45 protein-coding genes (1 of these 45 running past the window's edge) are annotated in these 45,526 nt (G+C 71.1%); 33 read left to right on the forward strand and 12 right to left on the reverse strand.

Annotated elements, in window-relative coordinates; genetic code table 11:
- The 11 genes from dnaA to H0E84_RS01275 all read left to right on the forward strand — a co-directional run.
- Positions 1-985 carry the 3' portion of a chromosomal replication initiator protein DnaA gene (gene dnaA / locus H0E84_RS01225; protein WP_180676798.1) on the forward strand. It extends 335 nt beyond the left edge of the window, so only the last 985 of its 1,320 coding nucleotides appear in the window; its start codon lies off the left edge, out of view; the stop codon is at positions 983-985.
- 254 nt (positions 986-1,239) lie between these two features.
- Entirely contained in the window at positions 1,240-2,340 is a 1,101-nt protein-coding gene (gene dnaN, locus H0E84_RS01230; protein ID WP_180676799.1) for a DNA polymerase III subunit beta, read from the forward strand.
- 79 nt (positions 2,341-2,419) lie between these two features.
- Positions 2,420-3,505 carry a DNA replication/repair protein RecF gene (recF, locus tag H0E84_RS01235; protein ID WP_180676800.1) on the forward strand — a complete coding sequence of 362 codons (1,086 nt, stop codon included), beginning with the start codon at positions 2,420-2,422 and terminating at the stop codon, positions 3,503-3,505.
- Positions 3,506-3,632: 127 nt separating this feature from the next.
- Positions 3,633-6,092, forward strand: a complete 2,460-nt coding sequence (gene gyrB / locus H0E84_RS01240; RefSeq protein ID WP_180676801.1) for a DNA topoisomerase (ATP-hydrolyzing) subunit B — start codon at positions 3,633-3,635, stop codon at positions 6,090-6,092.
- 138 nt (positions 6,093-6,230) lie between these two features.
- Positions 6,231-7,037: a M48 family metallopeptidase gene (locus tag H0E84_RS01245; RefSeq protein WP_180676802.1), complete on the forward strand. Its 807-nt coding sequence runs from the start codon at positions 6,231-6,233 to the stop codon at positions 7,035-7,037.
- Positions 7,038-7,145: 108 nt separating this feature from the next.
- Positions 7,146-8,342, forward strand: coding sequence for a tetratricopeptide repeat protein (locus tag H0E84_RS01250; protein ID WP_180676803.1), 1,197 nt, complete (start codon positions 7,146-7,148; stop codon positions 8,340-8,342).
- Between the two features lie 154 nt (positions 8,343-8,496).
- Complete coding sequence (locus H0E84_RS01255) at positions 8,497-9,165, forward strand: energy transducer TonB (protein WP_180676804.1); 669 nt, start codon at positions 8,497-8,499, stop codon at positions 9,163-9,165.
- Between the two features lie 103 nt (positions 9,166-9,268).
- A complete protein-coding gene (locus H0E84_RS01260) occupies positions 9,269-10,033 on the forward strand; it encodes a MotA/TolQ/ExbB proton channel family protein (protein ID WP_180676805.1) in 765 nt (254 codons plus the stop codon).
- A gap of 26 nt (positions 10,034-10,059) precedes the next feature.
- Positions 10,060-10,482 carry an ExbD/TolR family protein gene (locus tag H0E84_RS01265; RefSeq protein WP_180676806.1) on the forward strand — a complete coding sequence of 141 codons (423 nt, stop codon included), beginning with the start codon at positions 10,060-10,062 and terminating at the stop codon, positions 10,480-10,482.
- Between the two features lie 12 nt (positions 10,483-10,494).
- Complete coding sequence (locus H0E84_RS01270) at positions 10,495-10,908, forward strand: ExbD/TolR family protein (protein ID WP_180676807.1); 414 nt, start codon at positions 10,495-10,497, stop codon at positions 10,906-10,908.
- Between the two features lie 204 nt (positions 10,909-11,112).
- Positions 11,113-11,511 (forward strand): ExbD/TolR family protein, encoded by a 399-nt coding sequence (locus tag H0E84_RS01275; protein ID WP_219339533.1) that lies wholly within the window; start codon positions 11,113-11,115, stop codon positions 11,509-11,511.
- A gap of 22 nt (positions 11,512-11,533) precedes the next feature.
- On the opposite strand, the gene H0E84_RS01280 is transcribed toward H0E84_RS01275, so the two are convergent.
- From H0E84_RS01280 to cls, 3 genes are all read right to left on the reverse strand, one after another.
- A complete protein-coding gene (locus tag H0E84_RS01280) occupies positions 11,534-12,274 on the reverse strand; it encodes a pyridoxine 5'-phosphate synthase (RefSeq protein WP_180676809.1) in 741 nt (246 codons plus the stop codon).
- A 30-nt stretch (positions 12,275-12,304) separates the two neighbouring features.
- On the reverse strand, positions 12,305-12,589 hold the full coding sequence (locus H0E84_RS01285) for a hypothetical protein (protein ID WP_180676810.1): 285 nt from the start codon (positions 12,587-12,589) through the stop codon (positions 12,305-12,307).
- Positions 12,590-12,708: 119 nt separating this feature from the next.
- Positions 12,709-14,154 (reverse strand): cardiolipin synthase, encoded by a 1,446-nt coding sequence (gene cls, locus H0E84_RS01290; protein ID WP_180676811.1) that lies wholly within the window; start codon positions 14,152-14,154, stop codon positions 12,709-12,711.
- Between the two features lie 317 nt (positions 14,155-14,471).
- On the opposite strand from cls, the gene H0E84_RS01295 reads away from it, so the two are divergent.
- From H0E84_RS01295 to H0E84_RS01320, 6 genes are all read left to right on the forward strand, one after another.
- On the forward strand, positions 14,472-14,981 hold the full coding sequence (locus tag H0E84_RS01295; protein ID WP_180676812.1) for a hypothetical protein: 510 nt from the start codon (positions 14,472-14,474) through the stop codon (positions 14,979-14,981).
- 2 nt (positions 14,982-14,983) lie between these two features.
- Positions 14,984-15,607, forward strand: a complete 624-nt coding sequence (locus H0E84_RS01300) for a hypothetical protein (protein WP_257644007.1) — start codon at positions 14,984-14,986, stop codon at positions 15,605-15,607.
- Between the two features lie 37 nt (positions 15,608-15,644).
- Positions 15,645-17,174, forward strand: a complete 1,530-nt coding sequence (locus H0E84_RS01305; RefSeq protein WP_180676813.1) for an adhesin — start codon at positions 15,645-15,647, stop codon at positions 17,172-17,174.
- Positions 17,175-17,280: 106 nt separating this feature from the next.
- Positions 17,281-17,976 (forward strand): C39 family peptidase, encoded by a 696-nt coding sequence (locus H0E84_RS01310; RefSeq protein WP_180676814.1) that lies wholly within the window; start codon positions 17,281-17,283, stop codon positions 17,974-17,976.
- Between the two features lie 12 nt (positions 17,977-17,988).
- Positions 17,989-18,759, forward strand: a complete 771-nt coding sequence (locus H0E84_RS01315; RefSeq protein WP_257643995.1) for a hypothetical protein — start codon at positions 17,989-17,991, stop codon at positions 18,757-18,759.
- Between the two features lie 33 nt (positions 18,760-18,792).
- On the forward strand, positions 18,793-20,226 hold the full coding sequence (locus tag H0E84_RS01320; protein WP_257643996.1) for a transporter: 1,434 nt from the start codon (positions 18,793-18,795) through the stop codon (positions 20,224-20,226).
- 30 nt (positions 20,227-20,256) lie between these two features.
- On the opposite strand, the gene H0E84_RS01325 is transcribed toward H0E84_RS01320, so the two are convergent.
- Both H0E84_RS01325 and H0E84_RS01330 read right to left on the reverse strand, forming a co-directional pair.
- A complete protein-coding gene (locus tag H0E84_RS01325; RefSeq protein WP_180676815.1) occupies positions 20,257-21,582 on the reverse strand; it encodes a sigma-54 interaction domain-containing protein in 1,326 nt (441 codons plus the stop codon).
- A 409-nt stretch (positions 21,583-21,991) separates the two neighbouring features.
- Positions 21,992-25,054: a ligand-binding sensor domain-containing diguanylate cyclase gene (locus H0E84_RS01330; protein WP_180676816.1), complete on the reverse strand. Its 3,063-nt coding sequence runs from the start codon at positions 25,052-25,054 to the stop codon at positions 21,992-21,994.
- A gap of 327 nt (positions 25,055-25,381) precedes the next feature.
- On the opposite strand from H0E84_RS01330, the gene H0E84_RS01335 reads away from it, so the two are divergent.
- The 3 genes from H0E84_RS01335 to H0E84_RS01345 all read left to right on the forward strand — a co-directional run bounded on the left by H0E84_RS01335 (position 25,382) and on the right by H0E84_RS01345 (position 27,771).
- Positions 25,382-26,488 carry a PA0069 family radical SAM protein gene (locus H0E84_RS01335; protein WP_180676817.1) on the forward strand — a complete coding sequence of 369 codons (1,107 nt, stop codon included), beginning with the start codon at positions 25,382-25,384 and terminating at the stop codon, positions 26,486-26,488.
- A gap of 78 nt (positions 26,489-26,566) precedes the next feature.
- Positions 26,567-27,334, forward strand: a complete 768-nt coding sequence (locus tag H0E84_RS01340) for a sensor histidine kinase (RefSeq protein WP_180676818.1) — start codon at positions 26,567-26,569, stop codon at positions 27,332-27,334.
- Entirely contained in the window at positions 27,331-27,771 is a 441-nt protein-coding gene (locus tag H0E84_RS01345) for a response regulator (protein WP_180676819.1), read from the forward strand. The genes H0E84_RS01340 and H0E84_RS01345 overlap by 4 nt, the downstream gene beginning before the upstream one ends.
- A 64-nt stretch (positions 27,772-27,835) precedes the next feature.
- On the opposite strand, the gene H0E84_RS01350 is transcribed toward H0E84_RS01345, so the two are convergent.
- Genes H0E84_RS01350 through H0E84_RS01365 form a run of 4 tightly spaced genes read right to left on the reverse strand, consistent with a single transcriptional unit; the run spans position 27,836 to position 31,067 of the window.
- On the reverse strand, positions 27,836-28,561 hold the full coding sequence (locus H0E84_RS01350) for a UPF0149 family protein (RefSeq protein WP_180676820.1): 726 nt from the start codon (positions 28,559-28,561) through the stop codon (positions 27,836-27,838).
- The gene (locus H0E84_RS01355) at positions 28,558-29,298 is read right to left on the reverse strand and encodes a 2OG-Fe(II) oxygenase (protein WP_257643997.1); all 741 of its coding nucleotides are present in this window, start codon (positions 29,296-29,298) and stop codon (positions 28,558-28,560) included. The genes H0E84_RS01350 and H0E84_RS01355 overlap by 4 nt, the downstream gene beginning before the upstream one ends.
- A gap of 36 nt (positions 29,299-29,334) precedes the next feature.
- Positions 29,335-29,967 (reverse strand): response regulator, encoded by a 633-nt coding sequence (locus H0E84_RS01360; protein WP_180676821.1) that lies wholly within the window; start codon positions 29,965-29,967, stop codon positions 29,335-29,337.
- Positions 29,964-31,067 carry a sensor histidine kinase gene (locus H0E84_RS01365; RefSeq protein ID WP_180676822.1) on the reverse strand — a complete coding sequence of 368 codons (1,104 nt, stop codon included), beginning with the start codon at positions 31,065-31,067 and terminating at the stop codon, positions 29,964-29,966. Before H0E84_RS01365 ends, H0E84_RS01360 begins: the two co-directional genes overlap by 4 nt.
- A gap of 230 nt (positions 31,068-31,297) precedes the next feature.
- Between H0E84_RS01365 and H0E84_RS01370 the strand changes: the two genes are divergently transcribed.
- From H0E84_RS01370 to H0E84_RS01380, 3 genes are read left to right on the forward strand one after another with little or no spacing between them, the layout of a single operon-like run.
- Positions 31,298-31,786, forward strand: coding sequence for a hypothetical protein (locus tag H0E84_RS01370; RefSeq protein WP_180676823.1), 489 nt, complete (start codon positions 31,298-31,300; stop codon positions 31,784-31,786).
- Complete coding sequence (locus tag H0E84_RS01375) at positions 31,783-32,457, forward strand: NIPSNAP family protein (RefSeq protein WP_180676824.1); 675 nt, start codon at positions 31,783-31,785, stop codon at positions 32,455-32,457. The genes H0E84_RS01370 and H0E84_RS01375 overlap by 4 nt, the downstream gene beginning before the upstream one ends.
- A gap of 58 nt (positions 32,458-32,515) precedes the next feature.
- Positions 32,516-33,208: a helix-turn-helix transcriptional regulator gene (locus tag H0E84_RS01380; protein WP_180676825.1), complete on the forward strand. Its 693-nt coding sequence runs from the start codon at positions 32,516-32,518 to the stop codon at positions 33,206-33,208.
- A gap of 172 nt (positions 33,209-33,380) precedes the next feature.
- On the opposite strand, the gene H0E84_RS01385 is transcribed toward H0E84_RS01380, so the two are convergent.
- Both H0E84_RS01385 and phhA read right to left on the reverse strand, forming a co-directional pair.
- Entirely contained in the window at positions 33,381-35,507 is a 2,127-nt protein-coding gene (locus H0E84_RS01385; protein ID WP_180676826.1) for a TonB-dependent receptor family protein, read from the reverse strand.
- Between the two features lie 196 nt (positions 35,508-35,703).
- Complete coding sequence (gene phhA, locus H0E84_RS01390; protein WP_180676827.1) at positions 35,704-36,594, reverse strand: phenylalanine 4-monooxygenase; 891 nt, start codon at positions 36,592-36,594, stop codon at positions 35,704-35,706.
- A 129-nt stretch (positions 36,595-36,723) separates the two neighbouring features.
- Between phhA and H0E84_RS01395 the strand changes: the two genes are divergently transcribed.
- The 10 genes from H0E84_RS01395 (at position 36,724) to H0E84_RS01440 (ending at position 44,648) form a co-directional block, all read left to right on the forward strand.
- Entirely contained in the window at positions 36,724-37,194 is a 471-nt protein-coding gene (locus H0E84_RS01395; RefSeq protein ID WP_180676828.1) for an Lrp/AsnC family transcriptional regulator, read from the forward strand.
- 164 nt (positions 37,195-37,358) lie between these two features.
- Positions 37,359-37,802 carry an HIT family protein gene (locus tag H0E84_RS01400; protein ID WP_180676829.1) on the forward strand — a complete coding sequence of 148 codons (444 nt, stop codon included), beginning with the start codon at positions 37,359-37,361 and terminating at the stop codon, positions 37,800-37,802.
- Between the two features lie 62 nt (positions 37,803-37,864).
- The gene (locus H0E84_RS01405; protein WP_180676830.1) at positions 37,865-38,233 is read left to right on the forward strand and encodes a nuclear transport factor 2 family protein; all 369 of its coding nucleotides are present in this window, start codon (positions 37,865-37,867) and stop codon (positions 38,231-38,233) included.
- Positions 38,230-38,646 carry a PaaI family thioesterase gene (locus H0E84_RS01410; RefSeq protein WP_180676831.1) on the forward strand — a complete coding sequence of 139 codons (417 nt, stop codon included), beginning with the start codon at positions 38,230-38,232 and terminating at the stop codon, positions 38,644-38,646. Before H0E84_RS01405 ends, H0E84_RS01410 begins: the two co-directional genes overlap by 4 nt.
- A complete protein-coding gene (locus tag H0E84_RS01415; protein WP_219339534.1) occupies positions 38,643-39,323 on the forward strand; it encodes a glutathione S-transferase family protein in 681 nt (226 codons plus the stop codon). The genes H0E84_RS01410 and H0E84_RS01415 overlap by 4 nt, the downstream gene beginning before the upstream one ends.
- Before the next feature lie 164 nt (positions 39,324-39,487).
- Complete coding sequence (locus H0E84_RS01420; RefSeq protein WP_257643998.1) at positions 39,488-41,035, forward strand: FAD-dependent oxidoreductase; 1,548 nt, start codon at positions 39,488-39,490, stop codon at positions 41,033-41,035.
- Positions 41,032-41,559, forward strand: coding sequence for a hypothetical protein (locus H0E84_RS01425; protein ID WP_345776245.1), 528 nt, complete (start codon positions 41,032-41,034; stop codon positions 41,557-41,559). Before H0E84_RS01420 ends, H0E84_RS01425 begins: the two co-directional genes overlap by 4 nt.
- A 469-nt stretch (positions 41,560-42,028) precedes the next feature.
- Positions 42,029-43,312, forward strand: coding sequence for an SDR family oxidoreductase (locus H0E84_RS01430; RefSeq protein ID WP_180676832.1), 1,284 nt, complete (start codon positions 42,029-42,031; stop codon positions 43,310-43,312).
- Entirely contained in the window at positions 43,300-43,782 is a 483-nt protein-coding gene (locus H0E84_RS01435; protein ID WP_180676833.1) for a DUF2269 family protein, read from the forward strand. Before H0E84_RS01430 ends, H0E84_RS01435 begins: the two co-directional genes overlap by 13 nt.
- Positions 43,783-43,877: 95 nt before the next feature.
- Complete coding sequence (locus tag H0E84_RS01440; RefSeq protein WP_180676834.1) at positions 43,878-44,648, forward strand: hypothetical protein; 771 nt, start codon at positions 43,878-43,880, stop codon at positions 44,646-44,648.
- A gap of 37 nt (positions 44,649-44,685) precedes the next feature.
- Here the strand turns inward: H0E84_RS01440 and H0E84_RS01445 are convergent.
- A partial coding sequence (locus H0E84_RS01445; RefSeq protein ID WP_180676835.1) for a patatin-like phospholipase family protein occupies positions 44,686-45,526 on the reverse strand: 841 nt, incomplete at its 5' end.

Genomic DNA, 45,526 nt, shown 5'->3' on the forward strand with positions numbered 1-45,526 from the left:
CGTCGAGGGGCGCAGCAACCAGCTGGGCCGCGCCGCTGCCTGGCAGGCGGCGCAGAAGCCGGGCGACCGCACCCACAATCCGCTGCTGCTCTACGGCAGCACCGGCCTGGGCAAGACCCATCTGATGTTCGCGGCCGGCAACGAGATGCGCCGGCAGAACCCGGCGGTGCGGGTCCTGTACCTGCGCTCGGAACAGTTCTTCAGCGCGATGATGCGGGCGCTGCAGGACAAGGCGATGGACGGATTCAAGCGCCATTTCCAGCAGGTCGACGCGCTGCTGATCGACGACATCCAGTTCTTCGCCGGCAAGGAGCGCACCCAGGAGGAGTTCTTCCACACCTTCAACGCGCTGTTCGACGGCCGCCAGCAGATCATCATGACCTGCGACCGCTTCCCGCGCGAGGTCGAGGGCCTGGAGCCGCGGCTGAAGTCGCGGCTCGCCTGGGGCCTGTCGGTGGCGATCGACCCGCCGGATTTCGAGACCCGGGCGCAGATCGTGCTGTCCAAGGCTCGCGAGCGCGGTGCCCGGATCCCGGAGGACGTGGCCTTCCTGATCGCCAAGAAGATGCGCTCGAACGTGCGCGACCTGGAGGGGGCGCTCAACACGTTGACAGCGCGCGCCAACTTCACCGGGCGCAGCATCACCCCCGAGTTCGCCCAGGAGACCCTGCGCGACCTGCTGCGCGCGCAGATGCACAGTGTCGGCATCGCCAACATCCAGAAGACCGTGGCAGACTACTACGGCCTGCAGATCAAGGACCTGCTGTCCAAGCGTCGCACCCGTTCGCTGGCCCGTCCCCGGCAAATGGCGATGGCGCTGGCCAAGGAGCTGACCGAACACAGCCTGCCCGAGATCGGCGATGCGTTCGCGGGGCGCGACCACACCACCGTGCTGCACGCCTGCAGGCAGATCAAGACCCTGCAGGAGACCGATGGCAAGCTGCGCGAGGACTGGGAGAAGTTGATCCGCAAGCTCAGCGAGTAGGCGGGCGGGCCGGCAAAGGCTGGGGGCAAGTGCCCGCGTAGCTGTGGACAAGCTGGGGAGCAAAATCGGCTCCGCAATCTGTCCACAGGTTGTCGGCTCCGGCCGGGCCGGTTATCCACCCGGTTGTCGTTTCTAAATTCTCTTGATTATCAATACGTTGCATGAGTTATCTCCCGGTTTTCCGGGCACCATCACCACCAGATTTTGATTTATCCAATTCTTCTAGAACCAGGGCAACGGGAGACAGGACCGGCATGCGCTTCAGTCTGCAACGCGAAGTGTTTCTGAAACCGTTGGCGCAGGTGGTCAACGTCGTCGAGCGCCGGCAGACCCTGCCGGTGCTGGCCAATCTGCTCGCCCAGGTGAGCGACGGACGGCTCTCGTTGACCGGCACCGATCTCGAGGTCGAGATGGTGGCGCGCACGCAGGTGGACGACGCCGAGGACGGCGAGACCACGATTCCGGCGCGCAAGCTGTTCGAGATCGTGCGCGCCCTCCCCGATGGCAGCAAGGTCACCGTGTCGCAGTCCGGCGACAAGGTCACGGTGCAGGCCGGCCGCAGCCGCTTCACCCTGGCCAGCCTGCCCGCCAACGACTTCCCGGCGATCGACGACGTCGAAACCACCGAGCGCGTCCAGGTGCCGGAGGCGGCGCTCAAGGAGCTGATCGAGCGCACCGCGTTCGCGATGGCGCAGCAGGACGTGCGCTACTACCTCAACGGCCTGCTGTTCGACCTCGGCGACCGGCGCTTGCGCTGCGTGGCGACCGACGGTCACCGCCTGGCGCTGTGCGAGGCCGAGCTGGAGGCAACGGTGGCGACCAAGCGGCAGATCATCGTGCCGCGCAAGGGCGTGCAGGAGCTGCAGCGCCTGCTCGAGGGGAGCGATCGCGAACTCGAGCTGGAGATGGACCGCAGCCACCTGCGGGTGAAGCGCGACGACGTCACCTTTACCAGCAAGCTGATCGATGGCCGCTTTCCCGACTACGAGGCGGTGATCCCGATCGGCGCCGACCGCGAGGTCAGGATCGACCGCGAGGTGCTGCGCGCGTCGCTGCAGCGTGCCGCGATCCTGTCCAACGAGAAGTACCGCGGCGTGCGCATCGAGGTCTCGCCAGGCCTGTTGAAGATCAGCGCCCACAATCCCGAGCAGGAGGAGGCGCAGGAAGAAGTCGAGGCGGAGACCAGCGTCGACGACCTGGCGGTGGGCTTCAACGTCAATTACCTGCTCGATGCCCTCTCGGCGTTGCGCGAGGAGCATGTGATTCTGCAGCTGCGCGATGCCAACTCTTCGGCGCTGGTGCGCGAGGCCGGCAATGAGCGCTGTCGTCACGTGGTGATGCCGCTGCGCCTGTGACCATGTCGTTGTTCCACGTGAAACGCGAACGCCCGGCCTGGTCCGGGCGTTTTGCCATCCAGCGCCCGGGGATCGGTCGATGCGGGTGATCCGGCTGAACGTGCGCAATGTGCGGCGCCTGGAGGATGTGGAGCTGGCCCCTGGGCCGGGACTGAATCTGTTGGTGGGCGACAACGGCGCCGGCAAGACCAGCGTGCTGGAGGCGCTGCACCTGATGGCCTATGGGCGCAGCTTTCGCGGACGGGTCCGCGATGGGCTGGTACGTAGCGGCTGCCCCGCCCTGGAAGTCTTCGTGGAATGGTCGGAGCGGGAAAGCGGGCGCACGCGCCGCGCCGGGCTGCGCCACGGCGGCGGCGACTGGAGCGGGCGGCTGGACGGAGAGCCAGTGGCGCAACTCGGCGACCTGTGCGCGGCGCTGGCGGTGGTGAGCTTCGAGCCCGGGAGCCACGCCCTCATCTCGGGAGGCGGGGAACCCCGCCGCCGTTTCGTCGATTGGGGCCTGTTCCACGTGGAACAGGGATTCCTGGCCCTGTGGCGCCGCTACGCGCGGGCCCTGCGCCAGCGCAATGCCCTGTTGAAGTCGCTGGCGCCTCCGGAGCAGCTGGATGCCTGGGATCGCGAGTTGGCCCTGGCCGGAGAGCCGCTGACGGCCGCCCGCCAACGCTACCTCGAGCGCCTGGAGCCCTTGCTGCAGGAAGCTGCGACCGAACTGGCGCCGATGCTGGGCGCCGCGACGCTGCAGCTGCAGCCCGGCTGGCGCCGTGCGGAACTCCCGCTGGAGGACGCGCTGCTGCTGGCGCGCGAACGCGATCGCGCGCTCGGCCACACCAGCGCCGGTCCGCATCGTGCGGACTGGCGGCTCGATTTCAGCGCTGCTCCCAACCGCGAGCCCCTGTCGCGGGGCCAGACCAAGCTGGCGGCCCTGGCCTGTCTGCTGGCGCAGGCCAGGGACTATGCTGCCTGCCGTGGCGAGTGGCCGGTGGTGGTGCTCGACGATCTCGCCTCGGAGCTGGACTCGGCACATCGCCAGCGGGTCCTGGCGGCGCTGCAGCGCGGCGACGCCCAGGTCTTCGTCAGCGGCACCGACTGGCCCGAGACGCCGGCGCACGCCGGTGCTCCGGCCGTCCTGTTCCACGTGGAACAAGGCCGGGTCGCGCGCGTCTGAGCCCGCCCACGCGCGGCTTGCTCATCTGGCCGAATGCTATAATCGGCAGGTTGCGCCCCTATAGCTAATGTGTCCCGCCGACGCGGGCCGCAGCGGCGTCCGGGGCCGCCCAGCCCAGAAGACGCGAATGACCGAACAGACCCCCGAGCAGCCCCAGGCGGGCGGCACCGCATACGATTCGTCCAAGATCACTGTGCTCCGCGGCCTGGAGGCCGTGCGCAAGCGTCCCGGCATGTATATCGGCGACGTGCACGACGGTACCGGCCTGCACCACATGGTGTTCGAGGTCGTCGACAACGCGGTCGACGAGGCGCTGGCCGGACATGCCGACGAGATCGTGGTCATCATCCATGTCGATGGTTCGGTGTCGGTCTCGGACAACGGACGCGGCATCCCGGTCGACATCCACAAGGAGGAGGGGGTGTCGGCGGCCGAGGTGATCCTCACCGTGCTGCATGCGGGCGGCAAGTTCGACGACAACAGCTACAAGGTCTCCGGCGGCCTGCACGGCGTCGGCGTGTCCGTGGTCAACGCCCTCTCCGAGCACCTCTGGCTGGACATCTGGCGCGACGGCCAGCACCACCGCCAGGAGTACGCACTGGGCGAGCCGCTGTATCCGCTCAAGACGCTCGGTCCCTCTGACAAGCGCGGCACTCTGCTGCGGTTCCGTCCCGCCGCGGCGATCTTCACCGACACCGAGTTCCACTACGACATCCTGGCTCGCCGCCTGCGGGAGCTGTCGTTCCTGAATTCCGGCGTGCGCATCGCCCTGAACGACGAACGCGGCGACGAGCGCGGCGAGCCGCGACGCGACACCTTCGAGTACGAGGGCGGCATCCGCTCGTTCGTCGAGCACCTGGCACAGCTGAAGACCCCGCTGCACCCCAACGTGATCTCGGTCTCCGGAGAGCAGAACGGCATCACCGTGGAGGTGGCGCTGCAGTGGACCGACGCCTACCAGGAGACCATGTTCTGCTTCACCAACAACATCCCGCAGAAGGACGGCGGGACCCACCTGCAGGGATTCCGCGCCGCCCTGACGCGCACGCTGAGCAACTACATCGAGCAGAACGGCATCGCCCGCCAGGCCAAGATCACCCTGTCCGGCGATGACATGCGCGAGGGCATGATCGCGGTGCTGTCGGTCAAGGTGCCGGATCCGAGCTTTTCCTCCCAGACCAAGGAGAAGCTCGTCTCATCTGATGTGAGACCCGTAGTTGAGGGCACGTTCGCTGCGCGTTTGGAGGAGTTCCTCCAGGAAAACCCCGCGGAGGCACGCGCCATCGCCGGCAAGATCGTCGATGCGGCCCGCGCCCGTGAAGCGGCGCGCAAGGCCCGCGACCTGACTCGCCGCAAGGGCGCGCTCGACATCGCCGGCCTGCCGGGCAAGCTGGCCGACTGCCAGGAGAAGGACCCGGCGCTGTCGGAGCTGTTCATCGTCGAGGGCGACTCGGCCGGCGGCTCGGCCAAGCAGGGCCGCAACCGCAAGACCCAGGCGATCCTGCCGCTGAAGGGCAAGATCCTCAACGTCGAGCGCGCGCGCTTCGACCGCATGCTGGCCTCCGCGGAGGTCGGCACCCTGATCACAGCGCTCGGCACCGGCATCGGCAAGGACGAGTACAACCCCGACAAGCTGCGCTACCACCGCATCATCCTGATGACCGATGCCGACGTCGACGGCAGCCACATCCGCACCCTGCTGCTGACGTTCTTCTACCGGCAGATGCCGGAACTGATCGAGCGCGGCCACATCTACATCGGCCTGCCTCCGCTGTACAAGATCAAGCAGGGCAAGAGCGAGCTCTACCTCAAGGACGATGCCGCGCTCGATGCCTACCTGGCCAACAATGCCGTCGAAGGCGCGGCGCTGGTGCCCGCCGAGGGCGAGCCGGCGATCGAGGGCGCGCAGCTGGAGAAGCTGTTGCTGGCCTACGCCGCAGCGCGCGAGGCGATCGCCCGCAACGCGCATCGCTACGATCCGGCGGTGCTCGAGAGCCTGGTCGACGCCGCGCCGCTCGATGCCGCGCATCTGGGCGACGACGCCCGGGCAAGGCAGGTGCTCGACGGCCTCGAGACCCGGCTCAACCGCAGCGGCCTGGGGCGCCCGCGCTATGTCCTGCAGCTGCAGCGCGACGCCGAGGGCGCGCCGAACACGCTGCTGGTGATCCGCCGCCACATGGGCCTGGAGCAGCAGCAGGTGCTGCCGCTGGCGGCGTTCGAGGGCGGCGAACTGCGATCCCTGCGCGAGGCCGCCGCACTGCTGCACGAGCTGATCCGCGAAGGCGCGCGCATCGTCCGCGGCAGCCGCAACCAGGCCGTGGCGAGCTTCGCCGAGGCGCAGGCCTGGCTGCTCGACGAGGCCAGGAAGGGACGCCAGATCCAGCGCTTCAAGGGCCTGGGCGAGATGAATCCCGAGCAGCTCTGGGAGACCACGGTCAACCCTGAGACCCGGCGCCTGCTGCAGGTGCGGATCGAGGACGCGGTGGCCGCCGATCAGATCTTCAGCACGCTGATGGGCGATGTGGTCGAGCCGCGGCGGGGGTTCATCGAGGACAATGCGCTCAAGGTGGCCAATCTCGATGTCTGAGCACGGCGGTCATCCCGGCGTCATCGCCTCGCGCACAGGATGGCCTCTTGCTGCGCGCACGCCACGTCGCCCCGGCGGCTTGACGAATTTTTAATCTGGGCCGGTCTACAACGGCCCCTTGCCTACCAGAAGCCCGCCATGAAACCGTCTTTGCTCGCGCTCGGCGCCGTCTTCGTGCTGGCCGCCTGTGCCACCACGATCTCGCCCACTGGACGGACGCAGTACGTCGGCGCGGTGCCGGAAGCGCAGCTCAACCAGCTCGGCAGCCAGGCGTTCGCCGAGATGAAGGCCAAGCAGAAGCTGAGCACGGATGGCCGCCAGAACGCCTACGTGACCTGCGTGGTGAACGCCATCGTCGGCCAGCTGCCGGCGCAGCAGCGGCAGATCGGCTGGGAGTCGGCGGTCTTCGCCGACGACAACCCCAACGCGTTCGCACTTCCCGGCGGCAAGGTCGGGGTCTACACCGGCATCTTCGGCGTCGCCCGCAACCAGGACCAGCTGGCGGCGGTGATCGCCCACGAGATCGGCCACGTCACCGCACGCCACCACGACGAACGCATCACCCGCCAGGCCGGAGCCAGCGGAGCGCTGCAGGTGGTCGGGTCGCTGCTCGGCTCGCGCTACGGCGAGGGCGTGGGCAATGCCGCGGTGCAGGGCGGCGGGATCGCCGCCCAGGCGGGCTTCCTGCTGCCCGGCTCGCGCGCGCAGGAGAGCGAGGCCGACGTGATCGGCCAGCAGCTGATGGCCGGCGCCGGGTTCGATCCGCGCGCCGCGGTGACCCTGTGGCAGAACATGATCGCCGCCGGCGGCAGCCGGCCGCCGCAGTGGCTGTCCACGCATCCCGATCCGCAGAGCCGCATCGGCGAGCTGCAGTCGCGCGCGGCGAGCCTGGTGCCGAGCTACGAGCAGGCGCGCGCCGCCGGCCGTGTGCCCAGATGCGGCTGAGCCGCGGGCAGCCGGCGGATCGTCGCCCCCGGCCGCGACGGCCGGACCCGCGACCCCAATCCAGCGGCCCCCGGCCGGCGTATCCAGCAACAACAGAAAGGTGAAGCAATGAAAGCGATGATCCAAGCGCCCGCCCTGCTCGCGCTCGCCATGGCCGCTGCGCTCGGCGCCAGCGCGCCGGCGACCGCCGCCGTGCAGCCGGGGGCCGATGCCGCCGCCCAGGAGTGCCAGCGCCGCGGGCGCGGCGCGGCCAAGCCCGAGGAGCTGTACCCGCAGGCCACCCGCGAACAGCCGGGAACGCGCTCCTCGCCGCGCATGGGATCGCGGTTGAACAAGCTGGGCGAGGCGTTCGAGGAGGAGCGCTACGCCGAGGTCATCGAGCTGGCCGACGAGATCCTCGCCGAGGAGCGCGCCAACGAGTACGACAAGGCCTATGCGGCGCAGCTCGCCGCCAATGCCGCCTATGCCGAGGGAGACAGCGAGGCGGCCATGGCCTACCTGCGGCAGAGCCTCGAGTTCGACGCGCTCGACAACAACGGGCACTACCAGTCGATGATGATGCTGGCGCAGGTGCAGGCGCAGGAGGACCGGATCGACGAGAGCCTCGCCACGCTCGAGCGCTTCCTGGAGGAAACCGGTACCGACAAGGCCGACGACTTGGCGCTGAAGGGCCAACTGCTCTATCAGCAGGAACGCTACGCCGAGGCGATCCCGGCGCTGAAGGCGGCGATCGACGCGGCGGAGTCGCCGCAGTCGGGATGGGTGCAGGCGCTGATGGCCGCCTATGCCGAAACCGGCCAGACCGCCGAGGCGACCGCCCTCGGCGAGCAGATCGCCGGCAACGCGCCGGACGACAAGCGCTCGCAGCTCAACCTGGCCAGCATCTACATGCAGGCCGACCAGAACGACAGGGCGATCGAGGTCATGGAGAAGCTGCGCGCCGCGGGCCAGCTGACCGAGGACCGCGAATACCGCAATCTGCTCGCGCTCCATCTGAACACCGATGGCGGCGAGCAACGCGCCATCGAGGTGATCAACGAGGGCCTGCAGAAGGGCGTGCTCGAGGAGAACCACCAGACCTACGTGGCGCTGGCCCAGGCGTACTACTTCTCCGACCAGAGCGAACCGGCGATCGAGGCCTACCGCAAGGCGGCCCCGCTGGCTCCGGATGGCGAGAGCTACCTCAACCTTGCCAAGGTGCTGGCCGGCGAAGGCCGCGACGCCGAGGCCAAGCAGGCCGCGCAGCAGGCGCTGGACAAGGGACTGCAGCGGCCGGAGGAGGCCCGGCAGCTCCTGGCCAGATAGGCGGCGCCGGCTCCCGGTCGCGATGACGGGCAGTTGGTAACCGCTGTCAGGATTGGTATAGACTTGGGGATTCCCGTTGCCCTTCGAACGGCAACGGGATTCCGAACAACTAGACCGGGGCGCTCCGGCGTCCGGACAGACTTGAGTTCCCCGCATGACGCAACGCTTGCCGACGATCGACAAGAGCGACGAAGACGAAGGCCTGAACTGGGCGCGCATCACCGGCTTCACGATGGTGATCGCCTTCCATGCGGCCGCCGTGCTGCTGCTGCTGGCCCCGGTCAACCCTCCCGGCGCCGGACCCGAGGAGGAAGAGGTGACCCAGGTGGTCATCATCGAGCCGCCACCCCCGCCGCCGCCGCCGCCGCCGCCGCCGCCCGAACCGCCCAAGCCGCGCGAGATCAAGGAACTGGTGCCGCCGCAGCCGACGCCGACCCCGCCGCCGCCGGAAGATCCGCCGGTCGTGTTCGACGAGCCGTCGCCGATCGACACCCCGGCGCCGCCGCCGGCACCGCCGGCACCGCCGGCGCCGCAGGAGAGCATCGCCGCCAGCGTCGATATCTCCTCCAAGAACATGAATCCGCCCAAGTACCCGCCGTCCGCGCTGCGCGCCGGGATCCAGGGCACCGTGGTGCTGATCGTCGAAGTCGACGCCCAGGGCAACGTCACCGACGTCTCGGTGGAAACCTCCAGCCGCAACCGCGACCTCGACCGCGCCGCGGTGCAGGCCGCGCGCCGGTGGCGTTTCAACCCGGCTTCGGTCGACGGTCGTCCGGCCGCCGGCCGCGTGCGCGTCCCTGTGGACTTCAACCTCGGCGGCTGATCGTGCGCCGGGCCGCGTCACCTGACTTGCTTCGCCCGCAACATCCGTTTCGCGTCACCGATCCATCCATAACTCCAAACTTCACCACTCAAAGGTAAGCGTCATGCTGCAGGAAACCACCAACGCCCCTGTCACCGGAGCCGCCGACAGCGCCGCAGCGCTGCAGCAGATGGGCTTCGCGGACATGATCACGCACCTCGACATCGTCGGCTGGACCGTGTTGATCACGCTCCTGGCCATGTCGGCCATGTCGATCTACTGGATCATCTTCAACTTCATCAAGAACACCCGGCTGCGTTCCAGCTCCGACCGCGTGATCAGCACGTTCTGGGAAACCCCGAACGCGCAGGATGCGATCCGCTACATGGAAGAGCAGCCGCGCAGCGAGCCGTTCTCCAAGGTCGCGCTGGACGCGGCACAGGCCGCGGCGCACCACCAGCGCCACGAAGGTTCGCGTCTGGTCGAGTCGCTGAACCGCTCCGAGTTCGTCGATCGCGCGCTGCGTCAGGCCGTGACCCGCGAATCGCTGCGGCTCGAGGCCGGTCTGACCCTGCTGGCGACGGTGGGTTCGACCGCCCCGTTCGTCGGTCTGCTCGGTACGGTGTGGGGCATCTATCGCGCCCTGATCCGCATCGGCGCCAGCGGCCAGGCCGACATCGGCGCGGTCGCCGGTCCGGTCGGCGAGGCGCTGATCATGACCGCCATCGGTCTGGGCGTCGCGATCCCGGCGGTGCTGGGTTACAACTTCTTCACCCGCACCAACCGCATCACCAACAACAAGCTCGATACCTTCGCGCACGACCTGCACGACTTCTTCGCCACCGGTTCGCGGGTGGGCGACGTCGCTCCGCCTCCGGTCCAGCGCTGATCGGGTCGACTTGAGGGAGGTCCGACATGGCTTTCAGTAGCAACGAGGGTGGCGGCAAGCCGATGGCGGCGATCAACGTCGTGCCGCTCGTCGACGTGATGCTGGTGCTGCTGATCATCTTCATGGTCACGGCACCGCTGATGGCGCACAAGATCAAGGTGGACCTGCCGCAGGCCAACCTGGACCAGCGTCCGGACGAGGCCCCGCCGGCTCCTCCGATCACCATCGCGGTGACCGATACCGGCCAGATCTACCTCAACGATCAGCCGGTGACCCGGGAGCTGCTGGAAAGCGCGCTCTCGGTGGAGGCGCAGAAGACGCCGCAGCCGCCGGTCAACGTGCGCGGAGACGCCACCACCAAGTACCGGGTCGTCAACGAGGTCGTGACCATCGCGCAGGCCCAGGGCATGCGCAAGGTCGGCTTCGTCGCCACCCGCGAACAGAACTAACGGAGATCCACGATGGCATTCAGTTCCGATGCCGGCGAAGGCCCGATGGCCGACATCAACATCATTCCGCTCGCGGACGTGATGCTGGTGCTGCTGATCATCTTCATGGTGACGGCGCCGCAGCTGTCGTATCCGATCGACATCGACCTGCCGCAGCGCTCGATCACTCCACCGGAGAACCCGATGGAGCCGCCCGAGCCGATCCGCCTGCGGATCGATCCGGCCGGCCAGGTGTTCTGGAACGACAGCCCGACGCCGGTTACCGCCCTGCGCAACATGATGGAGGCCGAGGTCCAGCGCGATCCGACCAACCAGCCGACGCTGGAGATCGACGCGAGCGAGGACTCGGACTACGGCGTGCTGGCCAAGGTGCTGGCGCACGCCAAGAACGCGCAGATGCTCAAGATCGGGTTCGTCAAGAAGTAGCCGCGATACCACGGGCGGCGCTCCTGCAGCGCGCCGCCCGGACGCTTACCGCACCCTTCAACGCCGCCCCCGGGCGGCGTTTTTTTGTGCCCGCGCCGGCCGGACCTCAGCGGCCGCACGGCCTAGCTTGCGCGGGACGCGGGGCCGGGCGTAGGCTCCAGGCGTGGTTCCCGACCTGCGAGGTGTCCGATGACGTACTCCGCCGTGTCCACGCAACCCGCCGTCGCCGAGATCAACATCATCCCGCTCGCCGACATCATGCTGGTCCTCCTGGTGATCTTCATGATCGCCTCGCCGGCGCTGAGCCACCGCATCGACCTGGACCTGCCGCAGCCCGGGCCCGATCGCGCCGAGCCCACGCCGAGCCGGCCCCACGAATTGCGCATCGACGGTGCCGGACAGCTGTACTGGAACGGGTCGGTCACCACCGTGCAGGTGCTCGGCGTGCAGATGCGCGAGGCGGTGGCCGGGGCGGAAACCGGCGACGCGCCGCTACTGGCCATCTCCGCCGACCCGGACAGCGATTACCAGGCCCTGGCCTCGGTGCTCGCGGCCGCCCGCAATGCCGGGCTGCACCGGATCGGTTTCGTGCGCCAACCCTGAGCGATCCGGGTCGGGCGAAACGCTACAGCAGCGCCAGGTAGCGGCGCACCGTGGGCGCCAGCCCGTCGTCCAGGGCCTCGACGACCAGCGCGTGGCCGATCGAGACCTCCAGCACGCCGGGCACGGCGGCCAGGAACGTGGCCAGGTTCTCCTGGTTCAAGTCGTGGCCGGCATTGACTCCCAGCCCCGCCTCGTGCGCCCGCGCCGCGGTCGCGGCGCAGCGCGCCAGGACCTGCCGGGCGTCGCCGCGGGCATGGTCTGCGGCGAAGGGGCCGGTATAGAGCTCGATGCGGTCGGCGCGCGCCGCGGCCGCATGCTCCACGTCGGCGCCGGCGTCGGCGAACAGGCTGACCCGGCAGCCCAGCGCGCGCAGCTCGGCGACCGGCCCGTGCAGGATGGAGGCGTCGCGCGCGAAGTCGAAGCCGTGGTCGGAAGTCAGCTGGCCGTCCTCGTCGGGGACGAGCGTGGCCTGGTGCGGACGGGCCTGGCCGCACAACGCCAGGAATCCCGGATAGCCGGGGCGCGGCGGTGCGAACGGGTTGCCCTCGAGGTTGAACTCCACCCCGCGTTCGCGGCACAGCGTCGCCAGCGCCAGCACGTCGTCGGTGCGGGCATGGCGGGCGTCGGGCCGCGGATGCACGGTGATGCCGTGCGCCCCCGCGTCGAGACAGGTGCGCGCCGCCTGCAGCACGTCGGGATCGCGCCCGCCGCGGGCGTTGCGCAGCAGCGCGATCTTGTTGAGGTTGACGCTGAGCCGGGTCATGCCTGCACGGGCGCGGCGCCCGCCGCCGGATCAGCGCTGCGGAGCGTCGCCGGAGACGACCTGGCCGTCGGCCGCCTGGGCGTCCGCCGCGCGGCGCGCCTCGGCCTGCTCGCGCAGACGTCGAAGCTCCTGGGGGTCGATCATCATCGAATCGTCGCGGGTCTGGCTGCCGACGCGCTGGGCCAGCAGGCCCATCACCCAGAGCACCAGCAGCACCAGCGCGGCGAGGATGCAGACCACCACCAGCGCCAGGGATTGGGTGTACATCGCGATGGCGAACGCGGCGATGGCGAGGAGCAGGAACAGCCAGGGCATGGCGGGGTCCTTCGATCCATGAAATCCCCGCCAGTCTAGCGCCTGTGGCGTGTCATGGCAGCCGTCCGGCAGCCGGGAGGTGCCGCCCGTCGCGGCCGCCGTCGGCGCCCGGCGGGCCGCTACAGCAGCGGCGAGAGCAGCCGCGCCAGCGCCTCGGGCAGGCGCTGGCGCAGCAGCGGACGGCCGTCCGCTGCGCGCACCCTCGCGGCGCGGCGCAACTCGCCCTCGATATGGTCCGACAGTTCCGAAGCCAGGGCGGCGTGGTCGAACAGCACGGACACTTCGAAATTGAGCCGGAAACTGCGGTGATCGAAGTTCGCGCTGCCGACCAGCGCCAGCGAGTCGTCCACCACCAGGGCCTTGGTGTGCAGCATCCGCGGTCCGTACTCGTAGACCTTGACTCCGGCCTCCATCAGCGCGTCGAAGTAGGAGCGCGCCGCCAGGGTGACCAGTAGCGAGTCGCTGCGCTTGGGCAGCAGCAGGCGCACGTCGAGCCCGGCGAGCGCCGCCGAGGTCAGCGCCATCATGGCCGCCTCCCCGGGCACGAAGTAGGGCGTCACCAGCCAGACCCGCTCGCGGGCGGCGTGGATGGCGCTGACATAGATCCGGTGGATCGATTCCCTGGGCGAATCGGGACCCGAGGCCAGCACCTGGGCGGCGATCGGACCGCGCGCGGCCTCCGGCGTCTGCGCGGCGATCTTGCCGAGGCAGCGGTTGTCGGCGCCGGCATAGAGCCAGTCTTCCACGAACACCTTCTGCAGGCGCCGGACCGCTTCCCCCTCGATGCGGACGTGCAGGTCGCGGAAGGCGTCGTCGCGCCGCCGCTCGTCGTGGTCTTCGCTGATGTTGATGCCGCCGGTGTAGGCGACGCGGCCGTCGATCACCACGATCTTGCGGTGGGTGCGCAGGTTGAGCCACGGGCGCTGCCAGAAGCGGCCGAAGCGGGTCGGATGGAACCAGGCCACTTCGCCCCCTGCCGCGGAGAGGGCGTCGAAGAAGTGGCGTGCCCGCGCACCGCCGATGGCGTCGATCAGCAGGCGCACCTTGACCCCGGTGCGGGCGCGTTCCACCAGGGCATCGCGCAATGCGGCGCCGCAGCGGTCGGGATGATAGATGTAGTACTCGAGATGGACGTGCTCGCGAGCGCCGGCGATGTCCTCCAGCAACGCTTCGTAGGTGTTCCCGCCGTCGATCAGCAGGCGTACCGCCGTGGCCGACGCCGGCGCCAGCCCCGAGGCCGCGTGCGCCAGCTTGGCGAGCTCGGCGGCGTCGGCGTGGGCCGAGAATCCGTCCTCGTCCTGCGGCATGCGCGCGCGACTATGGGCGCGGCGCAGGCGCTGGCGGCGGATCCGCTGCGGTCCGAACACGTGGTAGATCAGGAACCCGAGGTAGGGCAGCAGCGCCAGCCCCAGCAGCCAGCTCAGCGTGGCCACGGGCTCGCGCTTCTGCAGCACGATCCAGCCGCCGAGCCAGACCACGTAAAGCAGCCAGACGCCGACCAGCAGGCCGGCGAGCGCGGGCGTGGAAACCAGCGCGTCCCAGCCGCGCTGCAGCAGTTCTGGCATCGGGGGCCTGCGGTCGGATCGGCGCGGAAGCGGTCTCTAGGCTATCGCCGCGATTGCGCCAGCGGAACCGCAGCGGCCGAAGACTGTAAAGCGTAACGCGCGGAGGTGTAACGGTCGCGAGACAGTCCGCCACCCGCCGCAAACCGCGGCGCCGCGCCGCGCCCTCGTCGCCGGCGCCCGCCGGCTGCCAAGCCCAGGTAACGCCCCGGCCCGCAACCGAACCGGGGGCTCGTGCGCAACCCATTGAAATAGCTAGTTTTTCGACGTTGGCACGGGGTCTGCGTTGGTTCCCTCGCCAACTCCGCCAGGGGACCACGATGACCATCGCCCGAACCATCGCGCTGCTGCTGCTCGCCAGCGCCGCCCCCGGGTTGGCGCAGGCCGCCGGCGCGCGCACCGGGGTCGAACCGAAGCATGGCGAGATCGTCCTGCTGCGCGACGTCAACGCGCGCCACGCCTACCGGCCGATGCCGCCGAGCATCGCGACGATCGTCGACCCGACCCCCAACCGCCAGATCGACCGGATGCTCGGCACCGGCGAACTGACCGATGCGGAGTTCGCGGCAATGGACTCCGGCAACAGCATGAACCTGGCCGGACGCCACGGCGTCGGCGCGGTCGAACGCATGACCGGCACCGCGGTCGGGGCGACCCTCGGCCGGGCAACGGCCGACGGCGGCGCGCTGTCCGGCGGCGGAATCAACGGCGCGCTGTCGGCGCCGCTGGGCGCGGTCGGCACCGCCACCCGCGGCGTCGGCGACCAGGTCAACCGCGCGCTGTCGCAGTTCCCGTTCGGACAGTCGCCGGCCGGAAACGGGGGCCCGTGAGCATGCGCGTCCTGCTCGCCGCGGCGGCACTGCTGCTCCCCTGCGCCTGGGCGCAAGCCCAGGAGGCCGACGACTACGCGGCCATGCTCGGCTGGCTGGCCGAGACGCGCATCGAAGAGCGCGCGTTCGCCGGCGCCAGCGGCGCGATCGCCGTCAACATGGCCGCCGGCGATCTCAACCAGCAGGCCAACCTGCGCAGCCTGGCCGTCGGCGACGGCGCGCACGCCAGCGCCTCGGCGCGCCAGCGCAGCCTCGCCGACGTGGCCGACGCTCCGCACGGCGCCGCGGCGGTGATCGGCGGCCGGGCCTTCGCCGGCGCCAGCGGAATGGTTTCCATCAATCAGGCCAGCGGCAGCGGCAACGCGGAACTCAACGCGATCGCCGTGACGCTGGCCCAGCAGGGCATACGCGAAACCAGCGACGAGCAACTGTCGTCGCCGGCGTTCGCGTCAGCGGGGCTGGAACACCGACCCAACCAGGGGGAGGCGGAGACGGTGGACCGCAAGGTCGCCGTGGACGCCTCTGCGCTGCAGGGGTTCGAGGGCGTGTTTCAGCTCAATCAGATCGCGGGGTCGGGCAATGCCGCGGACAATCACTTCGTGATGTCCGTGCAGACCGTTCCGTGAACCGGCACTTCACTCCAGAGAGAAAGCAGAGGACATCATGAAAGCGAATACGAAATGGACGGCGCTCGCGATCGCGCTCGCCACGGCAACGGCCGGTGCGGCACAGGCGCAGGACGTCGAGTACAACGAGACCGTGGTGATCGACCACGACATCACCGTCGACGACACCCGCAACTACACCACCAATACCAATACCACCACCAACACCAGCACCAACACCAACACCCACACCACCACCACCAACCTCGATGCCAATGCGTCGCTCGACCTTGACGTCGACGTGGACCTGGCCTACAGCGACAGCTTCGACCGCCGTACTCGCCAGCGCATCGACCAGAGCCTGACCGAGTCGCACAGCATGACCACCAATCAGGAGTACGAGAACATCGAGCGTACCGAGAACGTCAGCTCAGAGCGCAACGAGCACGGCGTCAACGTGCAGCTCGACAAGGAGCTTTCGCTGAGCTCGGACATCGCCTTCACCGGCGACCCGACCCTCTCCGGCGACATCGAGATCGACTCGGCGGCCATCGCCGTTGTCGACAACCGCCAGTCGATCACCGGGAACCTCGGCCTGAACGACATGCTGACCAACGACGCTTCGATCGGCGACGACGTCGGTTCCGACGCTTCGGGCAACCTGGCGTTCAACGTCGCCGCCGGCGACAACAACGCGCAGGACAATGCCGCCGCGCTGTCTGCCGCCGACGCCAGCTTCGCCTTCGGCCTGGCCGACGCCGAGATCTTCGTCAACCAGTACGGCGCCGGCAACGAGACGATGAACATGGGCGTGACCAACGCCGCGGACGTCGGCGGCAACGCCTTCGCCAACGCCTCGGGCAACATCGGCGTCAACGTCGCCTCGGGCAACAACAACGAGCAGAAGAACGCCATGGCCGCCTCGGTCGCCACGGCCGCCTATGCCCAGTCGAGCGTCAGCTCCAACCAGGTCTCGACCGGCAACGCGGTCAGCAACGCCGGCCGCATCGAGCAGATGACCGACAGCGTCGACGTCACCCTGACCGGCTCGGTGCAGGGCCTGTCGCTCGGCGTCGGTGTCGGCGCCTACGAGGGCACCCAGCAGGGCAACTACGCCGGTCGCGGCAACGCCTACCAGCAGAGCAACTTCTACGCCGACATGTGGGAGGGCCAGGACCATCCTGCCGGCGCCAACATCGGCCACGCCGACTTCGATGGCGCCTCGCAGGGGGCGGTGCTCAATCCCTACCGCGGCTCGGATGACCACGGGCCGATCGGAGGCCTGGCGTTCGACACCGACGAGGCCGGCAGCTACCGCGGCAGCGAGGAAGGCGAGCTGGGCTTCGTCGAGCTGTCCTACAGCGATCTGGTCGCCAGCCTGAGCGGCACGGTCAGCAGCACCCAGTGGATCGTGGTGGACGCGACCAATACCGCCAGCCTGTCCGGCAGCGCCTTCAGCGGCGCCTCGGGCAACATCGGCGTGAACGTCGCCGCGGGCACCGGCAACCTGCAGGCCAACAGCCTGGCCATGGCCGTGGCGCAGCCGTCCACCGGCGGCGGCGGCGGTGGCGGTGGCGGCGAGCAGTAGTCGCCGCAAGAGGTGAACTCCCGGCCCTCCCCTGAGCCGGGATTCTCTGGAAGCCCCGCTCCGCATTCCCCCGCGGAGCGGGGCCTTCCTTCCGAGGGAGATCCACATGCTGCACAAGATCATGGCTGGCGCTTGCCTCTGGCTGGCGGCGGTCGCCGGCGCCAGTGCCGCCGAGGTGCGCTTCTCCGGCGTGCTGCCGAACGGCGCACTGTTCGGCAAGACGGTGGAAAGCATGCGCGAGGCGCGCTTCCGCCACCTGGTAAGACAACACACCGACTACAGCTGCGGCGCCGCCGCGCTTGCGACGATCCTGCGCTACGCCTACAACCTGGACGCCGACGAGGCGACCGTGATCGAAGGGATGATGGGCGTGGCCGATCCGGCGGTGGTGCAGGAGCGCGGGTTCTCGCTGCTCGACATCAAGCGCTACGTCGAATCGCTCGGCATGCGCGGGCGCGGCTACCGCGTCGACGAGGACCGGCTGCGCAGCCTGCGCGTACCCGCGCTGATCCTCATGGACGTGCGCGGCTTCCGCCACTTCGTGGTGCTCAAGCAGATCGAAGGCGACATGGCCGAGGTCGCCGACCCGATCCTCGGCAACCGCAGCGTCCCGATGCCCGAGTTCCTCGACTCGTGGCCGTCCCGGGCCGTGTTCGTCGTTATCGCCAGTGACTTCGACCGGAACACGGTGCTGCTGCAGCCGGTGTCCCGGCCCAGCGCGAAAACGCTGTACGCGCGCCATGGACCGATCACCGATGCCGAACTGCTCGATTTCGGGTTCACGCACGCGGACCTGTTCTGAAGGAAAGAAACGATGGATGCCACCCGAACACTTCGATTGCTGCCGCTCCTGCTCGCCGGGCTGGCGATCGCGCCGGCCTGGGGCCAGGCCCCGTCGCGGGCCGACGCGCCACGGGGGCTGACCGAGATCCCCGATGCCGAGCTGGGCGCCATGCGCGGCCGCTATACCGTCGGCAACGACGCGGTGCTCTGGTTCGGCGTGACGATGATCTCGACCTGGCAGACCCAGTCCGGACAGACGCTGCAGGGACAGCTCAACGTCGGTTTCGACTTCAGCCAGGGCAAGCCCAGCGTCAGCTTCCTGCCCAGCGTCAGCATCACAGCGGCCGACGCGCCGCTGTCGACGCCACAGGGGCAACGGAGCGTCGACACCGCCGGCCTGGACAACGTCTCCGGCCTGGTACAGGGCGTGCAGGTGGCGGGCGACGGCAACGCCGCGCGCAACCTCACCACCCTGACCGTGCGCGACGGCGAGGCGCCGACGGCGGCCGGCCTGGAGGCCGGCAGCGCGCACGCCGGCGCCAGCGCCGCCGGAATGAGCGCCAGCGCCGGTTTCGACGGCAATGCCGCGAACGTGATGCTGCAGGTCGACGGCCACGGCATCGCCCGGCAGTGGATCCGCCCCGGCAGCCTCGGCCAGAGCGTCGCCCTGACCAGCGACGGCCAGGCGGTCAGCAACCAGCTGCACATGGAGCTGGTGCGGCAGTCGCTGCCGGCCAGCGCCGCGCTCGACCAGGGCGTGGCCCAGGCGATCTCGCTCACCCGCGGACTGGGCGGTATCTGAACGCCCATGCCGATGACCGTCCAGGAGTTCCGCTTGAAAAGGACCCCCCTCGCCCGGCCACGGCTGCTGGCCACGGCGCTTTCACTGGTGCTGTGCGGCACCGCCGCCGCGCAGGCGCCGACTGCGCCGAGCCCGGCCGAGTACAAGGAAATGGGCGAGCTGATGCAGGAGCTCGCCGAGCTCAAGGCCAGCTACGCCCAGGAAGTGCGGCGCCTGCGCGAGCTGGACATGCGCATGCAGGCGCTGCAGGCGCGGGTCAGCGGTCGGGTCGCGCCGGAAGGCGTGGCCGCGGACACGGCAGTCGCCGCAGGCACGGCAACGGCCCCCTCCCCCGCGCCGACCCCGGCCCCGCACCAGGCACCCGCGACGCCTGCGCAGCTGGATGCCGCGGCGGCGCCGTCCCCGCCGCCGCAGGAGGGCTATGCCAGCTCCGCCGAAGACGCCCAGCGCGCGCAGGAGGGCTATGCCAGCTCCGCCGAAGACGCCCAGCGCGCGCAGGAGGAGGAGACCCGCAGCGTCGCCGACGTCAAGCAGCAGAACCAGGCGCTGTTCAACCAGCGCCTGATCCTGGAGAACAGCGTCAGCTACAACCGCTACGACCGCAAGCAGCTCACCCTCAACGGATTCCTGGCGCTGGACGCGATCTTCCTGGGCAACATCGCCATCGAGAACGTCGAGTCCGACACCCTGAACTACAACTTCGCCGCGCGCTGGGGCCTGAGCCCGCGCCTGACCCTCAACGTCGACGTGCCCTATATCGCCCGCAAGACGGTCTACCAGAAGGGCGGTGCCGGTGGCGCCGCGGCCGCGATCGCCCAGGAGCAGACCACCGGTGCGGGTCTGGGCGACATCTCGGCCAGCGCGAACTACAAGCTGTTCGGCGAGCGCGGCTTCCTGCCCGAGACCGTGCTCAACTTCGGCGTCACCGCGCCGACCGGTCGCGAGCCCTACGGGATCCCGTGGGAGGTGCTCGAACGCGACGAGGACGACTTCATCCGCTTCGCGGTGCCCGAGGAACAGCCCACCGGCAACGGCGTGTGGCAGGCCACGGTCGGGCTGTCGGCGGTCAAGACCACCGATCCGGCGATCCTGTTCGGCAACATCGGTTACGTACACTCCTTCACTGGGGACTTCGACGATCTCGACAACAACCCGGCCACGACGAATCCTGGCGAAGTGAAACTGGGGCGCGCGTTCTACTTCGGCGCGGGCGTCGCCTTCGCCTTCAACGAGCGCACCAGCCTGAGCATCTCGCTCAGCGACCGACTCAACGCCCGGGCCCGGACCCGCTACGAGAATGCCGACTGGATCAAGGTGATCGCCAGCGACGCCAACGCCGCCACCTTCAACCTCGGCGTCACCCACGCGCTCAACGAGAACACCACCGTGGTCGGGCTGCTCGGCATCGGGCTGACGCCGGACGCCCCGGACTTCAACCTGACCTTCAAGGTGCCGTACATGCTGTGAGGCGGCCGCGCCGCGTCGGCGGCGCGGATCTCAGCGCAGTTCCGACAGCGTCAGGCTGTGCTTGCGGCACAGGCGGTACACGGTGACGCGGGAGACCCGCAGCCGCCGCGCGCTGGCGCTGACGTTGTAGCCGGTCTCGCGCAGGACCGAGAGCACCGCCTCGCGCTCGGCCTGCTCGCGTCTCTGGTCGAGCCCGGGACCACCGGCATGGCCGTCGCCCAGGTGCAGGTCCGCCGGACCGATCAGCGCCTGCTCGGCGATCACCGCGGCGCGCCGCACCCGGTTGAGCAGCTCGCGCACGTTGCCCGGCCAGCGGTGTGCGCGCAGCGCCTGGCGGGCCGCGGCGCTGAAGCCCCGCGCAGTCACCGCGTGCTGTTCGCGGAACTCCTCGAGGAAGCGTCGCGCCAGCAGCTCCACGTCCTCGCCGCGGTCGCGCAGCGGCGGCATCGCCAGGCGCAGCACGTCGAGGCGATAGTAGAGATCCTCGCGGAAGCGGCCCTCAGCCACCGCCTTCTCGAGGTCGACGTGGGTCGCTGCCAGCACCCGCACGTCGATGCGCAGCGAATGGCTGTTGCCGATCCGCTCCAGGGTGCCTTCCTGCAGCACGCGCAGCAGGTTGGTCTGCGCGTCCATCGGCAGATCGCCGATCTCGTCGAGGAACACGGTGCCGTTGTCGGCGGATTCGAACAGGCCGATGCGGCGCGCGCTGGCGCCGGTGAAGGCGCCCCGCTCGTGGCCGAACAGCTCGGCCTGCACCAGGCTCGGGGGCAGCGCGCCGCAGTTGACGGCGACGAAGGGTCCGCGGTGCCGCGACGAGCGCTCGTGCAGCGCGCGCGCCGCCAGCTCCTTGCCGGTGCCGGTCTCGCCAGTGATCAGTACCGGCAGGTCTACGCGCGAATAGCGGTGCACGATGGCGTGCACCTCGAGCATCGGCGGGCTCTGGCCGACCAGACCGGTGGCTTCTACCGGCGCCAGCCCGGTCTGGTCGAAGGCTGCCAGCGCCTGACCCAGCTGGTGGGTGTTGAGCGGCGCTACCAGCCGTTCGCCGCAGGCGCTGAGGATCCGCCGCACCGCGGCGGCTTCGTCGGGGGTGCGCTCGGAGGTGAGTGCCAGCAGCGGCAAGTCGGCGTGATCGTTGACCTGCCGTTCCAGCGCCTCCAGGCCCTCGGCGACGCCGCAACGCAGGTCGACCAGGCCGATCACCTGGTCCTCGCCGCGCATTCCCACGCGTACGTCGCGGGCCGGGTCGGCGATACGCAGGCGCCATCCCGCCGCCGAGAGCAGGTCCTGCTCGCGCCGCGACGGACGCCCGAACCAGATCACGCAATGCGGGTTGAAGTTGGGAACGGCTGCCATCGTTACGGCCCTGAAGTCGGCCGCCCGGGGCGGCACGGGAAGAGCCGCCAGCGTGCGACGGCCCGGAGTATCGGCAGGACGGATGACGTGCGGATGTCCGGCGGACGACCCACGGGACCGGCGGAGGTGACCATCGGCCGGCCGCCGCCGCCCTCAGCGCGGATGGCGCCGGACATCGGCACGGACGCGACGGGTCCGGGTTTGGAGCGCGGCAAACTGCACCGGATCGCTTCCGGCGCGGCCGGGGCGTGCCCGGCGGAGCTTCGGTTCGGCCAGCATCGTGCGTTCCCCTTGCTTCGCCCCCGGGAATGCCGAGGGTGACGACTGGTACCGGACTACAACGCCAGCCTCGTCGCCGGCCGGCCACCTCGCCACTACGCCATTCAGGTTCGGCCGCGCCCGCCGCCGCTCAGCCGCCGGCCGTCGGGGTGCCGGAGGTCAGCAGCCGCGCCCCGCCGTCGGCCAGGAGGTGCTCCAGGCTGCCGTCGATGCCGCCGGTGCGCGCGGCAGCGGCCTCGGTGTCGGCCACCGCACCCGCCCACGCGTTGCGGCCGCGGCGCTTGGCCAGATACATGCACTGGTCGGCGATGGCGACGACCTGTTCCCAGTTCACACGCTCGGGTTGCCCGCCGAAGAACGGATATCCGGCGAACCCCACCGAACAGGTACAGCGGATGCTGCGGCCATCGCCCAGTTCGAAGTCCGTGTCCGCCACCTCGGCGCGGATCCGCTCGGCGAGCAGCGCGCCGTCCCTGGCCGAACCCGAATGCGAGATCAGCAGGAACTCCTCCCCGCCCCACCGGACCGGCGTGTCGGCGCGGCGGGAAATGCGCCGCAGCAGCGCGCCGAACTGCGCCAGGATCGCGTCTCCGGCGTCGTGGCCGAAGCGATCGTTGATGGACTTGAAGTCATCGATGTCGACCATGAAGAACAGCAGCATGGCGGCCCCGCCGGAATCGCGGAACGCACGGTCGACCAGGGCGATGTCGGTCGCGATGTTCTGTACCACGTGGCGCCTGTTCTTCAGACCCGTCAGCGGGTCGGTGACGCTTTGCTCGGCGAGCGCCCGGTTGGCCGATTCCAGGGCGCGGTTGGCGCCCGAGAGCTCTTCGGTGCGCCGCGCCACCAGTGCCTCGAGTTCCTCGTTGCGCCGCAACAAGCCCGAGGCGTGCCAGCGCAGGCCGGCCCAGAGCGCGAGCACGCCCAGCAGCAGCCAGGCGAGATAGGCTTTCCAGGTCATGTACCAGGGCGGGAGGATGCGCAGCTCGAGCACTGCCTCCTGGCTGCGCGCGCCGTACACGTTTCGGGCGCGGACCCGGAAGCGATGGGTGCCCGGGGGGATCTTGGTGTAGTCGCGATAGCCCTCGGCGCGCCACGTCGACCAGGTCGTGTCCACTCCCTCCAGCCACACCTGGTAGCGGTTCCCGTCCAGCATGTCGTAGCTGGGCGCTGCGAACTCGAACCGCAGCGAGCCCTCGCCGGCCTCCAGTTCCAGCTGCGGGAGCGGGCCGGCGCCGCCGTAGAGCACGCGTTCGTCGCGCCCGGTCACCCTGCGCACGAGCGCCCGGAACGGCAGCGGGTCGGCGACGTCCAGGGCGGGATCGTATCTGTGCAGGGCATCCTCTCCGCCGATCCAGACCACGCCGTCGTCGTCGACCTGGAACGCCAGATAGGCGGCTCCGGCGATCGGAAGCAGTCTTGCGCCGTCCCAGCGCAAGCCGTCCTTCCCGGCGGGGACGACGGCGCCGACCTCCCTGGTCCCCAGGGAATCGCTTTCGGAGAAGGCCCAGATGCGGCCGTGGTGGTCCTGATGGAGCGCTCCCAGACGTCGCGGACCGTCGGGGAAAAGGCCCTGCAGACCCTCGACGGGAGCGAAGCGACCCGCGGCTTCGTCGAACTCCAGGATGCCGGCGTCGGTGGCGAAGACCGGACGCCCATCGACCAGGTAGACATCCGTCATTCCTTCGGCCAGGCCGTGCTCCACCGAGAAGCGCTCGAGGACCGCATCCGCGAGCGGAGCCCCCGATGCCGGCCCCTGGAAGGTCGCACGGTAGACGTTCTCGCCGCGCGTCCCCATCCACAGCCGTCCCAGAGCGTCCTCCGCCAGGGTATAGAGCCCTGCGCCGGTCGGCTCGTGGAGCGGCTCCACCACCCACCCGGTCCCGACCCGGCGCATCGCCCGCAGGCCGCCGCTGGAGCCGACGAAGACGCGCGCAGGATCGACCCGCGAGCGCAGCAGCGACATCGAACCGTCGTTGTCGAGGATGCGCCGCAGCCGCCCGTCGCGCAGTTCGAACACGCCGGTGAGACTCACGGCGAGCAGCGCATCGTCGAACCGCAGCAGCGACCAGACCAGCCCCGGGACCTCCGGTTCCCGCACGAAGCGGGCGTTGGACCCGGCGCCCGCCTCGAGGCGGAACAGACCGCGCGTGGTGCCGACGTACAGCGCGCCCTGATGGCGTTCGATCGCCAGGACCGCGCCGATCAGCCCGCTGCGGGCATCGAAACGCGACAGCGGCCGGTTCTGCGAGATCCGCGCCACGCCCTGCCCGGTTCCCAGCCACAGACCCGCCTCGCGGTCCTGGTGCATGGCGAACACGCTGTCGTCGGCCAGGCCGGTGGAACTGTCCAGCCGCAGCTGCTGGGCGCCGCTGTGGTCGAGCAGGGTGAGCCCGCCCTGGAGCGTACCGAACGCGAACCGATCCGCCGCCAGGCGCTCGGCGACGTACAGCAGGTCCCGCGTCATGGCGGCGTCGGCCTGCGTCGGCCAGGGATGGTAGTCCCGGCCGTCGAATCGCAGCCAGCCCTGGGTGCGGGTACCGATCAGGAGTTGCGCCTTCTGCGCGCCCGACGGCGCGTTCCACGGCAGCATCGCGTAGACCCGTTCCTCGGCAAAGCGCTCGCCACCCGGTAGAGGCTGGAAAGCGCCGTCGACGAACTCCACCAGCCCCTCCCCGGCCTTGCGCAGCAGGATCCGGCCGTCGACTTCGAAGGAGAGGTGGAACGGGGTCGCCGACTGCCATGATTCGACGCGCCCCTCGCGCAGGCGAAACAGGATCTGCGGGCTGAAGAAATAAATGTCGTCGCGCACCGGATGGATGCGCCACACATCCGCGAAGCCGCGTTCGTCGACGCCGAGCCCGGGCACGAGCGATTCGTAGCGCATTTCGCCGGCCGCGTCCGGGGCGAGGACCCCGAACTCCCCCTGGGCGCCGACGTAGACCCTGCCGTCCGATCCGACCGCGAGGGAACGGACGATCGTTCGCTTGGGAAGCGCGATTCGGCGCCAGCGGATGCCGTCGAACTCCATGACCCCGTCGTCGCCGTTGCCCACGTAGATCAGGCCGCGCGGATCCTGGGTGATCGCCCAGTTCTGGCCGCCGCCGCCGTAGTCGCTCGGGGCGAAGCTCTGCAGGTACGGAAGTCCGGCCTCCGCGGCGGCGCTGGCCCGCGCCGCGGGAACGGCCGCCAAGGCGAGAAGCGCCGCCGTGGCCACGCTCCGCCAGAGACGCGCCGCCCCCCCGGAAACGGCGCCCGCCGGACGGCGGGGTCCGGGCTGGGGGAAAGCATGGGCATGGGTGGACATGGGTGCCTCACGGGCGCGTGGCCACGGTCGACCGGGCCTGGTGGCGCGTGACCGGTCCGACATCACGTGGCTCGGCCCCTTCATGGTAACGGCCCAGTACCCGCGAAGTAGCGGCCCGGGTCCCGCGAACTTGAGCCGCTTCCGGCTCCGGGCTGTCGGACGCCGGGCCGGTCCCGTCGCGGCCTCTGAGACCGCCGGGCGTATCCTGAGCGGATGCGCGAGGACGAGACACTGCGGCTCCGGGCCCAGGCGCCGACCCGCGGACGGGGCTCGGCCTCCTACGTTCCCGGACGCTACGAGACCCGGGAGGTGTCCGCCGTGGACGACGGCTGGGACACGATCGCCGCGGTGGTCGAGGGCGCGCTGGCCTCCCATCCCGACACCAGGGTCACCGAGGAGCGCGCGCGGACGATCGTCAGCCGCAACGACTCCCCGGACGTCGGTTTCAACCAGTCGGTCAATCCGTACCGCGGCTGCGAGCACGGTTGCGTGTACTGTTTCGCGAGACCTTCGCACGCCTATCTGGACCTTTCGCCGGGGCTCGACTTCGAGACCCGCCTGTACGCCAAGACCAACGCCGCCGAACGCCTGCGCGCCGAGCTGGCCAAACCGGCCTACCGCTGCTCGCCGATCGCCCTGGGCATCAACACCGACGCCTACCAGCCGGTCGAGCGCCGCTACCGGATCACCCGCGAACTGCTGCAGGTGTTCGCGGAATGCAGGCACCCGGTCAGCCTGGTCACCAAGAGCGCGCTGGTGCTGCGCGATCTCGACCTGCTGGCGCCGATGGCGGCGCAGCGCCTGGTCACCGTGCATCTCTCGGTCACCACCCTCGACAACCGGCTCTCGGCGCGGATGGAGCCGCGTGCTGCGGCGCCGCATACCCGGCTCAAGGTCATCCGCCGGCTGAGCGAGGCCGGGGTGCCGGTGGGGGTGCTGGTGGCGCCGGTCGTGCCGGCGATCACCGACAGCGAGCTCGAGGCGATCCTGGCCGCGGCACGGGAGCACGGCGCCGGCGCCGCCGGCTACGTGCTGCTGCGGCTGCCGCACGAGCTCAAGCGGATCTGGCGCGAGTGGCTGGAACTGCACTATCCGGATCGCGCCGCGCACGTGATGAGCCTGGTCCGGCAGATGCGCGGCGGTCGCGACTACGACAGCGGCTTCGGCCGGCGCATGCGCGGCGAGGGGCCGTTCGCGGAGCTGATCGCCGGACGCTTCGCCCGCGCCCACCGCAGGCTCGGCTTCGGCCGGCTGCCGCCGCTGGACGCGGCCGCCTTCGTCGCGCCGCGCCCGCCGTCGCCGCAGGGGCAGCTGTTCTGAGCCTCGGGGTTTAGCCGCGATACACACCATCGCCCCCGCGGTCTCGCTAGACTGCCCGCGTACCGCCCGGACCACGCGATGCCCCCCGATCCAGCCGCCGTACCGCCTCCAGGCGATGCCGACGCCCGGCCGCCCGAGGCCGAGCGCGCGCTGCAGATGCTGCGCCGGCAGCAGGAGATCCTCGCCCACGGCATCTCCCACGACCTGCGCGCGCCGCTGCGCGCCATCGCCGGGTACGCGCAGATCCTCGTCGCCGGCCATGGCGAAGGGCTGGATCCGCGCGGTCGCGACTACCTCGACCGCATCTGCGAGGCGGCCGCGCGCATGGAGGAGCTGATCGAGGGGCTGCTGATGCTGTCGCATGCGGCGCGAGCGCCGCTGCGCGAGAGCGAAGTCGACCTCAGCCTGCTGGCCGAGTGGAGCCTCGCCGAGCTGCAGGATGCCGAACCCGGCCGCGCCGCCGAGATCGGCGTGCAGCCGCAGCTCGCCGCCTGGGGCGACGAACGCCTGCTCAAGCAGCTCTTCGAGCGGCTGCTGCACAACGCCTGGAAGTTCTCGGCCGAGCGCGACCGGGTGCGCATCGAGGTGCGCGGGGAGCGCCGCGGCGGACGCACGGTGATCTCCATCGTCGACCACGGCAGCGGCTTCGACATGCGCTATGCTGACCGCATGTTCGAACCTTTCCAGCGCCTGCACGGACCGGAACAGGGCGGCGGACACGGGCTCGGGCTGGCGGTGGTGCAGTGCATCGCGGAGCGTCACGAGGGCCGGCTGTGGGCGGAGTCGACACCCGGCTCCGGCAGCGTGTTCCACGTCGAGCTTCCGGCGCCGCGGAGTTCTGCATGAAGGAAAAAGAGATCCTCCTGGTCGAGGACAATCCCGACGACGTCGAGCTGACCCGCATCGCCTTCGCCGAGGCCAAGATCGCCAACACCCTGACCGTGGTGCGCGACGGCGCCGAGGCGCTGGATTTCCTGTTCACCCGTGGCGCCTACGCCGACCGCGACCCCGAGGACCTGCCCTCGATCGTCCTGCTCGACCTCAACCTGCCCAAGGTCGACGGCCGCGAGGTGCTGCAGGCGATCCGCGGCGACGTCCGCACCCGCGCGCTGCCGGTGGTGGTGCTGACCACCAGCAACGAGCCGTTCGACGTCGAGGCCAGCTACGCGCTCGGGGTCAACAGCTACATCCGCAAGCCGGTCGACTTCGAGCAGTTCGTCTGGGCGGTCAAGCAGGTCGGGTTGTATTGGCTGGTGCTCAACCAGCCCCGCGAGGGCGGCTGACCCTGCGGACCTGGGGCGCCGCGACCGGCGGTCGCGGGCGCCGGGCGACTCCCGGCCGCGCAGGTCAGCCCCCGCAGCACTTCTTGTATTTGCGCCCGCTGCCGCACGGGCACGGCGCGTTGCGTTCCGGCGTCGCCGCGCGCTGCAGGGGCACGCGCGGGGTGAGCATGGCGATGCGGTGGCAGTGCAGGTCGGAGAGGATTCCCGGCAGCGCCAGCACGATCTCCAGCCGCTCGGCATAGGTCGGCATCTCGAATCCGGGCAGGCCGGCCAGTCCGGCGCGGGTTTCCTCCGGCAGATCCGGGGTGATCACCAACCGGTCGATCAGCGCGAGCGCGTCGACCATCCAGTCCTCCGCACTCAGCCAAGCGTCCCAGCCGGCCTCGCCCAGCTCCACCGCGCGGAAGAACCCCAGCGCCCAGTCGAGCCCGATGTCGAGGCCGTCGTCCCCTTCCCCGAGCGGGCCCTCGGGCAGCCACAGCAGCAGGCCCAGGCGATCGGGCAGCGGCGCGTCGCCATGGCGCGCGCGCTGGCCGGCCAGCGCCTGGTGCGCGGCCAGCAGGTCGTCGATCTCGCGCGCCTGCTCCGGGTCCAGGCCGCCGGGGCGGCGGCCGCCCCACACCGCCGGCTCCCAGCGCTCGACGGGCAGCGGCTCCGGCGCCACCGCCAGCGCCGACAGGAACCCGTCGAGCATCTCCAGCCCCATGCCGCCGAACGGCACCGCATGGCGGTCCAGCAGTTCCGACAGCCGGTCGACGCCGGCGTCGTCCAGCACCGGTCCGTCGCTCATCGCGCGAACATCCGTTCCGCGCGCTGGAACAGGATCCAGCTGGTGGCGATGAACTTGTCGCCACCCTCCGGGCGGTTGCCGCGGTGGGTGTGGGTGAACGCGGTCGGCGCCAGCAGCAGGTCGCCGGTGCGCGGCGCGACCTTGCGCTGCTGGAACAGGAACTCGGTCTCGCCGGCATCGAAGCCGTCGTTGAGGTACACCGTCCACAACAGGTGCCGGTGCAGGGTCTCGCATTCGGGATCGCGCGGGTACAGTTCGCAATGCCAGTACGGATAGCCGCCCTCGCCCGCCCGGTACCACTGCAGGTTGATCGTCCCCGGGCGCAGGCAGGTGCGCGCCAGCTCGCCGAGCCGGCGGTCGTCCATCGCTGCGACGTCGTCGGCCTCGAGCCGGCGAAGCGCCCCGTCGGCGCCGGGCTGCTGCAGCATCAGCGGCGCGATCAGCGCCTGCGGCCAGCGCCGCAGGTAGGCCAGCAGGCCGCCGTAGACCGCCACGTTGAGCGCCTGCTCCACGTCGGCCCAGTCGCGGTTGCCGGCCAGCGACAGGTCGCGGCTGCGCTTGAGTTCCGGGTACACGCCGCCGCCCACCTCGCCGGGCCGCAGCGCGTCGCTGGCGCGCATCCGCGCGACGATCGCCGCGCAAGCGTCGGCGTCGAGCACCCCCGGGGTGACCTGGATGAAGTCGTCGCGGTCGGGAGCGGTGTCGGGCATGCGCGGCGAGCCGTTCGGAGCGGCCATCCTCTCACGCGGGCGTCGGGGCGCGCACGTCCGCGCTCAGATCACCCGCAGGGTGATCGCCTTGAGCACCGCCCGGGTGCGGTCGCGGGTGCCGAGCTTGTCGAGGATCACCGAGACGTAGTTCTTCACCGTGCCCTCGGCCAGGAACAGGCTGCGGGCGATCTCGCGGTTGGAATATCCGCCAGCGAGCAGCCGCAGGATCGACACCTCGCGCTCGCTGAAGGTGTCGACCGGGGCGCTGTCGTCGTGGTAGCGATAGCGCGCGCGGACCGGGTCGGTACTGACCGGCTGCAGCAGGCTCTCGCCGGCGGCCAGCCGCTCGATCGCCTCGCGCAGGTCCTCCGGTGCGGCGTCCTTGAGCAGGAAGCCCTGCGCGCCGGCCTCGCGCGCGCGCAGCAGCAGGTCGGCCTCGTCGAAGGTGGTCAGCAGCAGCACCGGGGTGAGGTCGCCGCGCGCGCGCAGCGCCGTCACCGCGTCCACGCCGTCGGTGCCGGGCATGCGGATGTCGCTGAGGATCACGTCGACCGGGGTTTCCTCGAGCTGGCGCAGCAGGCTCTCGCCGCACTCGGCCTCGAACGCGATCGCCACGCCCTGCTGCTCCAGCAGCGCGCGCAGCCCGGCGCGCACCAGCGCCTGGTCGTCGGCCAGGGCGATGCGCAGCCCGCTCATGCCGGCAGGCTCGCGTCGATGCGCAGCGCGCCGTGCGCGCCGGCCGCGAATGCCAGCGACCCGCCCAGCGCCGCCACGCGCTCGCGCATGCCCGCCAGGCCGTTGCCCTCGCGCAGCGGCCCGCGCAGGCGCCCGTCGTCCTCCACCTGCAGCTGCAGCGCGCCCTCGCGCATCGACAGGCGCACGCACACCGTGTCGGCATCGGCGTGCCGCGCGCTGTTGGTCAGCGCCTCCTGCACCACCCGCAGGACGGTCTCGGCCAGCGCCGGGTCGCCGATGTGCACGTCGCCGTCGATCTCCAGCTTCAGGGTCGGGCGCGGCAGCGGCGCGGCCAGCGCATGCAGCGCGGTGGCCAGGTCCAGGCCGCGCGAGTCGCGCAGCGACTGCACCACGCCGCGGATGTCGCCGAGCAGCTCCTGCGACATGCGCTGGGCGATGCGCAGCTCCTCGCGCCCGGCCAGCTGCGGGTCGTTGGCCAGGGCGCGCAGATTGAGGGTCATCGCGGTGAGCTTGTGGCCGGCCACGTCGTGCAACTCGCGCGCCACCCGCACCCGTTCGCCGTCGCGGGCGCTGTTGGCCAGCAGTGCCCGGGTCGCCAGCAGGTCGCCATTGACCCGCGACAGCGACTCCAGTGCCTGGTCGGAGCGGCGCATGTAGTAGGCGGTCATCGCCGCGAAGGTCTCGAAGCCGCTGTAGATCATCACCACCAGCCAGGCGGCCGGATGGCCGCCGTGCTCGAGCAGTGCGAACATCGCCAGGTTCAGCAGCACCGCCATGACCGCGGTCGCGCGCGCCGGATACTCCATCGCCAGCTGCGCCACCAGGATCACCAGCAGCACCGGGGCGGTGCCGCCGTGCGGCGCCAGCCAGATCACCGCCAGCGCGGCCAGCGCCTGCAGCGCGTGCAGCGCCAGGCGCCAGCGCCGCCGCCGCACGTAGTCCGCGCCGAGCATCGCCGCCAGGAACAGGCCCAGCAGCGTCCACACCAGCGGCCGGCTCAGCTCGGCGGACTCGGTGCGCAGCGCCAGCCCCACCGCCAGCCAGGTCACGACCGCGGCCAGGTTCAGCGGATGCAGCAGCGTGCGCAGTGCGGCGGGCATGGCGACATGCTGCGACCTGAGTCGCGGCGGGGCAACGCCCCGCACGCAGAAAGTGACTTCCGGCAGGCCGCGCCCTGCTGACACCACGCTGTCAGCAGCCCTCGCGCACGCTGCCGTTCCGGCCCCGGTCGGCCGCCTTCCGCCACCGGCAGCGCGGACCGTTCCGCGTTCCCCACGTCGTGCCGCGCCCGCGGCGCCGGGGCCACCCTTCATCCAGGAGACATCGCACCATGCACGCCAGCCCCGATCAGGACGACGGACGCCACGATTTCGACTTCAGCCATGGCCGTTGGCGGGTGCGCAACGAGCGCCTCGGCGCGCGCCTGTGCGGTTGCCGGGACTGGGACCGCTTCGACGCCGAAGTCAGCTGCCGCCCGGTGCTGGGCGGCCTCGGCAATACCGACGAGTTCTGCAGCGACTGGCAGGGCGGTCTGCTGGGCATGACCCTGCGCCTGTTCAATCCCCAGGCCCGGCAATGGAGCATCTACTGGGCCAGCAACCGTGCCGGAGAGCTGGAGGCGCCGGTGACCGGCGGCTTCGTCGACGGCGTGGGCACCTTCCACGGCCTGGACCGGCACCAGGGCCGGATGGTGCTGGCGCGTTTCATCTGGAGCGACATCGCCGCCGACGGCGCGCACTGGCAGCAGGCGCTGTCCGCCGACGGCGGGGCCAGCTGGGAAACCAACTGGCACATGTACTTCACCCGGATGCCGGCATGAGCGGCAGCCTGCCGGCGGTGGTCGAGTTGCGCCGCTATACCCTGCACCCGGGACGGCGCGAGACGCTGATCGACTTGTTCGAGGCCCGGCTCGCCGCGCCGCAGGAGGCGTGCGGCATGCGTTTGCTGGGGCGATTCTCCGACCTCGACGTGCCGGAGCGTTTCGTCTGGCTTCGCGGCTTCCCGGACATGGAGGCCCGGGGCCGGGCGCTGCAGGCGTTCTACGGCGGTCCGGTCTGGCGCCGCCATCGCGATGCCGCCAACGCCACCATGGTCGATTCCGACGACGTGCTGCTGCTGCGGCCGGTGCTCGAACCGGATGCTCCCGCCGCCGCTCCCGCGATGGGCGGCCCGGGTGCCGGCGTGATCGGAGCGATCTGCCATTTCGACGCGCCGATCGATCCGGCGCTGCCGGAACGGTTCCGCCATCAGGTATGGCCGCGCTGGCAGGCGAAGGGCGCGGCCCTGCTCGGCGCGTTCGCCAGCGAGCATGCGCGCAACAGCTTCCCGGCGCTGCCGGTACGCGAGGGCGAGCACGTATTCGCCTGGTTCGCGCGGGTGCCGGCGTGGCCGGACGACACGGCCGAGGTGTGGCATGCGGAGGCGGACGGCATCGCGCCGCGGGCCTGCGAAACGATGCGCCTGCGCCCGACCGCGGCCTCGCCCTGGTGAGCGGCGCGGCTGCCGGCCCACGCTGGCCCGCGGCGCGGCCGCGGGCGATGATGCGCCCATGCGTCGCGCCGACCGGCTGTTTCTCGTCATCCATGCCCTGCGCGGCCGCCGCTCGGCGCTGCCGGCGCGCGCGCTGGCCGAGACCCTGGGCGTGTCGGTGCGCACCGTGTACCGCGACGTCGCCGACCTGCAGCTGTCGGGCGTGCCGATCGAGGGCGAGGCCGGGGTGGGCTACGTACTGCGCAAGGGCGCGGACGTCCCGCCGCTGATGTTCGACGGCGACGAGCTCGAAGCGCTGGTGGCCGGCACCCGCTTCGTGCGCGCTTTCGGCGGCAGCAGGCTGGCCGCGGGCGCGCGTTCGGCGCTGCTCAAGATCGAGGCGGTGCTGCCGCCGCCGCTGCAGGCGCGCGCGCAACGGACCCGCATCTACGCGCCTGCCCGTGGCGATCGCATCGAGGCCAGCGGCATCATCGACCGCCTGCACGCCGCGATCGAGGCGCGTCGGGTGCTGGCGTTCGACTACCGCGACGAGGCCGGCCAACCCAGCCGTCGCGAGGTCGAGCCGCTGTGCCTGGCATTCTGGGGCGGCGCATGGACGCTCGGCGCCTGGTGCCGGCTGCGCGCCGATTTTCGCAACTTCCGCCCCGACCGGATGCGGGCGGTGGCGGAGACCGGCGAGCGATTCGAGGAGCACCCCGCACGCGACCTGCAGGCCTACCTGCGCGCAGTGGGCAGCGACGGCTGGATCTGAGCGCCCGGCGGTCGCCCGCCTCAACGGCTCCCCGCAGGAGCGGGCCATGCACGCGAAGACCGACACCGCCGGAAACGATCGGGATCGCCGCCTTCCTCGCCGGAGCCATTCGCGCTGTCGCGGCAGCGGGCCGCCGCTCCGACGGGCCGGCCCCGCCGCGCGCCGGGCGTCACTAGCGTGTCCAGTCCCACTGCGCGCCGAGCAGCCAGCCGCGTCCGCCGCCGGGCTCGTAGAAGCGGCCGTTGCCCTCGTTGACGATCACCGAACCCGCGTGGGCACGGTCGAGCAGGTTGTCGATGCGCGCGAACATGCGCAGCTCGCCGTGGCGGCCGCGCCAGCGTCGCGCGGCTTCCAGGTGCAGCAGGCCGTAGCCGGCGGCCGATTCGGTGCCGAGGTCGTTCACCATCACCTCGCCGGTCGCCTCGCCCTCGAATGCGGCGCTCCACGCCGCGCCCCGCCACTGCAGCCGTGCGAACAATTGCTGCTCCGGCACCCCGGGGATGCGCGCGCCGGCGCCGACCTCGGTGTCGGGCACGGTGCAGCCCGCGCCCTGGCAGATCAGGTAGGGCTCGCGGAACGTGGCGTCCAGCCGGGTATAGGCCAGGCGCAGATCCCAGGCCGCGCCGAGCGGTGCGGCCCAGGCGGCCTCGAAGCCCTGGCGCCGCGCGCTGCCGACGTTGCGGAAGCTGCTGCGGCCGCCGACGTTGCGCGCCACCGCCAGCTCGTCGTCGGTCTCGGCGCGGAACAGCGCCGCCTCCAGCGTCGCCCCGCCCCGGCCGCGCCATTTCGCCCCCAGCTCCAGGTTGTCGCTCACCGCCGGCCGCAGCCCGAACGCGAGGCCGGCGCCGCCGTCGGCGCGGTAGGACATCTCGTTGAAGGTCGGCGTTTCGAAGCCGCGCCCCGCCGACAGGTACAGGCGCAGATCCTCGCGCGGCGCAAAGGTCAGTCCCGCGACCGGCGCGGTGTGCGAGAAACGCACCCGGCCGCTGTCGTCGGGATTGGCGTCGGTGACGTAGCGGTCTCGGGACTCGAATCTCACCTCGCTGCGGCGCACGCCCGCGAGCAGCGACCAGCGCTCTGCGAAGCGCCACCACGCCTGCGCGTAGAGGTCGGCGTTGTCGACGCTGTTGCGCTCGTCGCGGCGCAGCGCGCCGCGCACGCCGAGGGCCTCGCCGACGAAGTTCTCGAAGCCGCGGCGGTGCTGGCGCTGCTGGTCGAGGTTCCCGCCGACGGTGATCTCCAGCGGTCTTGCGGCGCCCCGCTGCCAGGACCAGCGCGCGTCCAGTCCGTCGTAGCGGTTGTCCAGGTCGATCACGCCGCCGGCGCTGAGCGGATTGGCCTGCGCCACGGCCGGGATCGGCAGCACCTGCATCACCTCGCGGCGGCCACCGTAGGCCATCAGCCGCAGCGTGTGCGCCTCGCCGAGTCCGTGCTCGTAGGTGGCGCCGGCCTGGTCCTGGCGCACCGTCTTGCGGGTGTCGAACAGGTGCGCGTTGGCCACGGCCTGGCGCGGGTCGTCGCGCATCTGCTGTGCGGTCAGGCCGAGCGGATCGCGCGCCTCGGGCACGTCGACCCGGTTGACCACCAGCTGCAGGCGCCGGTGCGGGCCGAGGTCGACGCCGAGCCTGAGATTGGCGGTGTCGCGGCGCGCGGCGCTGTGGTCCCGCCAGCCGCCGGTGTCGTAGCGCGACAGCGCCAGGTTGTAGTCGACCCGCGCCCCGGCGCCGAGCAGCTGCGCGGCCGCGGACCAGGTGTCGTCGCTGCCGGCGGCGGCGCGCGCGCGCCAGGGATCGCCGGGCGCGCCCTCGGCGCTCCAGATCTGCACCACGCCGCCGGAGGAATTGCCGTGCAGCGCCGAGAACGGCCCGCGGATCACCTCGATGCGGTCGCCGCCGGCGAGGCTGAAGTGCGACAGCTGGCCCTGCCCGTCCGGCATCGAGGCGGGGATGCCGTCGGCATACAGCCGTAGCCCGCGCACCCCGAAGGTCGAGCGCGCGCCGAAGCCTCGGATCGAGAGCTGGGTGTCCTGGGCCAGGTTCCGGCGGTCGCGCGCCAGCAGCCCGGGCACGCCGCGCAGCACCTCGGAGACGTCGCCGCCGGCGCCGTTGTTTTCGCCGCCCAGCGGGATGGTGGCGGTCGATGCGGGCGTCTCGAACGCCGGCACGCCGCGCAGGCGCGTGGCCTCCACCACCACCGGTTGCAGGGTGGGCGCCTCCACGGCGGGCGCCTGGCGATCGACGGGATCCAGGACGGCGGCGCCGACGGGCGACAGCGCGCAGGCCAGGCACAGGCTCAACATCGATCGGTTACCGGACAGGGCGCCACAGTGTGCACACCGTGGCGTTGCCGTTCCACCACGGGCGCAACCCTCGGCGACCGGCCAAACCCGGCCGGAATCTCCCGCGGCCTTCGCGGCCATGGATCGCTCCTACGGAGCAGGCCCGAGGTGCTCGGTGCAGGAGCGTGCCATGCGTGCGAACGCCGGCGCCGGCGGGTCACACATCCGCGTCGGTCGGCCACCCCTCCCCGCTGCCGCGCTGATAGACCTTGTCGACGTCGAGCACCTTGCCCGCCGGCAGCGATTCCTGCTCGGCCAGGCGCGCATAGATCGGGCTGAAGTCGGGCTCGGTGGCGCGCATCAGCTGCTCGAAGCCGTCGATCACGAAATAGGTCTTCTGGTAGCTGTCGATGCGGTAGCGGGTGCGCATGATCCGCTCGAGGTCGAAGCCGATGCGGTTCGGGGCCGCCGACTCGAGTGCGTAGATCGACTCGCCCTTGGAGGAGACGATGCCGGCGCCGAAGATGCGCAGCCCGTCGGCCTGCCGGATCAGTCCGAACTCCACCGTGTACCAGTACAGCCGGGTCAGGTTCTGCAGCGCGTCGGCGCCGATGCCGTGCGCCTTCACCCCGCCCTTGCCGTAGGCCTGCATGTAGTCGGCGAACATCGGGTTCATCAACAGCGGCACGTGGCCGAACAGGTCGTGGAACAGGTCCGGCTCCTCGATGTAGTCGATCTGGTCGGGCCGGCGGATCCACCAGGTCACCGGGAAGCGGCGATTGGCCAGGTGGTCGAAGAAGTCCAGCTCCGGCAGCAGCCCCTCCACACCCATCAGGGTCCAGCCTGTGGTCGCCGTCAGTACCTGGTTGAGCTCGGAGAATTTCGGGATGCGGTCGGGCGTCATGCCCATCGCGTCCTGCGCGGCGAGGAACTCGTCGCAGGCGCGGCCGGGCAGGATCTCGCGCTGGCGCGCATACAACTGCGACCAGGTGTCGTGGTCGGCGGCGCTGTAGTCGTCCCAGGGCTGCTCGACGATCCCCGTGGCGTACACCGGCACCTTGCCCTTGTCGGTCTGCAGGTTCTCCACGCGGCGCGGCTGGCTGTTCATGGCGGTCTCCACGGTCGCTTTCGACCCTCGACTGTAGCGCCGACGCCGCGCAACAGGGTTGTGTTGTTGCGCACCGACCGGCTGATGGAGCAATATTCTTGCGAAGATCAGCCAAGGAGCCGCAGAATCATGCAAGCCGCGCCCCTCGACCGCACCGACCTGCATCTGCTGGCCGAACTGCAGCGCGGCGACCGCCTCACCAACGCCGAGCTGGCCGAACGGGTCCACCTCTCGCCCTCGGCCTGCCTGCGCCGGGTGCAGCGGCTGGAGCGCAGCGGGGTGATCGCCGGCTACCGCCCCCAGGTCGACCCCGAACGGGTGGGCCTCGGCCTGCAGGCCTTCGTGCGGGTACAGCTGGAGAAGCACGACGCCGACCACGTCGAGCGCTTCACCACCGCGGTGCACAGCTGGGACGAGGTGGTCGCCTGCCATGCCCTGACCGGCGACATGGATTACCTGCTGCACGTGATGGTGCAGGACCTCGAGCACTTCTCCCGCTTCCTGCTCGACCGGCTGCTCAACGCCAGCGGCGTGGCCGACGTCAATTCCAGCTTCGTCCTGCGCACGGTCAAGGCCTACGCGGGGGTGCCGCTGCCGTAGCCGCGAGGAGCGGCAGCTGCGGTTGCGGATTGCGTGGCCGCGAGTGTCGCCGTTTGCGCCACCGTTGGTTCGATGCGACGATTTTCCATCGGCGCCCGCCCGACGCTGATGGCTGGGCGATGCGCTGGTCGGGTCCAGGCCCAAGGCTGAGCAACCGAGCGAACATGGACGGGGATTGCGTCTTCTGCAGGATCGTCGACCGCAGCGAGCCCGCCAGCATGGTTTGCGAGGACGAGCTCGCGTTGGCCTTCGTGGACCTGCGCCAGTTCAACCCGGGGCACACCCTGGTGATTCCGAAGCGGCACGTGCCGGACGTCCGCGGGCTCGATTTCGCGACCGGTGCGGCCCTCATGGCGATGGTCGCGCGGGTCACCGCCGCAGTCGCCGCCGCGTTTCCCAACCAGGGCCTGAGCCTGTGGAGTTCGATCGGCGAGGCCGCGTTCCAGGAAGTGCCGCACCTGCACATCCACGTGCATCCGCGAACGCTGGACGACGGCGTCCTGCGGGTCTATCCGCAGGCGCCGCCCACGCCCGGAAGGGACGTGCTGGAGCGCTACGCCGAAGCGATCCGGGCGCGGCTTGCCGAGCGGGCGCCGCCGAACCAATAATCGTCCGGCGCGGGTACCGGGAACGACGGTGCCGCGCGCCCGACCGCAACCGGAGACCTCCCATGTCGCCGAAGCAACTGGTCCAGGAGTGGGTGGCGCGCTTCAACCGCGCCGACGTCGACGGCCTGGCCGCGCTGTACGCGGTGGACGCCGTCAACCACCAGGTGGTGATGGAGCCGCTGCACGGGCGCGAGGCGATCCGGGCGATGTTCGCGGCCGAGTTCGGCCGCGCCCGGATGACCTGCATCGTCGAGCACATCTTCGAGGACGGCGACTGGGCGATCCTGGAATGGCGCGACCCGACCGGACTGCGCGGTTGCGGGTTGTTTCGCGTGGCGGGCGGCGAGATCGCGTTCCAGCGCGGCTACTTCGACCAGCTCGCGTTCTTCCGGCTGCAGGGCCTGCCGGTGCCGGAACGGTACCTGGAATGAACCCGTCGCTGTTCGAGTTCGGCCGCCGGGTGCTGCGCGAGCAGCCGTTCAGCGTGCTGCTCGGCACCACCCTGGAGGTGTTCGAGCCGGGCAGGGCGGTGCTCGCCCTGCGCGTTCGCGACGAGTTGAAGCAGCAGCACGGATTCGTCCACGGCGGCGTGGTCGGCTATCTGGCGGACAACGCGTTGACCTATGCCGGGGGCTCGGTGCTCGGCGATTCGGTCACCTCCGAGTACAAGATCAACTACCTGCGCCCGGCGCTCGGCGAGCGCCTTCTCGCCCGCGCCGAGGTGCTGTCCTCCGGCAAGCGCCAGGCGGTGTGCCGCTGCGAGGTCTTCGCCGCCATCGACGGCGAGGAACGGCTGGTGGCGGTGGCGCAGGGCACGATCATCAAGGCGGAGCCGAAGGGATGAGCCAGGCGCCGGAGTCTTCGGGCCCGTCGGCCGCGACGCCGCGCGCAACGTCGCCGGCCGCCGCGATCGGCATCGTCGGCCGTTCCAGTTCGCACTTCACCCGGGTGACGCGCATCTTCGCCGCCGAACTGCGCGTCGACTACGACTTCGAGGTGGTCCCGGACCTGATGGCCACCGACGCCGCGGCCTTCGGCGGCAACCCGGCCCTGCGCCTGCCGGTGCTGCGCACCCCGGACGGCCCCTGGTTCGGGGCGATCAGCATCTGCCGCGAGCTTTGGCGGCGGTCCGCGCAGCGCCCGGCCGTGGCGTGGCCCGAGGATCTCGACCGGCCGTTCGCGGCCAACGCCCAGGAGCTGGTGCTGCAGGCGATGTCGACCGAGGTGGCGCTGATCATGGGCGCGGCGACCGGCGCGGGCGCCGGCCAGCGGCAGGCCAAGCTGCGCGCCAGCCTGCTGGGCAGCCTGGCCTGGCTCGAGGAGCACGCGACGCGGGCGCTCGCGATGCAGCCTCCGCGCCGCGCGTTCGGCACGCTCGAGGTCACGCTGTACTGCCTGCTCGATCATCTCGAGTTTCGCGAGGTGCTGCCGCTGGCGCCGTATCCGCGCCTGCGCGGGCTGCGCGACGGCTTCGGTGCGCGACCGTCGGCCGTGGCGACCGGATACCGCTTCGACCGCTGAGTCGACGGAGCAGGCGCCGTAGCGGCCGCGGCCCGCGTTCCTGCGCTCAACCGCCGCCGTGGCATCACCGCCCACTCACGATCCGCGCCGAATACTGCCGCCCACGACGGCCGCGGCGCCGCCCCGCGGCCCGCGCACGTCTCCGGACCACGCAGGAGCGGACGATGACCACGGGCAATGCGCGCACACTTCCGGTCTGGGATCGGCTCCCCGGCTTCGAGCACCGGCTTTCCGGCGACATGCCCGCCGGCGAGGCGCCCGACGTCCTGGTGATCGGCGCCGGTATCGCCGGGATGACCACGGCGCTGCGGCTCGCGCAGGAAGGTCGCGAGGTGGTGGTGATCGACCGCGAGGGGCCGGGCGCCGGCGAAACGCTGCGCACCACCGCCCACCTGGCTTCGGCGCTGGACGACCGCTTCTATCACCTGGCGCGCTGGCACGGCGCCGACGGCGCGCGCCAGGCCGCGGCCAGCCATGCCGCGGCGATCGACTGGATCGAGCGCTTCGCCGCCGGCAGCGGCGGCTGTGGGTTCCGGCGAGTGCCCGGATACCTGTTTCCGCACGACGGCGACGAGCGCCGCATCCGCCGCGAACTCGACGCCGCGCGCGACGCGGGGCTGGAGGTCGAGTTCCTCGACGACGGCGTCCCGGGCGTGCCGGCGATGCGCCCGGCGCTGCGTTTCGCCGCACAGGCGCGCATCGACATCGACGCGTACCTGCGCGCGCTGGTCGCCGCGGCCCAGGACGCCGGCGTCCGTTGCTTCCGCGCCGAGGCGCTGAAGGTGGAAGGCGGCGAGCGCCCGGTGGCGCATCTGGCCGACGGCGTGGCCCTGCACGCCGCCGCCATCGTGATCGCCAGCAACGTCCCGTTCCACGAGGCCGTCGCGATCCATACCAAGCAGGCCGCCTATCGCAGCTACGTGGTCGCGGCCGGGCTACCGGCCGGCGCGGCGCCGGATGCGTTGCTCTGGGACGACGGCGATCCCTACCACTACGTGCGCCTGGTGGAGGCGCGCGACGGCGGCGACGCGCTGCTGCTGGTCGGCGGCGCCGACCACAAGACCGGGCAGGACGAGGACCCGACCGCGTACGTGCGCCTGCAGGAATGGACGCGACGGATGTTCCCGGCGGTCACCGGCTTCAGTCACGGCTGGTCCGGGCAGATCATCGAACCGAACGACGGCCTGGCCTTCATCGGCCGCGACCCGGGCGGCGAGGCCAACGTCTACATCGCCACCGGCGATTCCGGTAACGGCATCACCCATGGCACCCTGGCCGGGCTGCTGCTGACCGACCTCATCGTCGGCCGCGACAACCCGTGGGCGCAGCTGTACGACCCGAAACGCAAGATGTTCCGCGGCGCCGGCGAATGGCTGCGCGAGAACGCCAACGTCGCCGCGCAGTATGCCGACTGGGTGGGCGCCGGCGACATCCACGCGCTCGACGAACTGGGCCTGGGCGAGGGCGCGGTGATCCGCCACGGCATGCACCGGGTGGCGGTGTACCGCGATGGCGACGGCAGGCTGTGCAGCCACAGCGCGCGCTGCACCCACCTGGGTTGTGCGGTGCGCTGGAGCGCGGCGGAGAAATCCTGGAACTGCCCGTGCCACGGTTCGCGGTTCGATGGACAGACCGGCGCGGTGCTCAACGGACCTGCCAGCCGTCCGCTGGAGCCGTTCGACCCGGCGCGCCTGGACCCGGACCGGCAGTGACCCCGGCGCTGGTGTGGCTGGCCTGGGCCGGGTACCTGGCGTGGCTGCTTGCAGGCACCGCGGACTTCCTCTGCCATCGCGCCACCGACCTGCCGCACACCTCCGGCCTCGGCGAGTCGGCGATGCATCTGGTGCAACTCGGCCTGATCGGCACCGGGGTGTTCGCACTGTTGCTGCTCGAGATTGGCTGGGCCGTGTGGGCATTGCTGGCGCTGCTGGTGCTGGCGCATGCCGTGGTCGGCTACATCGACACCCGGCGCGCGTACGGGTGCCGCGAGATCCGGCCGTTCGAGCAGCACGTGCACAGCGTGCTCGACATGGGGCCGTGGATCGCGCTTGGGCTGGTGATCGCCGCCAGCTGGTCCTCGGCGGCCGAGCCGGGCTGGGCCCTGCGGCTGCGCCAGCCGCCGCTCAGCGCGGCGGTGTGGGCGCTGGCGCTGGCACCGGCGGCGCTGTTGTGCGGGGTGCCGGCGCTGCTGGAACTGCGTGCCGCACTCGCCGCCCGGCGCGGCGCGCCAGTCTGAGCAGGCCCTGCCGGAATGCACGGTTGCCAAGGCACAATCCGATGGCGAAGGCACCGTAGGTGGCGGCCATCCCGGCGGCGCTCAGGTGGCGCTCGAATCCCGGGGTCAGCCGTCGCGGCACCACGTGGTAGTCCACCACGTAGGCCAGCGCGGCGGTGGCGGCGGCTCCGGCCGCAATCCGCGCCGCGTTGCCGCGGCGGTCGGCCGTCGCCTCGAAGCCGCAGGCCCAGAACACCGAACTGGCGTGATGGATCGCGTACCCTGCCGCGGTGTGGCGCAGGCTGGGGGCATCGCGATAGCGTGCCGGCTCGCCCCAGATCCAGTGGCTGGTGGCGTTGCTGCCGCGCGCGGGCGAGCCGCCATCGCGGCTGCACAGCCAGGACACGGTAAGCGTGGACAGGATGCTCGCCACCGACCCCGAGACCATCGCGCGCGCCGGCAACCCCGAAGCGCTCAGCCAGGAGTGGCGATGCGCATCCTGGTGACCGGCGCCACCGGCCTGATCGGTGCCGAACTGGTCGGGCGCTTGCTGCTGGCGGGCCATGCGGTGATCCCCGGCGCGAGAAACCTGGAAGCGGTACGCCGGCGCTGGCCGGCGCTGGACCCACTGGAAATCGACTACGCCGCGCCGGACCCCGACACCTGGACCCGCGCGCTGCGGGGCGTCGATGCGGTGGTCAACGCGGTCGGCATCTTCCGGGAGCAGCATAGCCAGCACTTCGACGCGCTCCATGTGAAGGGACCGGCGGCGCTGTTCGCGGCCGCAGCGGCCGCAGGGGTCGGGCGCATCGTGCAGATCTCGGCGCTCGGCGCCGACCCGTCGGCTGCCACCGGGTACCTGGCGTCGAAGGGCCACGCCGATGCCGCCCTGGCGGCGGTGCCGGTCGAGGCGGTGGTGGTGCGCCCCTCGCTGGTGTTCGCGCCTGCCGGCGCCAGCACCCGCTGGTTCGCACGCCTGGCGGCGCTGCCCCTCACCCCGCTGCCTGGCGGCGGGCGGCAGCCCATCCAGCCGCTGCACCTGGACGATCTGGCCGCGCTGGTACTGCGTGTGCTGGAGATGCCCTCGCCGCCGCCAGTGGTCGACGCGGTCGGCCCGCAGGCGCTGACCCTGCGCGACTATCTGCTGGAGTTCAAGCGCGGTCTGGGCCTCCCGCGCGGCTTCCTGCCGGTGCCCGTGATGCTCGCGCGCGTCGCGGCGGGTGTGGCGGTGCGCCTGCCGGGCAGCCTGGTGACCCCGGATTCGCTGCGGATGCTGGAGGCCGGCAGCGTGGCCGACGCGGCGCCGGTCACGCGGCTGCTGGGCCGGCCGCCCAGGCCGGCACCACGGTTTTTCGACCCGGCCGCGCAGCTGCGGCTGGGCGCCGGCGCAAGGCTGCAGTGGCTGGTGCCGCTGCTGCGCTACGCGATGGCGGCGATGTGGATCGCTACCGCGCTGGTGTCCGCGTTCGTCTTTCCCGTCGCCGAGAGCCTGGCGCTGCTGGCGCGGACCGGCCTGACCGGTAGCGCGGCGCAGCTGGCGCTCTACGGCGCGGCCGCACTCGACCTGCTGCTGGGGATCGCCCTGCTGGTCCCGCGCTGGCGGACCTGGGCCTACCGCGCGCAGATCGCGCTGGTCGCCGGGTACACCCTGATCATCAGCGTGTTCCTGCCCGAGTATTGGGCGCACCCGTACGGGCCGGTGCTGAAGAATCTGCCGCTGCTGGCGGCGCTGGTCGCGCTGCACGAACTGGATCGCCCGCGATGGACTACCTGATCGTCAAGTACCTGCACGTGCTGTCGTCGACGTTCCTGTTCGGCACCGGCGTCGGCACCGCGTTCTATCTGCTCTTCATCAGCCGCACGCGCGACGCCCGCGTGGTGGCGGTGGTGGCGCGCTGGGTGGTGATCGCCGACTGGCTGTTCACCGCCACCACCATCGTGTTCCAGCCCCTGAGCGGGCTGTACCTGGCCCGGCGCATGGGGATGCCGCTGACCACGCCCTGGCTGTACTGGTCGATCGTGCTGTTCCTGATCGCCGCGCTGTGCTGGCTGCCGGTGGTGTGGCTGCAGATGCGGCTGCGCGACATCGCCGTCGAGGCGGCCGCACGCGGGACGCCGCTGCCGCGCCGCTACGACGCCACGCTCGGCTGCTGGGCGGCGCTCGGGGTGCCGGCGCTGTTCTCCTTCCTGATCGTGTTCTGGCTGATGGTGGCCAAGCCGTCGCTCGCGTTCCTGCACGGTTGAGCGTCGGCACCGCCGCCGATTTCCCGGCCCGGCCCGGCCGAGCCGCTGGCGTCCGTTGCTGGCCGGCGGCATGATCGACGCATGGAGGTGCGGCGATGAGGACGCTTCTGGGCCTGGCCGGGCTGGCCGGGCTGCTGCTGTTCGCGGCGGCGTTCGCCGCCACGTTCGCGGCGCCGATCCACTACGAACGCGCCGCCCGGGCCTTTGTCCAGCAGCAGGTGGAGGCGCGGGTGCGCGAGCGGCTCGGCGAGCGGGTCGAAGCGCTGCGCCAGCCGGGGGTGGCGCAGGTCGCGGCGGCGCTGTCGACGCGCTACCGCGCCGAGAGCGATGCGCTGCAGCGGCGGCTCGAAGCCGGCCTGCCAGAGCGCGTGGCGGCGGTCGTCGGCGCCATGCTCGATGCCGACTGCGCCTGCCGCCAGCGCCTGGCGGACGGGATTCGCGAGGGCACCCGCCACCGCATCGCCCGGCTGGCCGGTGCGCAACCGCAGCTGACCGCGTTGATCCAGGACCGCTACGTGGCGGTGGTCGAGGCGCTGCTGCGCGATCTGCGGATCTTCACCGCCAGCAACGCGCTGGCGTTCGCGCTGCTGCTGGCGACCGTGCTGCTGCGCCCCGCGGCCACCGCACAACTGCTGCTGCCCCTCGGGCTGCTGCTGGTGGCCACGCTCGTGGGCAGCTGGTTCTATCTGTTTCGCCAGGACTGGTTCTTCACCATCGTCCACAACGACTACGTCGGCTTCGGGTACAGCATCTACCTGTTCGTGGTGGCGCTGCTGCTGGGCGACGTGGCTTTCAACCGGGCGCGGTTGGGGACCGCGTTGTTGCGCGCCATCGGCGGCGCCGGTGGCACGATCTCGCCCTGCTGATCCGGGCGTTGCGGCAGGCCACGCCAGCGCCGGCGCGCTATCGCCGGCGATCGGCGTCCTGTTCCGGCGCGGCGCATGCGTCCTCGCTGCGGAATGGATTCAATCCCTCAAGCCAGCCGCGCTCGCAGACCGGTTGCGGCGCGGGCTCGGCTTGCGGCATCGGTCGCGGCGCCAGCGCGGCCGCGCGCTGCCGTTCGAGTTCGGCGATGCGGGCGCGGATCCGCGGCAGCGCCGCCAGCGCGGCGCGCTCGCCCTGCAGGATCGCGGCGCTGCGGCGGGTGAAGTCGGCCGGGCCGATGTCGTTGACCTGCGGGCGGATCACCACGTCGGCGCGGGCGAGTTCCTCGGCGCCCAGGCGCTGGCCCATGATCGCGATCGACTGGTTGACGATGCCCAGCATGTCCTGCGGCGCGGTGCCGGTGGCCTTGTTGGAGATGTCCACGGCGATCACCAGGTCGGCGCCGAGCTGGCGCGCGGCGTCCACCGGCACCGGGCTGACGATGCCGCCGTCGACGTAGCTGTGGCCGCCGATCACCGCCGGCTCGAACACCCCGGGCACGCTGCTGGAGGCGCGCACCGCCTGGCCGGCGTTGCCGCGGGTGAACACCACCCGCTCGCCGCTGTCCAGGCGCGTGGCCACCGCCGCGAACGGCCGCTGCAGGCGCTCGATCGGGCGCGCATCGAGCTGGGCGTTGACGTGGTCCTGCAGCTTGCGGCCCTGGATCAGCCCGCCGGAGAACAGGCGCACGTCGCGGATGCTGGCCTCGTCCAGCGCCACCGCATGCTCCTGCAGCGCGAACGGATCCATGCCGCCGGCGTACAGCGCGCCGACCACGCTGCCGGCGCTGGTGCCGGCGACCACCGCCGGCTCGATGCCG

The organism is Luteimonas salinisoli, from assembly GCF_013425525.1.
GTDB lineage: Bacteria > Pseudomonadota > Gammaproteobacteria > Xanthomonadales > Xanthomonadaceae > Luteimonas > Luteimonas salinisoli.

Excerpts from the sequence above, each read along its gene's own strand:
- dnaN (WP_180676799.1), top strand. The coding sequence starts at position 1,240 with ATGCGCTTCAGTCTGCAACGCGAAGTGTTTCTGAAACCGTTGGCGCAG.
- recF (WP_180676800.1), top strand. The coding sequence starts at position 2,420 with ATGCGGGTGATCCGGCTGAACGTGCGCAATGTGCGGCGCCTGGAGGAT.
- gyrB (WP_180676801.1), top strand. The coding sequence starts at position 3,633 with ATGACCGAACAGACCCCCGAGCAGCCCCAGGCGGGCGGCACCGCATAC.
- H0E84_RS01245 (WP_180676802.1), top strand. The coding sequence starts at position 6,231 with ATGAAACCGTCTTTGCTCGCGCTCGGCGCCGTCTTCGTGCTGGCCGCC.
- H0E84_RS01250 (WP_180676803.1), top strand. The coding sequence starts at position 7,146 with ATGAAAGCGATGATCCAAGCGCCCGCCCTGCTCGCGCTCGCCATGGCC.
- H0E84_RS01255 (WP_180676804.1), top strand. The coding sequence starts at position 8,497 with ATGACGCAACGCTTGCCGACGATCGACAAGAGCGACGAAGACGAAGGC.
- H0E84_RS01260 (WP_180676805.1), top strand. The coding sequence starts at position 9,269 with ATGCTGCAGGAAACCACCAACGCCCCTGTCACCGGAGCCGCCGACAGC.
- H0E84_RS01265 (WP_180676806.1), top strand. The coding sequence starts at position 10,060 with ATGGCTTTCAGTAGCAACGAGGGTGGCGGCAAGCCGATGGCGGCGATC.
- H0E84_RS01270 (WP_180676807.1), top strand. The coding sequence starts at position 10,495 with ATGGCATTCAGTTCCGATGCCGGCGAAGGCCCGATGGCCGACATCAAC.
- H0E84_RS01280 (WP_180676809.1), bottom strand. The coding sequence starts at position 12,274 with ATGACCCGGCTCAGCGTCAACCTCAACAAGATCGCGCTGCTGCGCAAC.
- H0E84_RS01285 (WP_180676810.1), bottom strand. The coding sequence starts at position 12,589 with ATGCCCTGGCTGTTCCTGCTCCTCGCCATCGCCGCGTTCGCCATCGCG.
- cls (WP_180676811.1), bottom strand. The coding sequence starts at position 14,154 with ATGCCAGAACTGCTGCAGCGCGGCTGGGACGCGCTGGTTTCCACGCCC.
- H0E84_RS01295 (WP_180676812.1), top strand. The coding sequence starts at position 14,472 with ATGACCATCGCCCGAACCATCGCGCTGCTGCTGCTCGCCAGCGCCGCC.
- H0E84_RS01300 (WP_257644007.1), top strand. The coding sequence starts at position 14,984 with ATGCGCGTCCTGCTCGCCGCGGCGGCACTGCTGCTCCCCTGCGCCTGG.
- H0E84_RS01305 (WP_180676813.1), top strand. The coding sequence starts at position 15,645 with ATGAAAGCGAATACGAAATGGACGGCGCTCGCGATCGCGCTCGCCACG.
- H0E84_RS01310 (WP_180676814.1), top strand. The coding sequence starts at position 17,281 with ATGCTGCACAAGATCATGGCTGGCGCTTGCCTCTGGCTGGCGGCGGTC.
- H0E84_RS01315 (WP_257643995.1), top strand. The coding sequence starts at position 17,989 with ATGGATGCCACCCGAACACTTCGATTGCTGCCGCTCCTGCTCGCCGGG.
- H0E84_RS01325 (WP_180676815.1), bottom strand. The coding sequence starts at position 21,582 with ATGGCAGCCGTTCCCAACTTCAACCCGCATTGCGTGATCTGGTTCGGG.
- H0E84_RS01335 (WP_180676817.1), top strand. The coding sequence starts at position 25,382 with ATGCGCGAGGACGAGACACTGCGGCTCCGGGCCCAGGCGCCGACCCGC.
- H0E84_RS01340 (WP_180676818.1), top strand. The coding sequence starts at position 26,567 with ATGCCCCCCGATCCAGCCGCCGTACCGCCTCCAGGCGATGCCGACGCC.
- H0E84_RS01345 (WP_180676819.1), top strand. The coding sequence starts at position 27,331 with ATGAAGGAAAAAGAGATCCTCCTGGTCGAGGACAATCCCGACGACGTC.
- H0E84_RS01350 (WP_180676820.1), bottom strand. The coding sequence starts at position 28,561 with ATGAGCGACGGACCGGTGCTGGACGACGCCGGCGTCGACCGGCTGTCG.
- H0E84_RS01355 (WP_257643997.1), bottom strand. The coding sequence starts at position 29,298 with ATGGCCGCTCCGAACGGCTCGCCGCGCATGCCCGACACCGCTCCCGAC.
- H0E84_RS01360 (WP_180676821.1), bottom strand. The coding sequence starts at position 29,967 with ATGAGCGGGCTGCGCATCGCCCTGGCCGACGACCAGGCGCTGGTGCGC.
- H0E84_RS01365 (WP_180676822.1), bottom strand. The coding sequence starts at position 31,067 with ATGCCCGCCGCACTGCGCACGCTGCTGCATCCGCTGAACCTGGCCGCG.
- H0E84_RS01370 (WP_180676823.1), top strand. The coding sequence starts at position 31,298 with ATGCACGCCAGCCCCGATCAGGACGACGGACGCCACGATTTCGACTTC.
- H0E84_RS01375 (WP_180676824.1), top strand. The coding sequence starts at position 31,783 with ATGAGCGGCAGCCTGCCGGCGGTGGTCGAGTTGCGCCGCTATACCCTG.
- H0E84_RS01380 (WP_180676825.1), top strand. The coding sequence starts at position 32,516 with ATGCGTCGCGCCGACCGGCTGTTTCTCGTCATCCATGCCCTGCGCGGC.
- H0E84_RS01385 (WP_180676826.1), bottom strand. The coding sequence starts at position 35,507 with ATGTTGAGCCTGTGCCTGGCCTGCGCGCTGTCGCCCGTCGGCGCCGCC.
- phhA (WP_180676827.1), bottom strand. The coding sequence starts at position 36,594 with ATGAACAGCCAGCCGCGCCGCGTGGAGAACCTGCAGACCGACAAGGGC.
- H0E84_RS01395 (WP_180676828.1), top strand. The coding sequence starts at position 36,724 with ATGCAAGCCGCGCCCCTCGACCGCACCGACCTGCATCTGCTGGCCGAA.
- H0E84_RS01400 (WP_180676829.1), top strand. The coding sequence starts at position 37,359 with ATGGACGGGGATTGCGTCTTCTGCAGGATCGTCGACCGCAGCGAGCCC.
- H0E84_RS01405 (WP_180676830.1), top strand. The coding sequence starts at position 37,865 with ATGTCGCCGAAGCAACTGGTCCAGGAGTGGGTGGCGCGCTTCAACCGC.
- H0E84_RS01410 (WP_180676831.1), top strand. The coding sequence starts at position 38,230 with ATGAACCCGTCGCTGTTCGAGTTCGGCCGCCGGGTGCTGCGCGAGCAG.
- H0E84_RS01415 (WP_219339534.1), top strand. The coding sequence starts at position 38,643 with ATGAGCCAGGCGCCGGAGTCTTCGGGCCCGTCGGCCGCGACGCCGCGC.
- H0E84_RS01420 (WP_257643998.1), top strand. The coding sequence starts at position 39,488 with ATGACCACGGGCAATGCGCGCACACTTCCGGTCTGGGATCGGCTCCCC.
- H0E84_RS01430 (WP_180676832.1), top strand. The coding sequence starts at position 42,029 with ATGCGCATCCTGGTGACCGGCGCCACCGGCCTGATCGGTGCCGAACTG.
- H0E84_RS01435 (WP_180676833.1), top strand. The coding sequence starts at position 43,300 with ATGGACTACCTGATCGTCAAGTACCTGCACGTGCTGTCGTCGACGTTC.
- H0E84_RS01440 (WP_180676834.1), top strand. The coding sequence starts at position 43,878 with ATGAGGACGCTTCTGGGCCTGGCCGGGCTGGCCGGGCTGCTGCTGTTC.